This window comes from uncultured Shewanella sp., assembly GCF_947501665.1.
Classification (GTDB): Bacteria; Pseudomonadota; Gammaproteobacteria; order Enterobacterales; family Shewanellaceae; genus Shewanella.
Window position 1 is genome coordinate 1 of sequence record NZ_CANMWS010000028.1, and the last position, 57,671, is coordinate 57,671.

The 57,671-nt window shown below is 38.6% G+C and carries 45 protein-coding genes (1 of these 45 running past the window's edge); 9 read left to right on the forward strand and 36 right to left on the reverse strand.

Going from position 1 to position 57,671, the window contains the following annotated elements; genetic code table 11:
• Nucleotides 1-812: 812 nt before the first annotated feature.
• Together Q0976_RS18970 and Q0976_RS18975 are read left to right on the forward strand one after the other, a co-directional pair.
• A complete protein-coding gene (locus Q0976_RS18970) occupies nucleotides 813-1,085 on the forward strand; it encodes a type II toxin-antitoxin system Phd/YefM family antitoxin (RefSeq protein WP_299495445.1) in 273 nt (90 codons plus the stop codon).
• Nucleotides 1,066-1,335, forward strand: coding sequence for a Txe/YoeB family addiction module toxin (locus Q0976_RS18975; RefSeq protein ID WP_299495446.1), 270 nt, complete (start codon nucleotides 1,066-1,068; stop codon nucleotides 1,333-1,335). The genes Q0976_RS18970 and Q0976_RS18975 overlap by 20 nt, the downstream gene beginning before the upstream one ends.
• 327 nt (nucleotides 1,336-1,662) lie before the next feature.
• On the opposite strand, the gene Q0976_RS18980 is transcribed toward Q0976_RS18975, so the two are convergent.
• The 6 genes from Q0976_RS18980 to Q0976_RS19005 form a co-directional block, all read right to left on the reverse strand.
• Nucleotides 1,663-1,944: a hypothetical protein gene (locus Q0976_RS18980; RefSeq protein WP_299495447.1), complete on the reverse strand. Its 282-nt coding sequence runs from the start codon at nucleotides 1,942-1,944 to the stop codon at nucleotides 1,663-1,665.
• 334 nt (nucleotides 1,945-2,278) lie between these two features.
• The gene (locus Q0976_RS18985) at nucleotides 2,279-2,776 is read right to left on the reverse strand and encodes a TIR domain-containing protein (protein WP_299495448.1); all 498 of its coding nucleotides are present in this window, start codon (nucleotides 2,774-2,776) and stop codon (nucleotides 2,279-2,281) included.
• Between the two features lie 2 nt (nucleotides 2,777-2,778).
• The gene (locus Q0976_RS18990; protein ID WP_299495449.1) at nucleotides 2,779-4,215 is read right to left on the reverse strand and encodes an SIR2 family protein; all 1,437 of its coding nucleotides are present in this window, start codon (nucleotides 4,213-4,215) and stop codon (nucleotides 2,779-2,781) included.
• Nucleotides 4,216-4,537: 322 nt separating this feature from the next.
• Entirely contained in the window at nucleotides 4,538-4,726 is a 189-nt protein-coding gene (locus Q0976_RS18995; protein WP_299495450.1) for a hypothetical protein, read from the reverse strand.
• Nucleotides 4,727-5,255: 529 nt separating this feature from the next.
• Nucleotides 5,256-6,179 (reverse strand): DMT family transporter, encoded by a 924-nt coding sequence (locus Q0976_RS19000; protein WP_299495451.1) that lies wholly within the window; start codon nucleotides 6,177-6,179, stop codon nucleotides 5,256-5,258.
• Nucleotides 6,180-6,259: 80 nt separating this feature from the next.
• Nucleotides 6,260-6,688, reverse strand: a complete 429-nt coding sequence (locus tag Q0976_RS19005; protein WP_299495452.1) for a cupin domain-containing protein — start codon at nucleotides 6,686-6,688, stop codon at nucleotides 6,260-6,262.
• Between the two features lie 173 nt (nucleotides 6,689-6,861).
• Between Q0976_RS19005 and Q0976_RS19010 the strand changes: the two genes are divergently transcribed.
• Together Q0976_RS19010 and Q0976_RS19015 are read left to right on the forward strand one after the other, a co-directional pair.
• Nucleotides 6,862-7,725, forward strand: a complete 864-nt coding sequence (locus Q0976_RS19010; RefSeq protein ID WP_299495453.1) for an AraC family transcriptional regulator — start codon at nucleotides 6,862-6,864, stop codon at nucleotides 7,723-7,725.
• 132 nt (nucleotides 7,726-7,857) lie between these two features.
• A complete protein-coding gene (locus Q0976_RS19015) occupies nucleotides 7,858-8,331 on the forward strand; it encodes an NYN domain-containing protein (RefSeq protein WP_299495454.1) in 474 nt (157 codons plus the stop codon).
• 5 nt (nucleotides 8,332-8,336) lie between these two features.
• Here Q0976_RS19015 and Q0976_RS19020 read toward each other — a convergent pair whose 3' ends face one another.
• The 12 genes from Q0976_RS19020 to radA form a co-directional block, all read right to left on the reverse strand.
• The gene (locus Q0976_RS19020; protein ID WP_299495455.1) at nucleotides 8,337-10,136 is read right to left on the reverse strand and encodes a glycogen/starch synthase; all 1,800 of its coding nucleotides are present in this window, start codon (nucleotides 10,134-10,136) and stop codon (nucleotides 8,337-8,339) included.
• Nucleotides 10,137-10,193: 57 nt separating this feature from the next.
• Nucleotides 10,194-11,462 (reverse strand): glucose-1-phosphate adenylyltransferase, encoded by a 1,269-nt coding sequence (gene glgC / locus Q0976_RS19025; RefSeq protein WP_299495456.1) that lies wholly within the window; start codon nucleotides 11,460-11,462, stop codon nucleotides 10,194-10,196.
• Between the two features lie 68 nt (nucleotides 11,463-11,530).
• Complete coding sequence (locus Q0976_RS19030; protein WP_299495457.1) at nucleotides 11,531-14,071, reverse strand: glycogen/starch/alpha-glucan phosphorylase; 2,541 nt, start codon at nucleotides 14,069-14,071, stop codon at nucleotides 11,531-11,533.
• 5 nt (nucleotides 14,072-14,076) lie between these two features.
• On the reverse strand, nucleotides 14,077-16,203 hold the full coding sequence (glgX, locus tag Q0976_RS19035) for a glycogen debranching protein GlgX (RefSeq protein ID WP_299495458.1): 2,127 nt from the start codon (nucleotides 16,201-16,203) through the stop codon (nucleotides 14,077-14,079).
• A gap of 77 nt (nucleotides 16,204-16,280) precedes the next feature.
• On the reverse strand, nucleotides 16,281-18,521 hold the full coding sequence (gene glgB / locus Q0976_RS19040; RefSeq protein ID WP_299495459.1) for a 1,4-alpha-glucan branching protein GlgB: 2,241 nt from the start codon (nucleotides 18,519-18,521) through the stop codon (nucleotides 16,281-16,283).
• A 59-nt stretch (nucleotides 18,522-18,580) separates the two neighbouring features.
• Nucleotides 18,581-20,728 (reverse strand): 4-alpha-glucanotransferase, encoded by a 2,148-nt coding sequence (malQ, locus tag Q0976_RS19045; RefSeq protein ID WP_299495460.1) that lies wholly within the window; start codon nucleotides 20,726-20,728, stop codon nucleotides 18,581-18,583.
• A 36-nt stretch (nucleotides 20,729-20,764) separates the two neighbouring features.
• The gene (locus Q0976_RS19050; RefSeq protein ID WP_299495461.1) at nucleotides 20,765-22,615 is read right to left on the reverse strand and encodes a multicopper oxidase domain-containing protein; all 1,851 of its coding nucleotides are present in this window, start codon (nucleotides 22,613-22,615) and stop codon (nucleotides 20,765-20,767) included.
• A gap of 160 nt (nucleotides 22,616-22,775) precedes the next feature.
• The gene (locus Q0976_RS19055) at nucleotides 22,776-24,413 is read right to left on the reverse strand and encodes an alkaline phosphatase (RefSeq protein ID WP_299495462.1); all 1,638 of its coding nucleotides are present in this window, start codon (nucleotides 24,411-24,413) and stop codon (nucleotides 22,776-22,778) included.
• 42 nt (nucleotides 24,414-24,455) lie between these two features.
• Entirely contained in the window at nucleotides 24,456-25,967 is a 1,512-nt protein-coding gene (locus Q0976_RS19060; RefSeq protein ID WP_299495500.1) for an alkaline phosphatase, read from the reverse strand.
• A 262-nt stretch (nucleotides 25,968-26,229) separates the two neighbouring features.
• Nucleotides 26,230-26,592 (reverse strand): cytoplasmic protein, encoded by a 363-nt coding sequence (locus tag Q0976_RS19065; protein WP_299495463.1) that lies wholly within the window; start codon nucleotides 26,590-26,592, stop codon nucleotides 26,230-26,232.
• A gap of 258 nt (nucleotides 26,593-26,850) precedes the next feature.
• On the reverse strand, nucleotides 26,851-27,246 hold the full coding sequence (locus Q0976_RS19070; RefSeq protein ID WP_299495464.1) for a nuclear transport factor 2 family protein: 396 nt from the start codon (nucleotides 27,244-27,246) through the stop codon (nucleotides 26,851-26,853).
• A 150-nt stretch (nucleotides 27,247-27,396) separates the two neighbouring features.
• Entirely contained in the window at nucleotides 27,397-28,761 is a 1,365-nt protein-coding gene (radA, locus tag Q0976_RS19075; RefSeq protein WP_299495465.1) for a DNA repair protein RadA, read from the reverse strand.
• Nucleotides 28,762-29,458: 697 nt separating this feature from the next.
• Between radA and Q0976_RS19080 the strand changes: the two genes are divergently transcribed.
• Together Q0976_RS19080 and Q0976_RS19085 are read left to right on the forward strand one after the other, a co-directional pair.
• On the forward strand, nucleotides 29,459-30,916 hold the full coding sequence (locus Q0976_RS19080; protein WP_299495466.1) for a mannose-1-phosphate guanylyltransferase/mannose-6-phosphate isomerase: 1,458 nt from the start codon (nucleotides 29,459-29,461) through the stop codon (nucleotides 30,914-30,916).
• A complete protein-coding gene (locus Q0976_RS19085; protein WP_299495467.1) occupies nucleotides 30,903-32,306 on the forward strand; it encodes a phosphomannomutase CpsG in 1,404 nt (467 codons plus the stop codon). Before Q0976_RS19080 ends, Q0976_RS19085 begins: the two co-directional genes overlap by 14 nt.
• A gap of 40 nt (nucleotides 32,307-32,346) precedes the next feature.
• Here the strand turns inward: Q0976_RS19085 and neuC are convergent, their stop codons facing one another.
• The 3 genes from neuC to Q0976_RS19100 are packed head-to-tail and all read right to left on the reverse strand — an operon-like array spanning nucleotide 32,347 to nucleotide 35,178.
• Nucleotides 32,347-33,468, reverse strand: a complete 1,122-nt coding sequence (gene neuC / locus Q0976_RS19090; RefSeq protein WP_299495468.1) for a UDP-N-acetylglucosamine 2-epimerase — start codon at nucleotides 33,466-33,468, stop codon at nucleotides 32,347-32,349.
• Nucleotides 33,461-34,498, reverse strand: a complete 1,038-nt coding sequence (locus tag Q0976_RS19095) for an N-acetylneuraminate synthase family protein (RefSeq protein WP_299495469.1) — start codon at nucleotides 34,496-34,498, stop codon at nucleotides 33,461-33,463. The genes neuC and Q0976_RS19095 overlap by 8 nt, the downstream gene beginning before the upstream one ends.
• Nucleotides 34,486-35,178, reverse strand: a complete 693-nt coding sequence (locus tag Q0976_RS19100) for an acylneuraminate cytidylyltransferase family protein (RefSeq protein WP_299495470.1) — start codon at nucleotides 35,176-35,178, stop codon at nucleotides 34,486-34,488. The genes Q0976_RS19095 and Q0976_RS19100 overlap by 13 nt, the downstream gene beginning before the upstream one ends.
• Before the next feature lie 274 nt (nucleotides 35,179-35,452).
• Here Q0976_RS19100 and Q0976_RS19105 point away from each other — a divergent pair, with 274 nt between their 5' ends.
• Nucleotides 35,453-36,436 carry a glycosyltransferase family 52 gene (locus tag Q0976_RS19105; RefSeq protein ID WP_299495471.1) on the forward strand — a complete coding sequence of 328 codons (984 nt, stop codon included), beginning with the start codon at nucleotides 35,453-35,455 and terminating at the stop codon, nucleotides 36,434-36,436.
• Nucleotides 36,437-37,109: 673 nt separating this feature from the next.
• Here Q0976_RS19105 and Q0976_RS19110 read toward each other — a convergent pair.
• From Q0976_RS19110 to serB, 4 genes are all read right to left on the reverse strand, one after another.
• The gene (locus Q0976_RS19110) at nucleotides 37,110-38,117 is read right to left on the reverse strand and encodes a hypothetical protein (RefSeq protein ID WP_299495472.1); all 1,008 of its coding nucleotides are present in this window, start codon (nucleotides 38,115-38,117) and stop codon (nucleotides 37,110-37,112) included.
• 139 nt (nucleotides 38,118-38,256) lie between these two features.
• Nucleotides 38,257-39,102: a sulfotransferase domain-containing protein gene (locus Q0976_RS19115; RefSeq protein WP_299495473.1), complete on the reverse strand. Its 846-nt coding sequence runs from the start codon at nucleotides 39,100-39,102 to the stop codon at nucleotides 38,257-38,259.
• Nucleotides 39,103-39,380: 278 nt separating this feature from the next.
• On the reverse strand, nucleotides 39,381-40,289 hold the full coding sequence (locus tag Q0976_RS19120) for an alpha/beta fold hydrolase (RefSeq protein WP_299495474.1): 909 nt from the start codon (nucleotides 40,287-40,289) through the stop codon (nucleotides 39,381-39,383).
• Between the two features lie 265 nt (nucleotides 40,290-40,554).
• Nucleotides 40,555-41,460, reverse strand: coding sequence for a phosphoserine phosphatase SerB (gene serB, locus Q0976_RS19125; RefSeq protein WP_299495501.1), 906 nt, complete (start codon nucleotides 41,458-41,460; stop codon nucleotides 40,555-40,557).
• A 121-nt stretch (nucleotides 41,461-41,581) separates the two neighbouring features.
• On the opposite strand from serB, the gene Q0976_RS19130 reads away from it, so the two are divergent.
• Nucleotides 41,582-42,289, forward strand: a complete 708-nt coding sequence (locus Q0976_RS19130) for an AhpA/YtjB family protein (protein ID WP_299495502.1) — start codon at nucleotides 41,582-41,584, stop codon at nucleotides 42,287-42,289.
• A 209-nt stretch (nucleotides 42,290-42,498) separates the two neighbouring features.
• Here the strand turns inward: Q0976_RS19130 and Q0976_RS19135 are convergent, their stop codons facing one another.
• The 11 genes from Q0976_RS19135 to pnp form a co-directional block, all read right to left on the reverse strand.
• Nucleotides 42,499-42,621 (reverse strand): hypothetical protein, encoded by a 123-nt coding sequence (locus Q0976_RS19135; protein WP_299495475.1) that lies wholly within the window; start codon nucleotides 42,619-42,621, stop codon nucleotides 42,499-42,501.
• Between the two features lie 160 nt (nucleotides 42,622-42,781).
• Entirely contained in the window at nucleotides 42,782-43,492 is a 711-nt protein-coding gene (gene deoD / locus Q0976_RS19140) for a purine-nucleoside phosphorylase (protein WP_299495476.1), read from the reverse strand.
• Between the two features lie 130 nt (nucleotides 43,493-43,622).
• Nucleotides 43,623-44,843 (reverse strand): phosphopentomutase, encoded by a 1,221-nt coding sequence (locus Q0976_RS19145; protein ID WP_299495503.1) that lies wholly within the window; start codon nucleotides 44,841-44,843, stop codon nucleotides 43,623-43,625.
• A 12-nt stretch (nucleotides 44,844-44,855) separates the two neighbouring features.
• A complete protein-coding gene (gene deoA / locus Q0976_RS19150) occupies nucleotides 44,856-46,187 on the reverse strand; it encodes a thymidine phosphorylase (RefSeq protein ID WP_299495477.1) in 1,332 nt (443 codons plus the stop codon).
• A gap of 33 nt (nucleotides 46,188-46,220) precedes the next feature.
• On the reverse strand, nucleotides 46,221-46,997 hold the full coding sequence (deoC, locus tag Q0976_RS19155) for a deoxyribose-phosphate aldolase (protein ID WP_299495478.1): 777 nt from the start codon (nucleotides 46,995-46,997) through the stop codon (nucleotides 46,221-46,223).
• Nucleotides 46,998-47,522: 525 nt separating this feature from the next.
• Complete coding sequence (locus Q0976_RS19160; RefSeq protein WP_299495504.1) at nucleotides 47,523-48,374, reverse strand: outer membrane protein OmpK; 852 nt, start codon at nucleotides 48,372-48,374, stop codon at nucleotides 47,523-47,525.
• Nucleotides 48,375-48,826: 452 nt separating this feature from the next.
• Complete coding sequence (locus Q0976_RS19165; RefSeq protein ID WP_299495479.1) at nucleotides 48,827-50,086, reverse strand: NupC/NupG family nucleoside CNT transporter; 1,260 nt, start codon at nucleotides 50,084-50,086, stop codon at nucleotides 48,827-48,829.
• Nucleotides 50,087-50,263: 177 nt separating this feature from the next.
• Complete coding sequence (locus Q0976_RS19170; protein ID WP_299495480.1) at nucleotides 50,264-51,046, reverse strand: TatD family hydrolase; 783 nt, start codon at nucleotides 51,044-51,046, stop codon at nucleotides 50,264-50,266.
• A 425-nt stretch (nucleotides 51,047-51,471) separates the two neighbouring features.
• Nucleotides 51,472-53,052, reverse strand: a complete 1,581-nt coding sequence (gene prfC / locus Q0976_RS19175; RefSeq protein ID WP_299495481.1) for a peptide chain release factor 3 — start codon at nucleotides 53,050-53,052, stop codon at nucleotides 51,472-51,474.
• Between the two features lie 185 nt (nucleotides 53,053-53,237).
• Nucleotides 53,238-54,161 (reverse strand): lipoprotein NlpI, encoded by a 924-nt coding sequence (gene nlpI / locus Q0976_RS19180; RefSeq protein ID WP_299495482.1) that lies wholly within the window; start codon nucleotides 54,159-54,161, stop codon nucleotides 53,238-53,240.
• 152 nt (nucleotides 54,162-54,313) lie between these two features.
• Entirely contained in the window at nucleotides 54,314-56,416 is a 2,103-nt protein-coding gene (gene pnp / locus Q0976_RS19185) for a polyribonucleotide nucleotidyltransferase (protein WP_299495483.1), read from the reverse strand.
• A gap of 189 nt (nucleotides 56,417-56,605) precedes the next feature.
• Here pnp and Q0976_RS19190 point away from each other — a divergent pair, with 189 nt between their 5' ends.
• A protein-coding gene (locus tag Q0976_RS19190; protein ID WP_299495484.1) for an EAL domain-containing protein crosses the window boundary here: on the forward strand, nucleotides 56,606-57,671 show its 5' portion. It continues 956 nt past the right edge of the window; only the first 1,066 of its 2,022 coding nucleotides appear in the window; it begins with the start codon at nucleotides 56,606-56,608; its stop codon lies beyond the right edge, outside the window.

The following is a 57,671-nucleotide window of genomic DNA, read 5'->3' on the forward strand; positions in this document are numbered from 1 at the left end:
AACTAAATAACTAAATAACTAAATAACTAAATAACTAAATAACTAAATAACTAAATAACTAAATAACTAAATAACTACTCATTAATTAACAATTAACAATTAACAATTAACAATTAACAATTAACAAGAAAAATATATTCTATTTCAATTTATAAATACAGTAGACTAGCATGAAATAATATGGCTAGTTATCGAAAAGGCTTAATTAAATATAAAAAAAATAAAACACACTTACTTACTACTACCTACATCCAAAAAATAAAGTCAGCTACTTATTCATTTGAACACTCATTTCTTTACAGCCTGTATAGTCAGCAGTTCCTTGTGCGCCATGAAAACAACCGATAAATTCGTTACTCTGTGTCGACTGAGCATGATAATGATGCCCTCTGAGTACATCGGTATGATCACTTCAGTCATCTAACTTACTGGTCGCTTCACTGAGTTGTTAAATCCTATTTTTCATACCACCTCCGTCTTCAATCATCCCTTTCATCTCATATTGTTATCTGATGATCAGCGAACAAATCTTGTGCCCTGTGATGAGTTAAAAAGAGGGATATCAAGAAGCGATCCTAACTAACACCTATGAGTGAACTGACAAGCCCAAACGAAAAAACATCAGGCACAAGCACCAAAAAGATCAGTAGCGTGCTATTTTTCGTGGGCATTAAAGTTGATACATGTGTATTTTCCAGTCGCCCCCTTAAAAGTGCTATTCACAATAAGTTATACAATCAGTCCCCTGACTTGACTTATGATATTTTCCACCCCATAATCGTACTGAAATGCCGTACATCACAAGAGTAATTATGAATAGCGTAAGCGTCAATAAATTTAGAGATAATTTAAAAGCATATGTTGAGCAAACAGTTAATGAACATGAACCCTTAAAAGTGACCCGTCGTACTGGTGAGGACTTTATTGTGGTCAGCGCTGATGACTGGGCAAGAGATCAAGAAATATTACATGTACTCCAAAATAGTAGCTTAATGCAGCAAATCTCAGAATCAATGAAAACTCATACAAATGAAAAAGGTTATACACCAACAGAAGAGCAAATGAATGAGATCACTGATTTTTGAAGGTAAAACTTGGCTCGTTTATGAGCAAATGAGAGAAACGGATAAAAAGCTCCACAAAGCGTTATGTAAGATTTTAAAAGAAATGTTACGTTCCGATCCTGCAAAAGGCTTAGGAAAACCAGAAGCACTTAAGCATAACCTTTCAGGATTATGGTCAAAACGCATATCCCAAAAAGATAGGCTTATTTATAAGTTTGATGAAACATACATTTATATCTTTGCTATAGGCGGCCACTACGATCAGCATTAATCATAACTGGCAACGAAAATAAAGAAGATAGTAGAGCCTGCGGTGGTGTTCGTAAGAGCGTTCATCATTCTATGTGTCATCCCCTTCTTAAACATACTCTATGTTCATTGCCCCCAAACCTCAACAATACCCCCCATAATTGTCCGCACACAAAATTAATAAATATAAGTGAAAAGTGAACTACTGATGAGCACACACGCAACGAAAAAAGATCAGAGACAAGTACCGACAGAGTAACTTATAACTTTTTTTCGCATGTGTTATGGCATGTTAAGGCAGATACATACAACGGATCTTATGGTAAATGTAATATTCTATTTTTCCCAGTTACGCTTTCCAGTTACGCTTTATATGATCAGCAACTTTATCAGATAAATTCTGCCATGAAGCATTATTATTAGTTGCATCTATAACAATTAGTGAATCATTTGAGTCCATTTTTTTCCAGACTCGCTGAACAGCCTCTGATGCTGTCAATGATGAATTTACATACCAATGAGACTTTTGAACTTTAGCCCAAGATCCTAATTTTTTAATTTCATCAATAACAGATGAATAATCTTGTTTTGGTGAGTTTAAATCATAAGAAATGAATAGATTGTTTGCCACGAATAACTCCTTGTTGATAATAATCGGCTTGATCTTAAACAAGATGACCCAATATAAACTACGGCACTAGCTACATGTTAATTAACCTCTTACATTGAGAGGAATTACTCTAAAAGGATTTGATGAATATGTCTATAAAACCAGGACCAAAACCAAAAAAAGAAGATGGAACTTTAGATAGAAGACGTCGTGTAACCCCTGAAAACAAACCTAAATACCCCCCACTAAAGCCTCACGATCATAAATAATAATGCAATGTTTAAGGCTCTATACAGAGCCTTTTATTAATTGAACATGATTAAGTTATTTATCACACAGCTTGATTAGAAATATTTTAATTTTCTTTTCTAATCTTAATAGCTTCTTCAACAGCATTTTCTAAATGCTCAGCAATCCAAGCATACCTATCTTTACTGTTTGTCCCTTGGGGGTTGTAGCATTTTACTACGCTAGACAGCTTTTTCCCTGAACTACCATATTGGATACTATCAAAAGGATTTTTCCCTTTATTCGCTATATTTCCATCCGTGTTTTTTAAACCATGAATATGAATACCAACAACTCCCATCCCCTTGTTCCATGACTCAAGGATTTCATGGTTGATCCATTTTCTATTCGCTGTTTCTTCTCCAACCAATACAACAGTACAAGTACGCCCCTTCATTTGTTCTGCAATCCACTTTTTGATTGCCGTATCTTTGCCACTTTTAACTGTTTCCCAGTCATTATCTGTTGCAGGTTTATTAGCCTCTAAAGCACCAATATTTCTCACTTGAGAAACCCTCATTACATCAGGTATATAATGAAAACTATAAAACACTCTCCTAGTCATTTTTACTCCTTTGACATTAAGTCAATAACATTGATAATCTTTGAAATTAGTTGTTCAGGTCTTTCAACCTCAACACCCAGCTCGCTTATGGCGGTTATTAACTCCTGATTACTTCCATCATAATATTCGGCAACATTTTCCATCACCTCTTGCCACAGTTCTTTTGCCATGAAACCACTACAACCAATAGGTACTAACGCTAACCCTAACTGATGAGCAATCTCAAACTCTTTTCTAACTCCATCGGCAGTTATTACAGTTTCTCCTTCAACAAGCTTGTTACCCATAAAGAAAATTGCAATACCTGCGGAACCAATAATCTCCTTTCTATACTTAGCCCAAGTGTTATCCCGTTCTACCTTACCAGTTATGTGTTGTGGGAAAGGCTTCATGTTGATATGGTCACCGATATGTCCATTATGGTATTCATATACACCTTGAATAGCACCAGTTATTAATGCATTACCAATCCCTAATCCTATGCCAGAGGATATTTTATAATTCCTTTCAATTAATACTTTTCCGAGACTACATAAAAAGGACTCAACATCGGATTTATTAAAAGGGGTAAAATCATGAGCACTTCCAGAGAAAAAAACTGTTTTTCTTTTAAATTGTCTTTCAATTTTGGATAGAATTTCTGTAATGTCAGAGTAACTGTTCACTAAAACGGTTTTAACTTGGAACCTCAACAGATCTTTTATTAGTAAGCCTTGCTTAATTTTTGCATTTTCATAAAGTGTAATACTATCGAAATCATTTCTGTTATATTCTTTAAAAATACAATAATGTTGCCTTTGATGCCCCTCAAAATAAGCTCTAACACGACTCATGATATAATCAAGGTTAGGATCGGTAAAACTAAACCCTAAAAATAAAAATGTTTTTGATACTAAATCACCTGAAAGTGCTGTTATATAGGGGGTCATTTTAAGAGAATAGCGCTCATAATCATCCTTAGTTAGTACTGCATTATCAGAATGATCAATATCACCATGCATTTTATATACTATCGCATCTCTTTTTTTCTTAGTAATTGCAAGATGATTATTAGTGTATTTAACATCAACAACTTTATTTACGCCTTCTAAAGACTTTTCGATTAACTTATCGTAATTTGTTGTCCAATATGTTTTGATTGGGAGTCGAGACAAAATATTATGATTATTTGTAGGTTGTTTTGCTGTTGCAATTTCATCAATTAACTGCTGGCTTATCCTATTTCGTCCATTTTCATTCAAATAGAATTGAGCTACACCGACAAGATCTTGCTCTTCTTCGATATCTAAATTTAGTTCTTCAGCAAGTGGGCGAAGTAATTCTTTCCAATTAACATAACCAGCAGATGATGAAAGGCCAGCACCTGCAAATATTGCAACATTATTATCTTCAAGCTCACTCAAAAAACGCTTGATAAACGATTCCTGATCTCTTGTCATTCAAACTTCCTAGTTATTCTGAATAATTTTAATTATCGCTTAAGCAAAAACATTAACATATTGAATTATAAACTTTTATAAATAACAAGCTCATGCATTATCAGGTAATAAGAATACCTGCACACTCTAAAAATAAAAAATCCCGAACAACTTCACCTCAGGAATTTCCGCACCTCATTATCGTATAAATAACACACTGTAGTTTATACAGATTACGTGATTATGATCAAACAAACCATCTTTATAAATAGGTATTTATTACGCTATATTCAAAATACAGTTAAAGCTGTTATTCTGTTAAGGCAACCCTGATGCATACAAATTAAGTTATGGTAAATAGCCAACTTAAGGCATAAAAACAAGGCTTAGGCACCGCAAAATACCCAAACAAACGATTTAATACCGCTAAATGATGGCTTTTAGCCCCAAAACCATCAATCAAAATAATACTAAAAAGTGACCTCATCGCACAAATAAAACACAGGATTGAGTTAACGATTAATTCTGACATCAAATAGCCGTTTTAGACGGTTTCGATCACCTTAAATACTCACAACAAAGTCGAATTTGGTACCAGCTTTGATCATTTAACTCATTTGGTTTTAAGCTGTTAATCTACCACCTTTTTTCTTATAGTCGCATCGCTCTTTTGTACTAAAGCTCACTCCATTATCCGATCTCACTCACAAGTTTCGCGTTCAATTCATATATCCGCTTTCCCGCTTTCCCTCTTTCACCTTTCACCTTTCACCTTTCACCTTTCATCCCACGCCACCTCTTATTTCATCTCTCAACTAAAGGCAGGCCAATTCAAAGCAACACGCTGTGCTTTTGCTTTTCTCTTGATTTTTAGATCAGTGTGAATGTAAAAATAACCATCGAAGGCAAGGATGCCTTCGTTGAGCCTATAGGGATATATTCACGGCGAGTTATTTTTTGTATTCGCACATAAGCCTACGGCAGCAATTTATATCCATAAGGCTATGGTTAACAACACTCTTTCCGAACATAAACAACTAAAAAATGTTATTAGCCTTCATTCAAAGGCGAACCTTATCGGGTTTCCCCATCAACCAAGATTTTATTCGAATAAAGTATTCCACTTTACACTGCGCTATTACATTACCCATCACAATCAGCAGCAAACCCAAAGTGGAATAACCTGTCCACTGATAACCTTCAAAGAGACTGGATACCATTAAGGCAATCATTGGCGTTAATACCAACACATAAGCAGCGTTATGAGCCCCCATTCGATTCACCAACACTAAGTACAACGTGAAGCCTAATACCGATGCAGGAATGGCTAAATAAAATAGGCTCCCCAAATATAAAGGCGTCATATCGATGGTAAAAGAAAGCCCTTGAAGTATTATCATCACTAAAAGAGCCAAACAGCCATAAAACATCGCATAAGTCGTTGCCGTATAAGGCTGTAATTGCGCACGAGTATGACGTATGCTGAGCATATTACCCATTGAAAAACACCAAGTCCCTAACAGTGATAATGCGATTCCTGTTAGTGTATCCCCCGTCAGCGTAGCCGATTGAAAATCATGTACAAACAATAAGCTGATCCCGCTTAATCCCACCAACATGCCTAACCAAAAATAGCGGCTCGAACGCGTTTGATAAAATACCTTTCCATGTATCGCATTAAAAATGGGGGCACTGGCCATTATCACTGCCGTTAACCCACTGGGAATATATTGAGTGGCATAATAAAAGGCGATAAAGTTAAAACAGAATAAACATAATCCTTGTAATAAAAGAGATTTATGATGTTGAAACTTAACTGATTGCAGTTTATTAAGACATTTCCCCGCAATAAAAAGCACCATTCCCGCTAAGGCAAAACGATAAAAAATGGACACTAAAATAGCAACATCACCTTGCTGCCATTTTATCGCAATCCAAGAGAGTCCCCATAATAAAATCATAAGTACATATAGAAACAACGACATTTCAATTCACTCCAACAACTTAAGCATGACCATTGGCTCAATAAGGGCTTCAACGCAAATAGACAATTAGCACAATAAGCCTATATCCAGACATCCATCTCCGCAGTGAGCTCCCCACCAGCCTCACCGGTATTCACCACACCACTGGGCTCAACTAAGAGAAGATGGCACTCACTTGCTGAATAAGGTTTATGCTCAACGCCTTTGGGCACCACATACATCTCTCCTGCTGCTAACGAGATCTGAGTATCTCTTAAGGCAATGCTCATTTCCCCTTTAATCACAATAAACACTTCATCTGTTTCATCATGACTGTGCCAAGTAAACGCGCCCTTCATTTTAACGAGCTTAAATTGATAATCATTCATCATTGCAATCACTTTAGGTGACCAATAATCAAAAAATAAAGATAACTTCTCTTCAACATTAATCACATTATTTGTACTGGCTTCATTGACTCGTGTTGGATTGGTTGTGTTATTTGATACTGCTTTTATGTTGCGACCCATTTCACTTTCCACTTCACTCTAATATTCAATCCTGTCATTATTGCTAAGCTTAGCCACGCGCTCTATCAAGATGTTGAGAAAACTAACACAATATTGCGCTTTACTGTTTTGAATAGGCCATTAATCAAACCTACGATGTTGATGCTCATTAAAAATAGGCATAAGATGAGAATATGAAAACAAGTAGTCCAAAAGTGCTCAGTTTTGAGCAATCTGAGAAAGTGTGTGTCAGGCAATTATCCATCGGCTCGAATTTATCTTGGGCGCAATACCAAAACGAAAAAGAACGGCTTTTCTACAATAATTCTCGCCAGCACACCTTAAGCATGTATTTAGCAGGAGGATATGAAACCCATCGCACCGACATGCCATCTTCCCTCGGCGGCCCGGGACGCTTTTGTTTAATGCCACAAGATTGTGAAAGTCATTGGCAATTGGGCAGCACGCAACAATTTATGCATTTATATTTTGATGATGATTATTTAAAGCAGTTGGCGGTAACCGTGTTTGATCGAGATCCCAGACTGATCAACGTTCCCGAATTAACCTTTTTTGAAAACCCAACATTAGAAGCCTTGTTTCGACACCAAATGGCCATGATAAACTGGGATCCCACTTCACAACTCATGATGAAGCAATTCAGTGATTGTATTCTTATCAGTTTATTGCAAAGCCAGCAATCCATGCCTAATATCACTGGCCTCAAAGGCGGGCTATCGCCCAAAATAAAACGGAGCGTTACTGATTTTATGCAGGCACATTTTCATCGACAAGTGTATTTACATGAACTCGCCGCATTGGCACAACTCAGTGAATACCATTTCTGCCGTATGTTTAAACACAGTTTTGCGACCACGCCTCAAGCTTATTTGTGTCAACTTCGTGTTCAGCATGCCCAAGCACTGATTAAAGCCAATACACAAAAATTAAGTGATATTGCCTTAACCTGTGGTTTTGCCAATCAAAGCCACATGGGTCGATATTTTAAACAAATACTCGGACTCAGCCCAAGCGCCTTTAAACGCTTACATGTTTAGAGCATAAAATGTAATAATCCAACATTAGCTACACATTTTTATCTGATGATAAGAGCGATATTTCATTGTGTAAGTATGGTATCTTAGTCATCTTACACTTACAGACATCCTGCCATTATGGATACAAACCTCATGAAAAAAATAGCTATTTTTGTTGATGTTCAAAATATTTATTACACTTGTCGTGAGGCTTACGGCCGTCAATTTAATTACCGTAAATTATGGCAACATTTAAGCCATGAAGGCGATATTATCAATGCCACGGCTTATGCTATTCATAAAGGCGATGATGGCCAATTAAAATTTCAAGATGCACTGAAACACATAGGTTTTGACGTTAAACTTAAACCTTTTATTCAACGCAGTGATGGATCGGCTAAAGGCGACTGGGATGTGGGGATCACCATTGATATTATGGAAGCGGCCAGCGAAGTTGATAGCATCATTTTATTATCAGGCGATGGTGATTTTGACGTACTATTACTGAAAATTTATCAAAAATATGGCGTTGAAACCCAAGTTTATGGTGTACCAAGGTTAACGGCTAAATCATTAATAGACTCTGCCGCTCAATTCCATGGTATTGATGAAAGCCTATTGTTATAGCGGCATCATTTTACTCGCCGCATAGCGGGCTTCACTGAGGTGTTCTCTTTTTGATTAAAGCCATATAAATCGGTTTTATATTGCGCCGCAATATCAGACCACAAAAATCGTTGTTTTTTGGCATTTTGCTGCATGGTTTGCCATTTACGGCTTCCGACTGTGGCCATGGCTTTATCAAAAGAGCCCAGTAATTGTTGTGCTTGTTCCACCAAAGTGCTTCCCTTAAAGACAAATCCCATTTTACTGCTGACAGTGTCTTTTAGCCCCCCCACACCATGGACTAAACAAATTTGCCCTTCTCTCATGGCAAGCATTTGGCTTATTCCACAAGGTTCAAAAGAACTGGGCATTAAAAATAAATCCCCTAATCGAAATAAACAATCTGCTAGGGCTTCATTATAACCATTGAGAAAAATAAACTGAGGGTATTTTGCAGCCAGACGCTGAAACTCTTTGGCGATTGCTTCATCACCACTGCCAATGAGTACAAAAAGCCCTTGTGGACGTTTAATGGAAAACTGCTGTAACAAGGCTTCAAGCACAGTCACCGCATTGGGTGCTAAGGAACAGGGCTGACGTAAAATTAAGACTTTTTGATCGGTTAAGCGGCCCACTGAGGTCATGAGAAAATCAGGTTTCCAGCCCATTTGCAACCGTCGCCATAAATGAGACAACCTATGGTGTGCAATGTGATCTTGCATATTGACCAAACAAGCTTGCGCTCCCCAAGACAGTAATGCTTGCTCCATTAAAAAAATCAATCGAGCAAATGCCTTCCATTGAGCACATTGAGATTGCCAAGTACTTGAGGAAGAAACTTGATGACTCTGCTTAGTATCCAACTGAAGTTTATCATTTTTTCCAACATCGCTTTGATGGGGAGAATAGGGGGCTAATAAACTCAGCTCTAGTGTTAATGCTGACTGTAATGGCTCACTTAAACGGTATTCAACTTCATCATAAACACAGGCATTTAAAATACCGACAAGCTTGCCTTGCTTTAATTTTAATCGAAGATCGGCTTCTAATCCCTCGCCACCAAAAAAACCAACATGATGATTTGACGGTCTGATCACTTCTTTGGCATAGGATTTTGACACTAAATGCACTTTATCCGATAAGGTAATGGCAGCCCGCATTGGGTTAACACAATCGAGACAATTCACATCAATAACTTGGCGCTTTTGTTCTATGCTCAGCCCTGCATACACCTCTGGATACCAAGTGGCTAACGCATCTTGATCGTCCTCAAGTGGCCTTACCCCCTGTAGGGCTAAATTATGGATTGAAAATACACAAGGTATGGCTTGCAGTAATAAAAAATGAGGATCAAAGGCCCTTAATAAGGCAAACATGCCCATATGCCAATCATGTAAATGAATACAATCAGGCAATTCAATCATTCCTGCCTTTAAGGCTGTCGCGACACTCTGGCAAAAAAAAGCAAATTTACTCGCATCTACAGCAAAAGGTCGATAGGCCTGACCTTGGCTGTATATCGTATGCTCTTCATTGGTTAACTGCTCATGCTCAACAAAATACACGTGACACCCTTTCACGTTAGGGTGAGGCAGGCTAAATAACGTCACAGTAAATGGCATTGCTGCAAAGGAAACAGATATCAGCCCTAAAACTTGGGCATTGCTCGACTGAGCAAGAAAACCATAACTTGGCATGATCACATCAGTATTAATACCTTGGGACGCTAATGCTGCGGGTAAATCACGAATAACATCTGCCATGCCTCCCACTTTTGCCCCCGCAATGGCACCGTTTTCTGCCGCTAACATTAAGACTCTTTTCACTGTTATTCCTTATCTGTTTCTGTCAGATCTTTATCAATGAATGATCCCCATACGTCATCAATCAAAGCCCGTGGACAATCCCAGCATTTCCCTTGTGACTAATACCACACCTTTAGGGGTCACTCTAAATCCGCGCGCTTTATCATGTTGCTCGTCATAACCAATCACTGTCCCCTCAGGAATAACACTGCCGCGATCAATAATGGCATTTTTAATTTTACAATGCCGTAAAACCACCACATCAGGCAAAATAACGGCATCTTCCACTTCAGAATAAGAACATACTCGCACTTCATTAAATAACACGCTGCGCCGAACAACTGCCCCTGAAATAATACAGCCCTCAGAGACCACAGAGTCTAGAGCCATCCCTCGACGTCCATCGTCATCAAACACAAATTTCGCGGGCGGTAATTGTTCTTGATAGGTCCAAATGGGCCACTTAGAGTCATATAAATTCAATGCCGGTGTCGGCGACAATAATTCAAGGTTCGCTTGCCAAAAAGCATCTAACGTGCCGACATCTCGCCAATAAGCCCTTTCATCACCAAAATGACTTCGAAATTTATGCGCATAGACCTTATGCTCCTCGATAACACTGGGGATAATGTCTTTACCAAAATCACGCCCAGATAGCTCGTTTTGGGCATCTTTTTTCAGTTGCTCAAATAAAAATGAAGTATTAAACACATAATTTCCCATAGAGGCTAAACACATCTCGGGCTCATCTGGCAACGCTTGAGGACAGGCGGGCTTTTCTTCAAAACCAAGGATTTTGTTTTGATTGTCAACTTCTACCACACCAAATGCATTTGCCGCCTCACTCACTGGCACTTCCAAGCAAGAAATAGTCATATCAGCCCCCGAACGCTCATGGGTGGCTAACAATCCAGCATAATCCATACGGTACACATGATCGCCCGATAAAATAATCACATATTTAGGTAACTCATATCGAATAATATCAATATTTTGAAAAACAGCGTCGGCAGTGCCTTGGTACCAGTTATCTGAGTAACGCTGAGAAGCAGGTAAAATCTCAACCGATTCCCCTAACTCCTTTTTAAAATGGCCCCATCCTCGCATGACATGGCGAATTAGAGAATGAGATTTATATTGGGTCACCACCCCCACACGTCTGATCCCTGAATTAATACAATTAGATAAAGTGAAATCTATAACGCGAAATTTACCACCAAAATATAACGAAGGTTTAGCTCGCCAATCCGTTAATTCATGTAAACGACTTCCCTTACCGCCCGCTAAAATTAACGCATAGGTTTCTCGTGTTAAATTACTAATATAACGCGGAGTTGGATTTGGCATCGACACTCTCTCATTGCGAAATAAAGATTAAAAGTTAACGTTGCAATAATATAAAAATTCTATTCTTATCAGATTTTCCAAATCTCATCACGGTAAGCTGCAATGGTGGTATCACTGGAAAATCCCCCACTATTGGCCGTATTATGAATACTGAGCTGAGTCCATTGATATTGATCTAAATAGGTCTTTGCGACCGCCTGTTGCGCGACTCTAAAGCTATCAAAATCCGCTACTGTCATCCAAGGTTCACTACTAGATTCAATGGCATGAATAATCGGCTCAAAAATGCCAGGCTCTAATAAATTAAAGTGCCCACTTTTAAGCAAAGTGATGACATCAAATAATGCTGGTGAGTTGGCAATAATCTCTTTGGGTTGATAATGAGAGCGCAAATGCCTCACTTCTTCCGCATTCATACCAAACAAGAAAAAGGCCTCTTCACCCACCGCCTCTAATATTTCTATATTAGCGCCATCTAGTGTGCCTATGGTTAGCGCACCATTCATCATGAACTTCATATTGCCGGTACCTGAGGCTTCTTTTCCGGCTGTTGAAATTTGCTCTGAAAGATCCGTCGCAGGACAAATTTTCTCCATAGCTGATACGTTATAATTGGGTAAAAAAGCAAAGCGCAAATAGGGCCTCATCAAAGGTTCACTATTCACCATATCAGCCACATTATTCGCCAGTTTTACAATCAATTTTGCCATGGCATAACCCGGCGCAGCTTTACCTGCTATCAAGACACAGCGAGGCACCATATTATCCACATTGCCTTTTAACACTTCTTGATATAAATGAATAACATGTAAAATATTAAGTAACTGACGTTTATATTCATGAATACGCTTCACTTGCACATCAAATAACATATCAGGTGAAAAATCGACACCGCATTCTTTTTGAATCAGCTCAGCTAAATCCACTTTGTTTTGCTGTTTAATGAAACGCCATTCTTCTAAAAATCCCTCATCATTGGCAAACTCATTAAGTCCTTCAAGTAAAGTCAAATCTTCTATCCAATGCTCTCCCACTGTTTTATTCAGCAACGCCGATAACCTTGGATTACTGTAAGCCAACCACCTTCTAGGGGTCACACCATTAGTTTTATTATTAAATTTATCAGGCCAAAGATCATAAAAGTGCTTAAATAATCCTGATTTCAATAATTGTGTATGTAACCCTGCCACACCATTCACAGAAAAACTCGCCACAATGGCCAAGTAAGCCATGCGAATGCTGGGCTCACCGCAATTATCAATAATTGACATTTGCGTTAACTTATCCGTTTGTCCCGGCCACTGGTGAGCCACAAGCTTGAGGTATCGCGCATTGATTTCGTAAACGATGTCTAAAATACGCGGTAAAATATGCTCAAACATACGCACAGGCCAACATTCTAAGGCTTCAGGCAATAAAGTATGATTGGTGTATGCCATGCATCCAGATGTGATTGTCCAAGCTTTATCCCAGCCTAGCCCATAATGATCCATCAATAATCGCATTAATTCAGGCACTGCAATGGCAGGATGAGTATCATTGAGTTGCATCACATTGAGACGAGCAAAATCAGAAAAGTCACGGCCTTTTGTGCGTACCCAAGTATTGAGAATGTCCTGTAAACTGGCTGAAGAAAGAAAATATTGCTGCCTGAGTCTTAATTCTTTTCCATTTTCACTGCTGTCATTGGGATACAACACCATAGTGATTTGTTCAGCTAAATTTTTATGAGCCACAGCTTCCGTATAATCACCTTGATTAAACTCTTTTAAATCAAAGCCTTCTGTAGCTTGCGCTTTCCAAAGTCTTAAGGTATTCACTCTATGATTATGATAGCCAGGCACAGGGACATCATAGGCAACAGCAATGACATCTTGAGTATCAATCCAAGTATGATGTAGGTGTCCTTCATGATCAACATGCACCTCTGAGCGACCATAAAAAGGCACAAGAACATTATGGTTTGGCGCAATGACATCCCATGGGTGTCCACCCCTTAGCCAGCGATCAGCTTGTTCTACTTGGTAACCATTGACTATTTTTTGTGTAAACATGCCATATTCATAACGGATCCCATATCCAGTAACGGGCAAATCCATACAAGCGCAACTGTCTAAAAAACAAGCCGCTAATCGACCTAATCCCCCATTGCCAAGACCCGCATCATGCTCAAGGGTTTCTAACTGAGCTAAATCCACTTGATATTGTTGCACGACTTGTTCGGCTTCTTTGGTTAAGTCTAAATTTAATAACATGTTCCCTAACGCTCGACCCATTAAAAACTCAAGGGAAAGGTAAGCCACTTGTTTACGCTGCGCCTGAGTATCTTGAAAACGGGTGCTGCGCCAGTCATGCATCATTTGTTCTTTGACACTCAGCGCTAAAGCATGGAACAAATCATAGGGGTTATTTTCATCTCGACTGAGGCCATTGACCACCACACGTTGAAAGGTCACTGTCATCGGATCGCAGCTATTGCAATGCGGATAATCGACGCATTCATCTTCATGCTTTTTTTTACTTATGTTGACATTCTGTTGAGGCTGCTTTATGGGTGATTGCATATGATTTTCAGGCGCTTTATTCGATTCATTCTGAGGGACAGTCATTCACTTTATCCTATTGAGTATGCATGAAATAACATCAAACTATGTTCTTGAAGCGAGTAAACTTGCTCATTAAACTCCCCCTTAGCATCGATTACTTTATAATCACTATCGTGAGTATGTAATATGCACCGCCAAGACTGAAAATGAGCCAGCTTAGGCAAGGTAAAAGGCAAACTTTGACAGTCATTATTGAGCAGTAACAGCAAGGCTTGCTGATGACTTTCATTTCCTTCAAGCTTACCGCTGATCACAACAGCTAATGTTCTGGTCTGTGTTTCCCCCCACAAAGGTTTCGTCATTTTCAGCCCTTGACGGCAATACCAATCTAAACCTGGCGTCGTATCATTAATACTGTTATGCACATATTCAACATGACATAACAGAGGGAACCGTTTTCGAATTTGGATCAGTTTTTGCGTAAAAATAAACATCGCATCTGAGTATGGCGTATTTGTCCAATCTCGCCAGCTCAATGGATTATCTTGGCAATAAGAATTATTATTGCCTAATTGTGTTCGGCCAATCTCATCGCCACAGAGCAATAAAGGCACACCTTGGGAGAGGAACAATGAGGTCAAATAATTGCGGCACAGCCTAGATCTTACTTGAAGAATCGCTTTATCTGATGTCTCTCCTTCTTCACCATAATTATGACTAAAGTTTTCTTGGCGACCATCACGGTTGTCTTCTTGGTTCGCTTCATTGTGCTTATGGTTATAACTCACTAAGTCCCATAACGTGAAGCCATCATGACAAGTAATAAAGTTAATACTACTGGCAGGGGGTTTATGACTATGCTCAAACAAGTCACTGGAGCCATGAAAACGTCTTGCAAACTCTGGCAACATACCGGCATCACCGCGCCAAAAACGTCTCATGGTATCCCGATATCTGTCATTCCATTCGCTCCATGCTAAGGGGAAATGACCCAATTGATACCCTCCAGGTCCAAGATCCCAAGGCTCAGCAATTAACGTTACTTGGCAAAGTACAGGATCTTGAGCTATTGCAGTAAAAAAGCCGGCATTCGCATCAAATCCATGCAGTTCTCTGCCTAATGTTGCAGCCAAATCAAAGCGAAAACCATCAACCCCCATGATTTCAACCCAATACCGTAGAGAGTCCATCACCAATTGCAGCACTCGTGGATGCGCTAAGTTCAGTGTATTACCACAACCCGTATCGTTAATATAATAACGCGGATCGCTCGCAACCAATCGGTAATAGCTAACATTGTCAATCCCTTTAAAGCTATAAGAAGGCCCCATCCTATTCCCTTCAGCACTGTGATTATAAACCACATCTAAAATCACCTCGATCCCAGCTTCATGAAGCTTTGTCACCATTTTCCGAAATTCAAACACATCACCATTCACTAAATACTGATGATGGGGACTCAAAAAACCAATACTGTTATATCCCCAATAATTCGTCAGCCCTTTATCCTCTAGAAAGGCTTCATTAAAAAAAGATTGGACAGGCATAAGTTCAACACATGTCACCCCTAAATCCACTAAATACTGAATAACTTGAGGATCACACAATCCCAAGAATGTGCCTTTTAATGATGCATCTAAATGAGGGTGTTGCTGCGTAAAACCCTTGACGTGTAATTCATACATAATGCTTTGTGATAAACGCCGAGCTTGATTAGAGGGCGCTTTTTCCTTATTCACACTCGGAATAGGAGATAAATGACGATGGTCAATGACTTTACACTTTGGCATAAAAGGCGCACTGTCACGTGTATCAAAAGAGAGGTCATCTTCTTCATTTCCACCATCGTGTTGATGACCATATAAACTTGCATCTTCAATACGCTGGCCCACTAACTGTTTCGCATAAGGGTCGAGTAATAATTTATGCCGATTAAAGCGATGCCCAGACAAAGGCTGATAGGGGCCATCGACTCGATAGGCATACAAGGTTTTACTGTTTGCTCCTTTAACATAACCATGCCAAATATCTTGTGTTTTCATTGGCAAAGGCAGCTGAAATAGTTCTTGCTGACCTGTTTCGTCAAACAAACACAAAATCACTTCTGTCCCGTGGGCCGAAAAGAGTGCAAAATTCACCCCCTCATCATCAATAGTTGCCCCTAATGGGTAGGCCTGACCTTCAGTTATCTCCATTATTGTCCCTCTAAAAACCTTAATATGCTTTCGATTCAACAACAAAATATTTAACTTATACCCGTGATACTCACTTTTTATTCCATTAATGTCACAGGCGCCAATATTAAACACCCTAAGGGCGGCACTGTAATTAACGCACTCTGCGCCATATTCTGATAAGGCTCATCAAGGGGCATAATTTGCCCTGCATTACCTTTATTTGAACCGCCATAATATTCACTATCACTATTAAGTTGCTCTGTATAAATACAATGATGTGGTAAACCAATACGGTATTGCTCTTTCACATCAGGGAGCATATTCACCACAAAAATAAGATGTTTATTCGGCGTCAGCCCAAAACGAACAAAAACAAAAATACTGTCAATATGATTGTCGCAATCTAACCATTGAAAACAGGCACCTTGATGATCGTTTTCAAATAATACGCCTGTCGAAACATAGAGATGATTAAGATCTTTAACCCAAGTTTGTAACCCTTGATGTGAGAAATGTGTGAGCAAAGACCAGTCTAATCCTCTATCATGGCTCCACTCTCGGCGCTGACCAAACTCTCCTCCCATGAACAAGAGTTTTTTACCTGGATGCCCCCACATAAAGCCATAATAACTGCGCAATGTCGCAAACTTTTGCCAATCATCACCGGGGACTTTTTCCAATAAAGTCCCTTTACCATGCACCACTTCATCGTGGCTTAATGACAAAATAAAATGCTCGTTGAAGCAATATATCAAACTGAATGTCATCTCATTATGATGATAATGTCGATGAATGGGATCCCGACTAAGAAAGCTTAAGGTGTCATTCATCCAGCCCATATTCCATTTAAATCCAAAACCCAGCGCCTTATCATCTTGAAAAGTCGGCTGTGTCACTCCCGGCCAAGCCGTAGACTCTTCAGCTATCATCATGACACCTGGAAAATCCTGGTAAACAACTTGATTAAGTAACCGTAGAAAAGCAATCGCTTCTAAATTTTCATTGCCTCCCCATTGATTGGGGTGCCATTGACCGGGCTTTCGACTGTAATCGAGATACAACATAGAAGAAACCGCATCAATCCTCAGTCCATCAAAATGAAATTCTCGTAACCAATAACAGGCATTACTGAGTAAATAACTTTTCACTTCAGAGCGGTCATAATTATAAATGAGGGTATCCCAATCTGGATGCTCCCCTTTTTGAGGATCGGCATGTTCAAATAAACACGTACCATCAAACTGAGCTAATCCATGGGGGTCTTTAGGAAAGTGAGCCGCAACCCAATCTAAAATCACCGCAATTCCCGCTAAATGACAGGCATCGATAAAACGTTTTAACCCTAATGGATCCCCAAATCGATAAGTCGGTGCATACATCCCAATGGGCTGATATCCCCAAGAGGCATCAAAGGGGTATTCACTCATTGGCATCAACTGTAAATGGGTAAACCCCATCGTAGTGACATAAGGGATAAGTACTTTTATTAGCTCAGCATAATCGAGGTATTCCCCATGAGGGCCTCGACGCCAAGAGGCCAAATGCACTTCGTAAATAGACATAGCAGAAACATGCCAACGGCATTTTGCTCGACGCGATAACCAAAGATCATCTTGCCATGGGTACTCTGTCGCCGTCGGAATAACGCCTGCATTACCCGGTGCGGATTCCATTTGCTTAGCAAAAGGATCGGACTTACGTAATACTTGGCCGTCTTGGGTCAAGATTTCAAATTTATAATGTTGGTATTCACTGATATTTGGAATAAACAGCTCCCAAATACCACTATTATCATGTTTACGCATTAAGTGGCGGCGTGGATCCCAGTGGTTAAAATCCCCCACCAGCGCCACTTTTTGGGCATTAGGCGCCCATACACAAAATAACACACCCGACATTCCAGAAACGGAGCGCCAATTGGCGCCTAAAAAACGGTGTGCTTGATATTGGCTCCCTTCAGAAAATAAATAGGCATCTGTGTCGGAAATTAAACTGTGAAATTGATAAGGATCGACAATATCTTCTACGCTCAAAGGATACTTAACTCTCAATTTATATAACAATGGCTCAGAACAGCTCGCTAACAAACCTGAAAAAAGCCCCGCAGCATTCACTCTATCAAGCGTGGCAATAGCTTGCTTACCCGCCATTGCAATCACTTCCACACTGAGCGCTTCGGGTAAAAAAGCCGTCAAGGTTAAGCCTCTTTTCTTTTCTTGCTGAGCCTGTAAATCATGCAAGCCCAATGGCCACTTTTTATTGGCTTCTTGATAATACGCGAGCTGAAAATCATGATTGGCGTAAACAACATCTTGGATCACTTTTGTTGTTTGCATTTGTTCTAATCCATATTGTTAAGGTGATTAAATATTAACAACTTAAACTTATTATTTTATTATTCTTCATTCAGCCTTTGTCTGGCAATTGCATCTAATAATGCAAGAAAGTGAGAGTTGTTCGCTAATTCCGTTAATGTAGAGGTGAGTCTTCTTTGCCAATTTGGGTATTCCTGCCAAGTGCCTGGAATATTCACACTATGTGTATCAGCTAATAAATCACATAACTGCACACTAAAAAGCTGAGATGCACCTGAAGCAGATAAATTCACCCATGCCATAAGCAGCTCTGAAAAAGCCAAGGTTTTCATCTCTACATCAGGACTTAGTAATTGTTTCCAAATAAGAATATCGAGTAACTGCTGTTTCTCCTCGGTGCGTCGATATAGTAATCCCGTGAGCACTTCTTCTGACTCAAGCAAAGATAATTTAAAGCGTAAATGTAAATCACTACTAGACCACCATGCCGCTAATGTTGGCACGTCATGATTAGCCAGCATCATTAAACTTTGCTTTTTATAATCTTTAGGAGCAAAAAATCCCTGCCAATCTTTACAAAAATAAAAGACCTCATTGGCATAAAATCCCGCCTTTAACACAGCTTGGGTCAACTCATCGGGAATGAGGCCTAAATCTTCACCTATCACACAACATTGTGCTAACTGACTTTCTAAATTAATAATTGCAATAAGCGTTTCCATGGGGTAGTAAACATAAGCCCCCTTTCCTCTCGATTGATTAATAGGTTGGCACCATAAACGTAAAAGTCCTACCACATGATCAATTCTTAATCCGCCACAATGACGCATGTTCTGATGCACGAGTTGAATGAAGGGCTCAAAGGCCGATTGCTGTAATTTATTAGGATCAAAAGGCGTTAAATACCAATTTTGCCCTTGGGGAGCAAGATCATCTGGCGGAGCACCAATACTCACTTTTGTCGCATATTGAGGTAAATGAGCCCCCACTTCCGCACCTTTACTCTTTGCACCCACCGCTAAATCGCAGATCAACCCTATTGACATACCTAAGGTTTTGGCATGGGTCTGACAAGCTTGCAATTGTTCTTGAGCAACAAATTGTAAATAACAAAAAAAAGTTACATCAACGGGCATACCATTATTCTTGTCAGCAAATAATACTTCTTCTCTTAAAACGAACTCTTGTAACGCTTGACCTTCATCACAAACAAAAGCTTGAAATGCCTGATACCTTAACGTGTTTCTCGCCTGTTCATACTCACAAAAAGCCTGATATAACAATACAAAACATTGATATTTAATGGTAAACACATTGGCATAATCAACCCAATCAGTCTCATTAATATTTTCTATTTTGGCTTGCCATGGGGACTGATTGATCTGTTTTTCCACATAAGAAAACTCTTTTACAGCATCAACACCGATATAAAGAGGATTAATTCGACGTCTGTCAGTGGGGCTATATGGACTGGCTTGTTCAGGCTCTTTTATATCTAATGCATGTAATGGATTGAGTAAAATAAAATCCGCACCTTTTTCGGCAAGAATTGACATTAATTGATGTAAATCAATAAAATCGCCAATCCCCCACTGCCGCTGGCTACGTAAACTGTAAAGCTGAATATTCACGCCCCACGGTTTACGTTTATGTGGTGAATTATCATCATAAAAATGCCCTCGAAAAGCCTGTCTCGGGGCAATCATTAAGCGCCCAACAAATCGCTCAGCAGAGGCATTAAGTAATACAAGACTGACTTGGTGGTATCCCATCACTAACTTTGATGCTAATACCGTATTCGATAACTTGATTCGATACTGAATATATTGCTGCTCAGCATAATCATGTTTATCAACAAAGAGTAAATCTGCTTTCTTTAACACTAAGCTGAAAAGCTGACCTTGAGGATCCACTATGCTGAGCTTAATGCTGCCCTGCTCCTTTGCCGATAACACAATATCCATTTGTAATTGATCAAGATAACAATACTGAAAACGCGGTAAAGGGAGCAACCAAGGCTGATGAACAAGCTCATCAATACGTGTTTGAATTTGACTCTCAGTTAAAGGGGTGTCAATGTCATCTGCATCAGCAACTTGGCTTGATTGTGAAATAAGGCTGCGTAATACTCCTTCCCTATCTTCATCAGAAATAACAATATTCTCACCTTTATAGTCCACATATTCATCGCCAATTCCATGCAAATAAAGTAAATCACTTAATGCCATGAACACCACCTATTAATCGTAAACTCATAATCAAGCTTAGTGAATAATCCTATTCTCTCTACTCTTCTCTACATGCATGTGTCCTGTCTCTTCAATAATATCGACCTTTTGCATCATACCGATATCTTCATGGGTGATAATATGGCAATGCATTAAAATCTCTCCGGGATACTCAGGATTAAAATATGTTTTGAACGTAATGGAACCTGGAGTGGCATCATTAATATTCCCCCCCTGGGCCACACCCGTTGCTGCTGGTACTAAAATAGTGTCATGCCATTGAGGCGTATCTAATTCCGTGCCATTCACCTCTGTCAATAAAAAGGCATTTGTATGGATATGAAAAGGATGATCAGAAAAAGTGTAATTATAAACGGTCCACTCTTCGATACTTCCCGCCGTCATTTCAAACATAGGTTCATTCATAGCAAACAAACCTTCAGTGGTATAATTGATCCGAGGCATAGCGGGATCACCATCAGGATTCTCTTCACCTTGATCGTCCTCATTCCTCATCATTAATAATGTATTAAACTCTATCCCTCCCCAGTAATCAGTATCATATTCTTGATAATACCAGCCACAGGAAGGCAAACGTTCTTCATCTGACTGCTGTCCGCCACATATTTCAAAACCCACATTTCGAACTTCTTTGGGCTCAGTATTAAGCATCGTTGCTATGCTTGGTAATCCATCAGGTGCCGGTAATGCCCCACTGGGTAAAGACATATCCATTTCTTCCCCCGTCACGATCACGGTGGCTAAAGTGACTGGGTAGCTAGGATTAGGAAAGTTAGCCCCTACTCTGGCCCTTCTTATTTCAGGGTCAATTCCTGTTGCAGACACAGACACTTCGACACTATTAGGGTCAATAGCTTGTAGTAAATAAATACCGGGATCCCCTGCTTTTATCAACATATCAACACGATTTCCAGATCCCAGCACAAAAGGCTCTTCTAAGGCTAAGGTTTTCATTTCAGATAACGTCAACCCGTCATTAGACACAATATGTAATTGATGCGATTCAAGTGAGATCAACTTATTCAATCCCGCTGCCGCATTTAAAACTCGCCAACGTTGTACTTCTCCTGGGCGCATAAACAAAGTTTGATCGGTTAGCCCATTATTTGTCATAAACAGCAATCCATCTCGATAATCAGCCCACAAACCTGAATCTCCAGCAGAAAACTGCGTTGCCTCCTCATTATATAAAGGCACATCCCCACTTTGATCAGTACGAATGGATCCCAGTACCATAAAATGCTCTTTAGCCGCAGCCACCTCAGGGACACTCTCTAATCCATTTGAGCAACCTGTTACAATCAACAATCCATACATTCCACCAAAGAATGGCATACTAATACTTCCATGCTTATGGGGGTGATACCAAAAAGTGCCGCAAGCATGATCATCAGGTAATTTGATGACAACATCATGGGTACTGCCTGGATCCATATGCCGAAAAGGATTATCCGATAAGCCTTCAGGTGACACATTTAATCCATGACTATGGTAATTAATCGTATAAGGATCATCAGGAAAAGCCCCGCCGCGCTGATTTTCTGGATTATCAGGTAAATCATTAATCATTTTAATTGAAAGTACGTCACCAGGATTAACAATCAGCGTTGGGCCCACTAAACTCGCCTCAAAATTGGGTGTACTGACCGTGACTAACTCTCCGGTCTCAACATACTGAATCGTATTTTCAGTCACTGCTGCCGTTAAGGTGGTACTCAGTATTCCATCTGACGATCTGCGGACTTCTGGTTCAATAAATACTTTGTCATAATAGTCATCTTGGTTATTGTCACTGCAGGCACTTAACAAAAAAAAACCATACAAGGCATAGCTTAAGTGACCGAGTAAAGATCCGTTTATTCTCATCGACTCTCCCAAAAAAATAATTACTGTTATTTTTATTTTCACAGATTGAAGTGTAGGTGAGTTTTTTATCGTCGGTGAAATGAATTGTTGTTAGATGAATAAATAAAGCTCAATAGCAGTCTCTATTAAGCTTTATTATTGATAGTACTAACGTGCTTTATTATTGAGCGGCTTCGGCTTTATTTAATAAATCTCCAGCATGATTAATCACATGGAAAATATGATTTTGCTCAACAGTACCTTGAACAAAATGGGCGCCTGGGCCTTGAGCAAAAATAGCCACATCTTCTCCTCCATGTGTCTCGCTATTAAGTGGAATGAGGGCTTCTTGATGATAACTTGGACTCTGAGTATCAATATAATTCAAATCGACTCTCCCTGCTGATGCTGGATGATCGTAGCGTTCATCTCCTCCCACCTCAAGCGGCGCGTAGCCTAAACCATTAGCATATCCCAATGTGGTATAAGGTAGACCGTGACTGTCTGTTTCAAAGGTAAGTTCTGCTAATCCATTTGAATCAGTACTTTTCACTAACCCTAAAATAGGATTACCTCGAATAGGATAGCCTCCCATGGTCATCACATGACTATGATCCGCTGTGACCATTAATAGAGTCTCTTTTGAAGCGGTTTTTTCCATCGCAACCCTGACTGCTTCTGACAAGGCAATTGTGTCATATAAAGCCCGCGCTGCATTGCCTGCATGGTGACCATGATCAATACGACCAGCTTCCACAATTAACACAAAACCTTTATCATTTTTTTGAAGAATATCAATCGATTTTGCCGTCATCTCTGCAAGCGATGGCTCCCCTGTAACGCCTTCTTTTGTACGGTCAAAATCATAATCCATATGAGATGAATTAAATAATCCCAATAAATGATCTGTCTCTAAAGGATCAATATTAATAAAGCTATCTCTGTCTTGTACATAAGCTGACTTTCCATACTGATTTAACCATTGCTCAGTTAAGTCCACACCATCAAGACGTTTACCGTTTTCTCCTTCACTATCAACAACTGTATTTGGAATAAAAGCACGACGACCACCGCCCAGCATGACATTCATCCCTTTACCATCATTGAAATCAAATAACTGCTTAGCAATGTCGCTGCAGCCATTAGTCACGGCCTCTTCAGGTAAATCAGCATCACTTTCCCAGTTTCTCTCAGGGGCATGAGAATAAGTAGCTGCAGGTGTTGCATGAGTGACTCGCGCTGTAGAAACAACGCCCGTGGACATCCCTGCCATCGCCGCAAGTTCTAATGCGGTAACCAGATCTTGTCCCTGAGTCGATGCACAATTGCCTCTCGTCACCCCTTCTGCAAGTGAAATCACACCTGCATCCGTTTTGACTCCCGTCATCATCGCCGCCATGGTTCCGGCTGAATCTGGCGTTTGAGCATCAGTATTAAACGTTTTAGACAATCCCACATAAGGAAAACTTTCAAAAGAAAGAATATTCTCCTCCCCAGTTTGCCCTTTAAGTTGACCATCTAAAATACGGGCGGCAGTGACAGTGGAAACCCCCATTCCATCACCAACAAATAAAATGATATTCTTCGCTGAGCCAGCCTCATGAATCACAGTTAACTTTTCCGCATCGACCACATGTTGCTGACCATCAATATACCATTGATTCACTTCACTCCAGTTAGTCGTATCACTGTTTGACTCGGCTTCAACCTGATCGGCCAATTCATTTTCTTCGACTATCACCAAGCCATCATCATCGTCACCACAAGCGCTTAAACCTAATAAAGCAGACAAGGTCAGTACCAGTAAATTCTTATTCATTTTTATGCTCCAAAAGTTAATACAAAATTGACTATGTCAATTTCAGTACTTGGTCCCACCAAGCTGCTGTGCTTGATTAATAATGTGAAAAACAACATTTTGCTCCATCGCACCTTGAACTAAATGTGCCCCAGCGCCAATAGCATGAATGCTGACATCTTCACCTGCATGGGTTTCACCGCCTTTTTGAATTAACGCTTGTTGCATAAAATCCATTTCTTGTGTATTTAATAAAGATAAGTCATCTCTTTCTCCCGAGCTCGCCCCCGGTCCATTGGCATAGCCTAACGTTGTGTAAGGCTTACCATCTAAGGCAATCGCCATGTCACCACCCACGTGATGCACTAATCCTAAGATCGGATTACCTCTTTTTGGATATCCTGCGATGGTTAACGTGTGACTATGATCCGCTGTCACAATAATTAACGTCTCTTCTGGATCCGTATTTTCAACCGCTGCTCTCACGGCATTAGAGAATTCAATGGTGTCATAAAGCGCACGTTGGGCATTGCCCGCATGATGGGCATGATCGATTCGCCCCCCTTCAACCATGAGGAAATATCCCTCTGTATTTTGACTCAATAGTTGAATGGATTTCGTCGTCATCTCTGTCAAAGAAGGTTCGCCAGCACTGTCTGTGAGACGATCCGCTTCAAATTCCATATGAGATGCATTAAATAGGCCTAACAAATGGGTGGTATTCTCCACATCAATCGCATCAAAGTCGGCTTTATTCCAAACATAAGCTGCATTATCGAAGTTTTCGAGCCACTTCTGGGTTAAATCGAGCCCATCAGTACGCACACCTGCCTCTTCTTCACCATCGATTATCCCTTCTGGGATAAAGTTGCGTCGACCGCCACCTAAGGCGACAGTTAGCGCGTCGGCTTTGTCCCGCATAACAAGCTGATAGGCGATATCTTTACAACCATAAGTCACTGCCTCATCCGATAGATCTGAATCGGCCTCCCATTGACGTTGTGGGGTTTTTGCATATAATGCCGCTGGCGTGGCGTGGGTGAGTCGTGCAGTACTCACAACTCCCGTAGATAATCCTTTAGCATTAGCTAAATCAACCAATGTAATTAACTCATTTCCCTTTGATGACAGACAGTTAGATCGCAAACTGGCATCTGATACAGACAGTACCCCCGCTTTCGTTTTAACACCTGTCGCCATTGCTGTCATTGTGCCAGCAGAATCAGGAACTTGTTGATTTGTATTGTACGTTTTGACTAAACCACTATAAGGGAAGCGCTCAAAGCTAAGGAAGTTTTCTTCACCACCTTGATTGCCTATTTGCTGCTGCCCTTCGAGAATTCTTGCAGCAGTAAGCGTTGAAATTCCCATCCCATCCCCAATGAATAAGATCACGTTTTTAGCTTTGCTATGAGTTTGTAATTGCGTTTGTTCTACAAGGTGAGCCGCGCTATCCTTAAACCATTGACTGTCACTTTGCACACTCGGTAATAATGCAGCATGTACATTGGATGCCAGTAAACCACAGGAAATCAATAAAGCTATTTTTCTGATCTTAATCACTATTTCCACCATTTCATCATTATAAGAATCAATAACTACATTCACTAAATACCATTTAAAACCATTAAGGTTTACCTATTATTAACATATTGCTTCATTTTTATTACATAAGTCGTTTGGGGGATTTTTCTCAAAGTGAGCGCTAGAACCTGTTAATCTTGAGTCATTAAATGATGTCTGAAGTAAACAAAGGAGGAAGAAGAAACAAGAAAAGAATGACATGAAAAGAAGCTATACCCAAACTAAATAGCTTGGGTATCGCGTTTAAATACGATTATATCTTACTCAGGCGCACATGATAATCCCGTATAACATGCTGCATAATCTCTTGCACTGAGGTATTTTTGGTTGCTCTATCAATATAAATTTTCACCGTCACTAAGGTATGAAAATCTTCTTTAAATCGATCGCTTTGCAATGAGAAATAGGCCTCCTCCTGCTCCGATTGTCTCACTGTAAAGCCTTCATACTCAAACACTCGAGTACCGGAATGGTTATGCCACTTAGTAATACGATCGAGCGCAATTTCACAAGAGTGATTAATTTCAATATGGTTTAACCAACTGGTTGGATGGGCGGGGTCTTTCACGTGAGGACATCGAATGGTGTAGTTGTAAACATGAGTGATTGCTGTCATACATTACCTATCTATTCGCTTGACTTCATTCATAATAGGCATGATTTTTTTTCTTGGTCAATCTTTTATTTTTCTGCTGTAATGGTTTGTGATTAACCTCATTATCTCTGCTTTTTTGTGATAAAAAATCACCTAAACGAGGGTTAAATTAATAAGTTAAGTTTAAATGAATGCGATTTATAGCTGACACTCGTTATCCCAAGTTCAGGTTAAGTAAGACAAATACACCATCGCCTTTGTCTCATTCATCTCAATCAGCTAAGCGCTAGCTGTTTGTTGTAACATCTCGGCCATTTTCTGCTGAATAAGATACACTCCCTTTAACGGTCTGATCATCACTTTGAATTCAACAATTTTTCCCGTCTCATCCCACCTAATCATATCAACACCGTTGATACTGATCCCATCAATTTCAACTTCAAATTCCAAGATGGCATTATGACTATCAACCACTTCTCTAACATACCGAAAAGGAGCATTAAGAAAAATATAAAATGCAGCACTTAAATAATGTTGAGTCATTTTTTTCCCCACTTGGGGGGTATGTAAAACAGGAGAATAAAAAATCACATCATCGCTTAATAATTCAGACAAACCCCGAGGGTCTTTTTTTACCACTAATTGATGCCACACTTCTAAGGTATTAATAGACATTCATTCTTTCCTTGTATTAAGTCTATGCTTTGCTAAATTCAAAGCATGTCAATATGCTGATTAAACATACTCTTTTACCCTCTATTGAGCAATGGTTATTGCCATACAATGCAGTACTGTACGGCAATATGAAAACAGTAAAAAGTAAGCCTAAAGTGCTTCTAAAGCTTGGGTTAACTTGCTCACCCCAATAATATGCATGCCAGCAGGTATTTTTTTGGGTACATTAGCGTCTGGCACTATTGCTCTTTTAAAGCCATGTTTAGCCGCTTCGGTGATCCTCTCTTGCCCATTAGGAACAGGTCTTATTTCACCGGATAATCCCACTTCACCAAAAACCACTAAGTCTCTTGGTAATACTTCGCCTCTAAAACTAGACACCATCGCCAATAATAAAGTGAGATCGGCACTGGTCTCGGTCACTTTCACTCCACCAACCACATTCACGAACACATCCTGATCCGCCATCATTAGCCCACCATGACGATGCATAACCGCCAATAACATGGCTAATCGGTTTGCATCCATTCCCACCGCGACACGTCTTGGGTTGCCCATCGCAGAACTATCAACCAATACTTGTAATTCCACTAACAATGGCCGAGTCCCTTCCCAAACCACCATCACTAATGAACCCGATGCATCTTCCTCCCCTCGAGAAAGAAAGATAGCCGATGGATTGGCCACTTCTTTTAAGCCTCTCTCAGTCATGGCAAATACCCCAAGTTCATTAATCGCACCAAAACGATTTTTATGAGAACGCAAGGTTCGATATCGGCTATCACTGTCTCCTTCAAACATAACCGAACAATCAATACAGTGCTCCAAGACTTTAGGCCCAGCAAGACTACCATCTTTGGTCACATGGCCCACCATAATCACAGCAATGCCATTTTGTTTAGCAAAACGTGTTAAAAAAGAAGCCGACTCTCTCACTTGAGACACACTTCCAGGAGATGACTGCACCTCACTGATATGCATGACTTGAATGGAGTCAACCACAATCACTTTGGGTTTTTCTTGCATTGCAATTTGGCAAATTTGTTCAACGCTAGTTTCTGATAGCATTTTTAAATTAGCCGTTGGCAGGCCAAGTCGATTAGCCCGCATCGCCACTTGTTGCAATGACTCTTCGCCTGTCACATAAAGCGCGGACATAGATTCGGCTAACTGGCATAAAGTTTGTAATAATAATGTACTTTTACCCGCACCGGGATGACCCCCAATTAAAATGGCAGATCCGGGTACAATCCCTCCTCCAAGCACACGATCCAACTCGTTAAAGGAGCTGGCAATACGAGGAAGTTCATCTAAATCTATTTGATTTAACGTTTTTATTTCACTGGAACCTTGGCCAGCATAACCACTAAAAGAAGCTGATTTTCCTGCAATAGGGGGACCCAAACGCACTTCAGTGATGGTATTCCACTCTTGACAAGCACTGCATTGACCTTGCCAGCGAGGAAAATCTTGCCCGCACTCATTACACACATATGCTGTTTTATTTTTTGCCATAATGTTTATTGATATTCATCCGTTATATGCATGTCTTAAAAAATGATTATCCTTCAAGAAACACAAATTGACATTAGTTGTAAAATTATAAATTAAACTGCGATTATGCCTATATTAACGCGTTATAGAGAATAATAAACGAAATGATCTCACCCAGCTCCCCTATAGCTAAATCAATATAAAATGATAGTCTCAGAGCGGTCAATTGAGCGGCAATTTGAGATGAATTATTGATGGAATGTAGGCACCTTTTGAGATAATGCAACAAAGAAGTGTCGCTCAAATAAAGCTCCTAACATGCTGGTTTAAAAGTGATTTATACGTTGTTGATTTGTCTTACCGTAGCATGACTATGCTTTTAACAATTCGCCTAGCCTAAATCACTTTTCATTCCAGCTGAGCATGTCATTTTATATTGATTTAGCTATACACTCATTTAGCCATTAATGACCTTAATGTCGCGAAATAATTTTAAAGCATTGTTTGATTAACTGATTCAAAAAGAAACAACTGAAAGCACAATTATGCCGTATCATTGATGTTGGTAAAATTATTGATATAACAGAATAAGTCATATTGAGGTATCCTGAGTGACAAAATGATAAATGAAGCATTCGGCCCTTTATCGTATTAAGCTCATAGTCGTATTACATTCAGATGTTTATTTTTTAAAAGAGGTTCCCTGACGGGCAATAAGATGCAACCCATTTTACCCATTATTATCGCAGGTGGCACTGGGACGAGGCTATGGCCATTATCTCGTCAGCTTCATCCTAAGCAATGTCTATCACTATTAGAAAACTCAAGCTTACTTCAAAGTACGCTTGAACGTTTAGCTCATTTACAACACTTACCCGCCGTTATTATTTGTAATGAAGCCCACCGATTTTTAATTGCCGAACAATTACGTGAGAAAACGATACCTCACAATGGCATCATCCTTGAATCCATGGGAAAAAATACCGCACCAGCCATTGCATTAGGCGCTTTACATGCATTGACCCTTAAAGACCAAACAAGCAATGAAAATACAGATCTCGATCCCTTATTATTAATCTTACCTGCGGATCATCATATTCAACATGCTGAGGCGTTTTGTCAAACATTAGCCAGCGCCAGTGAGCTGGCCCAAGCCAATCATATCATTACTTTTGGTGTCAGCCCGACTCACCCTGAAACAGGTTATGGTTATATTAAAACTGGATCAGAAATAGAAAAAAACAAAAATAACCCTTTGATTAGCTTTCACGTCGATAGCTTTACCGAAAAGCCTGATTTAGCCACGGCCAAGCAATATTTAACCAATAAAGCATACTTCTGGAATAGCGGCATCTTTTTGATAAAAGCCAGTGTTTACCTCAGTGAATTAAAACAGCACCAAAGCGACATATTAAGCGCTTGTCAAAAAGCAATGACTCATAGTCAGCAAGATTTAGATTTTATTCGCGTTGAGCCTAACGCATTTAATGCTTGCCCAAGTAATTCAATTGACTATGCTATCATGGAAAAAACCCATCGCGCGGTCATGGTACCGTTGAGGAATCACTGGAGCGATGTGGGCAGTTGGTCAGCATTATGGACTATCAGTGATAAAGATGACTTAGGCAATAGCCTGCATGGCGATGTCATCAACCTTCATAGCCACAATACTTTCGTCCATGCTGAAAATAAATTGGTGACGATTATCGGGTTAAACAATCTTGTTGTCGTTGAAACCAAAGATGCGGTATTAATTGCCGATAAAGATCATGTGCAACAAGTCAAAAATGTGGTTGCTCAATTAGAAGCGAGAAATAGAATAGAGCATAAACAACACAGAGAAGTATGCCGCCCTTGGGGAAAATACGATCTCATTGATCAAGGAGAGCATTTTCAAGTCAAACGTTTAAGTGTTAAACCTGGAGGTAAATTGTCGACTCAGATGCATCATCACAGAGCAGAACATTGGATAGTCGTTTCAGGTACGGCTAAAATCACTAACGGCGGACAAGAGTTACTATTAAGTCCGAATCAATCAACATATATTCCCATTGGCTCTATTCACTCACTTGAAAATCCAGGTAAAATACCCCTTGAGATGATTGAAGTACAATCAGGCACTTATCTAGAAGAAGACGATATTATTCGCTTTAGTGATCATTATGGCCGAAAATAATCCTGATAATGCAACCCTCCCCCTCACTTGCTTTAAAACCTATGATATTCGTGGAAAGCTCGAAACAGAATTAAACCCACAAATAGCCTATCGAATAGCAAGAGCCTTTGCTGACATCATCAAGCCCAAAACAGTCGTGCTTGGCGGTGATGCTAGGCTCACCTCAGCAAGCTTAAAACAAGCTTTAGCAAGCGGATTCATGGATGCGGGTGTTAATGTGCTCGATTTAGGATTAACAGGCACAGAAGAAGTTTATTTTGCCACTTTTCACCTTAAATTAGACGCGGGTATTCAAGTGACCGCCAGCCATAATCCTATCGATTATAATGGAATGAAATTCGTTGGCAAAAATGCGGAGCCTATTGGCCCTGATAATGGTTTGCAACCAATAAAATTGCTAGCAGAAAGCCAAGCTTTTTCCGTCAATAAGCAAGCAAAAGGCCACTATCATGGTCTTAACTTAATGCCAGATTATATCAAGCACCTTTTATCTTATATTCAGCCACATCATATCAAACCCCTTAAAATCTTAGTCAATGCAGGCAATGGTCCTGCGGCAAAGATAATTGATGAATTAGAGGTCGCATTTAAGCAATTGCAAACCCCCATTACATTCATCAAAATAAACCATGACATTGACGGACGTTTTCCTAATGGTATTCCTAACCCTCTGTTAAAAGAGAACCGACAAGACACACAAAATGCCATCACGTTACACCAAGCCGATTTAGGCATTGCGTGGGATGGTGATTTTGATCGCTGCTTTTTCTTTGATGAACAAGGGGAGTTTCTTGACAGTTATTACGTCGTTGGTTTACTAGCTGATGCTTTTTTGCAAAAAAATTCCCAATCAAACATTATTCATGATCCACGCTTGATTTGGCATACACAACACATTTGCCAAAAGCATCGAAGTAAGGCAATTCAATGTCGAACAGGGCATGTATTTATTAAGCAAAAAATGCGTCAAACTCATGCAGCCTATGGTGGGGAGGTAAGCGGTCATCACTATTTTCGCGATTTTGCCTATTGCGATAGTGGCATGATCCCTTGGTTGCTACTCATAGAGCTATTGAGCATCAAAAACCAACCTCTTTCGACCTTGGTTGCTGAAAGTAAACGTACTTACCCAAACTCGGGTGAGATTAATTTCACCGTCAGCCACCCTATTGACGCTATTAATAAAGTTAAAGCACATTATCAAGATATAGCCACACATATTGATACTTGTGATGGGATCAGTTTCTCATTTGAAAACAAGCAACAAGCATGGCGTTTTAATCTACGTTACTCTAATACAGAACCTTTAATAAGACTCAATGTCGAATCAAAAGGCAATCGACAACTCGTAGTACAAAAAACCAATGAAATAATAGCGATACTGAAATAACAACCTTTTTAGTCATCTCAACTGAGCGATAGCTAAATGGCTAGATATCATTAAATATTTTTTGTACGGGGATCTGCCAAAATGATTCTTTTGTTATCTCTTCAAGAAACTTTTCAACACTACGACCGTCACCAAATTCATCATTAGGCTCTACTGTAATATCACCAGAATTGATACGTTTGATAGACTTTATTATTTCATCTTCATTCATTGCAACATTTAATATACTTTTTGATTGAGCACGACTATGTTGCCGAGTGCCAATATTGATACTCGGTACCTGATAAAAAGGTGCTTCTCTAACAGCTGCACTACTATTACCAATCATAAAATGACTATACTTTAATAAAGTTAAGAAAAACTCAAATCGCATAGATGGGATAACAATAAAGTTTTTATTATTTTTTAATTCATCATAAGCTGACAAAATAAAATGGCTTCCATGATCATTATTTGGATAAATGACGACATACTGTTTACCGCTTTTTTTTAGGCTATTAATTAATATATTAGTTTCATCTTGCAACGTGTCAACCGCCGTGGTTACAGGATGAAAAAGTACAATACCAAACTCTTCAAATTCAATATTATACCAAGATTTTACTTCCTCTAATGTTGGTAACTTATCACTTATCATAACATCTAGATCAGAAGAGCCAATAGGAAAAATATATTGCTCTAATTCACCAAGCTGAATTAACCTTTTTTTAGCTTGCTCATTACAAACAAAATGAATATGAGCTAACTTACTTACTGAATGGCGAATATGCTCATCAATAGTCCCTGAAACTTCTCCTCCTTCAATATGAGCAACTTTAATATTATTTAAACTGCCAACAATCGCACTCGCTAATGCTTCAACTCTATCACCGTGAACAAAAATCACATCAGGTTTAAGTTCAGTCACAAAATCCGATAAACCAATAATTGTTTTCGCTAAAATAGTATCCATTTTATCGTCAACATTTTGATTCACAAATTGATAAATGTTGTTAAAACCAGATTTATAAACCTCTTTATATGTTGAACCATATTTAGCCAACATATGCATTCCAGTCACAAATATATGAGTATCAAATCTAGAACCACATTCATACATGAGCGGTTTAAGCTTACCAAAATCAGCACGAGTGCCTGTAATAAATAGTATTTTCTTATTCATAGTCAGCCAATTTCAGCATTTTATCATTTGCGATATCACATGTTGCTTTTTTCCCTAATACCTCTTTATAATCAGCTGCACTCAGCTCTCCAGTACCTGGCCTTTTAACCCAAATATTATCTTTAGTCAGTACATCCCCAGCTTTAATATCTCTAATCGCGACAACCGAAGCATAAGCAAAATCACGAGTCACTTGTTCTTCTTCAAGTAAGGTTTTATCACCAAACCTTGCTCGACGTATAACATCACAACCATGAATTAATTCTTTAAGTTCCCTCTCATCCATAGAGCAAACAATATCGGGTCCCAAACGTTGTTTATGGTCGGTATAATGACGCTCAATAATATTAGCACCAACAGCAACAGCTCCAAAGCATGCATAATTATCCAATGAATGATCCGATAATCCAATAACAGCATTTGAATAATGAGAGCGCATTTGTGAGATAGCGCCAAGTCGAATTAACTCTGGAGGCGTTGGATACAGGTTAGTGCAATGAAGTAAACCATAACGAATATTTGCTTTCTCCATTATCTCAACCGCTTTATCAACGGTTTTAATATCGTTCATACCAGTACTGAGAATAATCGGCTTTCCAAATCCTGCAACATGTTCAATGAGTGGAAAATTATTACACTCTCCAGAGCCAATTTTAAATGCGGGAACATTTTGCTCCATCAAAAAATCAGCTGCAGCCCTAGAAAACGGCGTACTAATATACAATAAGCCTTGCATTTCGATGTAATGCTTGAGCTCTATTTCTTCTTCTAACGTTAAGCTGCAATCCTCCATAACTTGATAAATTGATTTATCCGTGTTCCCTGGAATAATTTTCTTCGCAGACCCACTCATTTCATCATCGAGTACATGAGTTTGATGCTTAATAACCTCTGCTCCAGCACGTTTTGCAGAATCAACCATTTCTTTAGCGACTGAAAGTAAGCCGCCATGATTGATACCTATTTCTGCAATTACAAACGTAGGATGTTGATCCCCTATTTTACGACCTGCTATCTCTAACTCGAACATGATTTATTTTCCAAAATTTGATTCGCAATAATGAGATCCTCTGAGGAATCTATATCTATACTTTCAATATGTTCCATTAAAAATGGAACAATGTTTGTTTGAGGAATACTGTTATTTGACGCTATAAAATTTTCAACATTAAAAATATAAATAGCACCATTAGGCGAATATAGCTCCGGGATCTGCTGCCTTGGAATAAAAGGAGCCTCTGGAGACACTAAGCCTTGTAAAAAACCATTTTCTCTTAATAGAAAAGTTTTATAGACTGATTTACTTTGTTTTTTAACACTAATAACAGTTAAATTATCACTTAATATTTTAAATGCATTTTCAATATGAACAGCAGTTCTTAAAGGTGATGTGGGTTGAAGTAAACAAATATAATCATGATTATCAAACTTATTTTCATTTATAATATAACTAATGACTTCGTTAGACGTTGTTAAATCTTGTGCTAGCTCGGAAGGCCTCTTTTGTGCCAATACACTCTCACTTATTGCAAACTGCAAAATATCTTCATCATCTGAAGAAACAATAATTTCATCAAATAAGCCACTTTCTTTAGCTGATTGAATTGAATACCAAATTAATGGTTTTCCAGCTAGCTGGGCTAAATTTTTTCGAGGGATCCCTTTTGAACCACCTCGAGCAGGAATAATCGCAATCGTTTTTCGTTTCATTTTATCCAAAACCAATGGATTTAGCTGTACTAAAGTCTACTTTAGTTACCTCTTAAAATACAGTATGAATAACCTAAGAAATCCGCCCACACTAACAACCCAACAATGTAATAACCTATACGCAATAAAATTCACACAAAAAAATCTAAACTTCATTTTTAAACAAAACAATTAATCAAATAAAAATAAATAAATAAGATAGTTTTACTAATAAATTATACTTTTATAAAAATTAAAATTATAATTAAAAAAATCACTTTAAAAATTTTACACCATGAATAAGAACACTTTAGTATATGAAAACACTTACTACAGTTTATTTTTGTATATGCTCTATGATAAAAACTGGTTAGAGAGCGATTATCTCATTTTCGACAATAGAATTTCCTATGATTTTTTAAATCGATTAAAAGAAACGGTTCATTGTATCGATGAAAATATATATTACAATGGATGTAAAAGGCCTATACCTAAATCACCAATTCGTAACCCTATCAATTTTTATAAGAAAAAATTAATACAAAAAGAATTATTTAACCAATACAATTTAATTGTTGGTAATATCGAACACCTTGATAATTCTTTAGTAAACTCATATAAAATACAAATTGAAGATGGTCTTGGTACAAGACAACACCTAAGGGAAGGAATAAAAAAAACAAACTTTCTGAGTCGTTTAAAAAAGAGAATATATTTTAGAGAAGCTAAAAAATTTAGTTCTACCAAAAAATTTATTATCGCGGAATCGATAATAGCTGCTACTCCATTTAAAAATAAAACTATTCATATTGATATTAAATCAACTTGGAATAAAAAAACTAACAATGAAAAATCACTTATTTTAAAGTTATTTAATGTTAATGCTGTTCAACTTAACACTATAAATGATAGTTTCAACTTACTACTAACACAACCATTGAATGAGGATAATAACTGTACTGAAGAGGATAAAATAAAAGGATACAGACTCTTATTAAAAAAACATAGTTTTTCAGAGAAAAGCCTTATAATAAAACCTCACCCAAAAGAAAATACAGATTATCAAAAATACTTCCCTAACGCTACAATAATAGATAAAGACTTTCCTATTGAGTTAATGGTACTACTAGACATAAATGTTAATAATGTCATCACGCTATTTTCTACTGCTGCAAGTATATTCAATGATAATTCAAATAAGATCATTTATTCTCGAGCCCCAAGTTATTTCAACTTCAAAGAAAAGTATATAAAAAAAATAAATTCGTTGAACTTATGAAACTTGTCATTTCGATTACTCATTAAAAGTAATGATGCACATAGTAAATAACCTGAACTCGGCTTAAGCAGCACCATTAAATATTGCTATTTTATCTCCTATTTGTGTTGTATTTTCTACTAATAGTGGGCTATTAGGCACTAAACCCCGCCATTATATCGACATTTAACAAAAAATGATAAATAAAAACAAGAAATCAATTTAATTCATTGATTTTCATATAATCGGGTTTAATCCAGGCACTTATTACCCCAAGTTCAGGTTAAATAGTATTAAACACTTATCTTTAATAGATAATTTACCATTAACGACTAGGACTGGTTGACAATTAACCATAATCATCTGATTAAGATACAATTCTACTCTTTAAAATTCATATATCTCTAAAAATGTAGCGATAAGCAATGATGACGAATTCATTCACTGCTTTCAGAAAAGCAACGAACAGCGTAAAGCAAGAAAAACACCTCGAATTCATGATACCGAATGATATAAAGAGAGAAACCTTATAAAACGATTATTTTAAAGAATTAAAACAATACCGCAGAATAGCGACACGCTATGAGAGAATAATTAAGCATTATTTAAAGACGATTCAAATAACAGCTTCTATGTTTTACTTAGCGAAATTGTCAACACCCCCTAATTTTATACCTAAACTTATTAAGCAAGTCTAATTATCAACTTTTCTATTACCAATTAAAAAATCATAAAAATAAGAAAACACTCCCTTTTTATCTTTCTGATTCAAAAGGCTTAAAATTAAATTTGCAACTTGTTCATTGGTTACTCCTGAAGTAATCACCTTTTGTTGACTGCCTATCTCTAAAGGAAACAGGTCTGCTAAATTCCCATTGAAATAGCAGTCAGCCACCTCTTGATTAGAAATTTCATATTTGTCCATAAATTGCTCACGAAGAGAAGGCGAGAAAAATGAAAAAACTTCACCTTTCTCTTTAGCCATGACATCTTGAAGAACTTTTCTCATTTTCCACTGCTCTTTATTATTGAGATGTGGGTTACATATCCTAGCAATTTCTATTGCTGATTTGGAATAACTTGGATTCTTCCTTTGTTTTATTGATCCCGACAATAATCGACTACCAATAATCCCTGCAAAATCATTAATCAAACCAGTCTGTGATGCAATATGATATGATTTTATAATGAGTTGTTTTTTACCAAATTCTAATTGGAAATCATTAAGTATACGCATATAATTTAATGCACTTTCTGGTTTGAAAACGTTCAAAAAAGTATCAAAATCAAAAGTTCTTCCCTGATGAATATTCTGAGTATACATAGATTCAACAAAGTCATCCTGTCTTCGTAAATAAGTCACAATTGATACATTATATTCTTGAGTTGCTTCGCGCAAAATTTTTGCTGTTATCGCAGAATTTTTATAACCATTATTAGGGTCCCCCATCAAACACTCACTACTCATAACATAATGATCCACATCACTGTGTTTTTTAATATTTTTCTTAAGTGATTTTTTTAATCTATCCACAATACTGCTATTGTATGTATCCATCACCATGAGATCTTTTATGCACTTAGGTGGCTTAATATATCGCCAGCCTTCCCTCACTCCCATTTCAGTGTTTTCTTGCAATGAATGCTGAATCGTCGTTGAACCTGTTTTATGTGAGCCAATATGAATATAAATATGTACCATATAAAATCCGATTAATTTATAAAGATGATGAATAACAATAAACAATGAAATGATATAAACTTAATACTTACTTGCAGCTTAAGATTTACGTAAAATTACTAATAACCTAAATATAGTAATTACTTAAGTATAAAAAATACTAATTGCAATTAAAGTTCTCTTTGTTAACGCCATTAACCTCTAAATAATCAAGTATCTTGTTTGATAATTTAGTGTCCATATGTTCTTTCCAGTCACCCACTTTTCCACTTCGAATAAAAGAGCTTCCTTTAAATTTTTCAGGTGATGCAATAATCGCTTTTCCAGTTAATGATTCCATTTTCTTAACGGATTTTTTAGAAGATAAATCAATACTTTTTAATAAAATATCATTATTAACATCTACATTTAAGAAAGATAATAATTTATGAAAAACTTGCTCTGGTTTTTTAATTAAACATTCATATTTAATTAAAAGAGTTGTTTCTGGTTGTTCTGATAGTATTTTCATTTGTGCTTGGTGATTTTTAATATATGGATCAGCAAGTTTTTTCCATAACTGATGAATACTTTTATGACTTCCTCTATTTTTATAATGAAAAAAATAACTGCTCGTAATGTAATCAAGTGGATTTCTTGTCATAAGAATTCTTTGTTTAGAATAGTCAATTATGTTTTCATGGGTATGAACAATCAAAGAAAAATCATACTCCTTCAAAATACTCCCTTGTTCGCTTATTATTTTTGAGGGAGATACATGCTTTATAACTTGATGGGTACTATGAAAAAATGACAATTTACTTTTAATTAACTCAATATTATATTCCTGTTTACTTTGCAAACTAAAATAGTTAATCAAAAAGTTTATCGTGTAAGTTGTTCCTGACTTCATCTGAGAATAAAACCACACATTATCTTTACTCAAAGAAGACAGCAACAGATCTTGCTGTATTTTATTCAGCTTTTTATCTGTTCTACTATGCAGCATTTTTTTAATTTTATTCAAGGAGTTACCACATTAATCAAAGTTTAAAAGTAAGGCAGTCTTACCTATATAAAAAACTCAAAAACGATGAATTTATTATAAGTAATCTTAGCCTCAAATGAACAATATTTAATGTACTTTACACTATAATGATGTCACTCTCAATTTTAATAAAATAATTAGCTTGTCATTCAATAACATCATATTGAAGGTGTCTCATCGTCATATTAAATAGACAATTATCCAATACAATCCTTTACATAGGCTTAAACGTAATAAATCTAAATAATTCACCTACATCAATGACAAAAATGCAAATACCACTCATTGATTCGAGGAAAAAACTCTTTCGCTATATCTTGATGGATCAGCATACCAGCGTGATCGTAATCATGCTTAAAACCTTCTTTTTTGGATAACAATGTGTATTGAGATTCTTGAAATTGGCACTCGTCTATCATCCTTTGCACATCACAAGGATGACCGAGAACTTTATCGCCTTGCCCAGCGATAAACCAAGTCTTAGGCCAATGGGTTTTTTTTGCTGCTTTTGCGTAATCAAAACCATCATCTGTGTCAATCCAATCACCACTTACCCACTTAACACTTTGCTTTAAAGAATTTTTACTTTCATTGTCCATTCCTAAGCGCCACTTATCTGCGGGAAAATATCCTTTTTTCCAAGCAATCAATGGGGCTAAATGACTCCATCCAAGTTTAATGATGAGCCATTTTTTTAAAGAATTAATCTTAACCCTACGTTTACTGCCAAAAGTGACAAAAGACGCCACATTACGTTGAAAATACCCATAACGAGCAATGGCACTTGCCATTAACACCCCCCCCCAAGAATGCCCACACCAGTGGACTTTATCAATATCTGGGTGCTGAGCTAAAATATACTGCTGTACTAATGGTAACTGCTCTCTGATCACTTCCCCTTGTCCTAAATGAGAACCACGAGCCAGTTTAGGTGCACTTTTTCCACGCCCCTCAATATCCATTACATAAACGATAAAACCTTGATTCGCTAAATAACTCGCTAGCCCTTTATTAGACTCACTATAAAATACTCGTCCATTAGATATAGCACCATGTAACATCAATATAGGCGTTTTATGTTTAACCGATTGATTCGGCGTAAGCTGCCGCACATGCAAATGGCCTGTATGATAAGGAACAAATAAGGATTTTTGATTTATATTCACAATATTAAGCAATAACAACTAGAAATTTACTTAATAAATTACTGAGTAAATGCAACAAAAACAAGAGTAATAACTCTAATCTAAACAAATAATAACGAATAAACAAACATACTTGTTAATATCTAATTATTTCAATAATATAACATAATATTTTAAACAGAATTTTTTAGTCTATCTTACGCAAAAAAATTTGTATCATATTGTTTATAAAAATAAATTAGATTAATGCCCACAGAGCCTCAAACAACACTTATGGGCAAAAATATTAAGCAAGATGCAACAAAAATGGAAGTGCTTTTAAATCCATTTTATGAATTGCAATATCAGCAACTTGCGTTAATTTAGGCTTACCATGAAAAGCAATACCAAAATCAGCAGCTTGGATCATAGGAATATCATTCGCTCCATCTCCAATTGCCAAACATTGTCCAGACATGATCCCCCAGCGCTCAGCACAAGCAACTAAGGTATCAGCTTTAAATTGAGCATCCACGACTTGACCACTCACCTCACCCGTTAATTTTTCATTTTCAATCACTAATGTATTCGCGAATGCAGCATCAAGATCCAGCTCATTTTTTAAATACTCGACAAATGCAGTAAAACCTCCAGACGCTAAAACAAGATACCAGCCATAAGATTGTAACTCTTTGACCATCTCCTCTAATCCTGGCATTAACGGCAAACGATGACATAATGTTTCAATGATACTTGCCTTAGCGCCTTTCAATTGTGCCACCCGCGCACGTAAGCTTTCTTCAAAATCTAATTCACCTTGCATCGCTCTTTCGGTGATTTCGCTCACAGCCTGACCCACGCCCGCCATTTTAGCGAGTTCATCAATACACTCAATTTGAATCGCTGTTGAGTCCATATCCATCACCAACACACCCGCTTGATTTAATATTGGGGGATTAGCGGATAAATGAAACAATTCGATACCACTTTGAGAGGAAAATGTGTCTAGCTCCTCCTCTGTCAGCGCCACTTTAAGTGCAATTTCAATACACAAATATTGTGATTGTCTGTCTATAACAGCCATTGACAAGTCTTGTTTTATTGTCATTAACCACTGCGCCAATAAATTTTCATCATTTTGAGTTTGGTATATCAAACGATACCTGAAGGCCCCTTTTGGAAACTCGGCTTCCTCATATCGAGTGAAACACATCTCATCAATAATACATTCCGGCAAAAGAGTCTCTCTTAACCAAGACAATAACGGTGCTTGAGTCAAACTTTTCATTACTTTATTTCTCTCCAACTATCGAGGCTTCGCAAAATCATTTATGATGAAATTTGCATACAATAAATTAAGGTGCGGCGTGTTTTTCCTTAAAGGTCTAAAAAAGAGCCATAGAATTAGTCGACTTATCCAGATCATCATAGCAATTTTATTGATGATTAGTTTGTTTCAACTCTGGGAAACAAGCCTACTACAAGGCCAACAGCTTCTAAAGTCTCAAACAGAAAAGATGGCACGTTTATTTATACAACAAACGGCTTACGCAGCAGCGCCCGCTTTGAAGTTAAAAGATAAACAACAACTTAGTTGGCTTGCTAATGCCTTAATTCAAGATCCAAAGGTGATGTCAGCGAGTATTTTTAATCATGATGGTGTCAGACTTGCATTTGCTCAAAAAGTTATCGATACTCCCCTAACACCCAACTCGCATACCTTAACCAGCATATTGAATAGTTACCCACCTTATGTTGAACCCATATTACAAGACGATGAAAACTTGGGCTATATTGAGCTTAGACTGACTCCTAATTCTTTTCTGGATGATATAAAAGCCGCTCATGAACTGAATATGGAACAACAACAAATCATGCTACTTATTGCGGGCATCATTGGTATGCTGCTTTCACGTTCGCTCTCCTATAAACGCGTTTATGTTGATAGACGTAAAGCGCGGATAAAATTAATTAAGCGATTAAGAAAACAATCACGATCTAAGCAGGATAAGCAGGATAAGCAGGATAAGCAGGATAGATGAATACATTAATCATATATCAAGCAAAATTAAAAATAATAGCAATAATATATTTTTATCTAAATGTCACTGAAATTATCCCCATTTCAATGGAAGCCTTTTCGATTTTATTGTTCCCCAAATTAAGGGGACTTAATCAAAGAGCCCCTTTAATCTCACACTTGAAAAACACTTTCAATCAAAAAGGTTAATATTATTGATTATCCAAAAACTTACCACTTAACAAAAGGCAGGCCAGTCCCTTCTTCAGGCTGGTTGTCATCAGCAATAGAAGGCGTTGACACAGCAAAAACAGCAACGGCAGTAAATAATATATTAGCAATACACTTTTTCATATACGAACTCCATTCAATGAAAGATTAAATTTTGACTCATCGCTAATTGGTACGCATTTACCTTGCCAAAAATACTCGTCTGCAGTATAAAAAAAGGGATAAAGTGCAAGTAGATATCAATGAAGATGGCTCATGCCATCTTCACAATATCAACAACCGATTACAACGTAATCGCTGCTTCTAATGTCATTTCAATCATTTCATTAAATGTTGTTTGACGTTCATCAGAAGAAGTAACTTCGCCTGTACGAATATGATCTGATACTGTCACAACACACAAAGCTTTAGCACCAAACTCTTTTGCAACGCCATAAAGGCCCGCAGCTTCCATTTCAACGCCAAGAATATCCATTTTTTCCATCACGTCGAACATTTGTGGATCAGGTGTGTAGAATAGATCAGCAGTGAAAACATTACCAATGCGCGTGTTAATGCCTTTCGCTTTGGCTGAATCAGCAACCGCGGCAAGTAGGCTATAATCACAAATGGCAGCAAAATCGTTGCCTTTAAAACGTAGACGATTCACATTTGAGTCAGTACATGCACCCATAGCAATAATCACATCACGCACTTTGACATCTGTGCTAATCGCACCACAAGTACCAATGCGGATTAAATTTTTAACGCCATAATCTTTAATTAACTCAGTAGCATAAATTGAACATGAAGGGATCCCCATGCCAGAACCCATAATGGAAATACGCTTCCCTTTATAAGTACCAGTAAAACCAAGCATATTACGAACATCAGTCACTTGCTCTACATTTTCTAAAAATGTTTCAGCAATGTATTTTGCACGTAATGGATCGCCAGGAAACAATACTGTTTCGCCAAAAGCACCATCTACAGCATTGATATGTGGTGTAGCCATGGATATAACCTCTAATAGTAAAAAATATAAGTCTTTTGATTAATAATGATTGTTCACAATTATTGCTTACAATCATTGTTCACTATCATCATGTGCTTTCACATATGATGATTTCACGAAATTTAGCCAGCTAAATAAAAGATTTACCATAATCCATTGGTGATAAATCAAAATAAGTGGCGATGGACTGTCCCATGTCGGCAAAACTGTCTCTTAGACCTATGGAGCCTGCATTCAAACCGCCGCCATAAGCTAAAACAGGAACACGTTCACGAGTATGATCGCTTCCCGGCCAAGTAGGATCGCAACCATGATCGGCTGTTAATAAGAGAAGATCATTTTCATCCAGTAACGCCAGTAACTCAGGTAGACGAGCATCAAAATACTCCAGTGCTTTCGCATAACCTGCCACATCTCGGCGATGACCATAATGCGAATCAAAATCAACAAAGTTGGTAAAAACAATGCTCTTGTCATTAGCCTGCTTAATTTCTTCAAGCGTCGCATCAAATAAAGCTGCCAGTCCCGTTGCCTTGACTTTTTTAGTGATCCCACAGTGAGCATAAATATCTGCAATTTTACCTACGCTCACCACTTCACCATTGGCATCTTTTAATTTGTCCAATACCGTTTTTGACGGCGGCTCAACAGAATAATCACGACGATTACCTGTTCTGGCAAAGTCACTGGGTCCAGTTCCAACAAACGGACGCGCAATCACTCGGCCAATATTATAATCCGCTAAGGCTTCACGCACAATTTGACAAAGGGTGTAAAGATTATCTAACCCAAACGTTTCTTCATGACAGGCAATCTGAAAGACAGAATCAGCAGAGGTATAAAAAATAGGTTTCCCTGTTTTCATATGCTCTTCACCCAACTGCTCTAAAATCGTTGTGCCAGATGCGTGACAGTTACCTAAAAAATCTGACAATCCCGCTTTTGTCAAAATATCGTCAGTCAAAGCCTTGGGGAAAGAATTCGTTAAATCAGTAAAGTAGCCCCAATCATATAAAACAGGCACACCCGCCATTTCCCAATGACCACTTGGCGTATCTTTTCCTGAACTCAGTTCATCGGCAAAACCATAAGTTCCAATCACATCAATATCTTTGCACTCTTCAAAACCTGCAGGAAAATGCCCTACACTTTCTTTAGATGCATGCGCTAAACCTAACCGTGTTAAATTTGGTAACTTAAGTGGACCTTCACGTCCAACATCCGCACGCCCTTCAGCACACTCCTTGGCGATATGACCAAAAGTATCGGCGCCTACATCTCCAAATTGTTCAGCATCGCTTGCTGCACCGATACCAAACGAGTCCAACATTAAAATAAATGTACGTTTCATCATCTTACTCCGTTATACATTCGACTGACGAATATAACGATAAATTTCAGGAGCCAAATCAGGCTTTTCTTCACTAATCTTCACTGCTTGCTGCACTGCTTTTTCAGCCTGTACAAAGGCCGCTTCTGACTGTGCATGGACAAAAGCAAGCGGTTTATCAGCCATAACAGACTCACCAATTGAGCTCATATGTGATAAACCTACGCTATAATCTAAAGCATCTCCAGGTCGATGGCGGCCGCCACCTAAATTCACTACAGCAAGCCCTAACTGCCTAGTATTCATTTGGGTAATAAAGCCAGACGTGTTAGCATAAACAGGGCGAATTATCGTAGATTCTGGTAGATAATTATCTGGACGATCAATGAAATCACTAGGGCCACCCAGCCCCGATACCATACGAGCAAATGTCTCAGCTGCCATACCATTATCAAGCACAGCATTAAGTTTAACACGAGCTTGAGCTTCATTGCAGGCTAATCCGCCCAATAGCAGCATTTCTGTACATAAGCCCATCGTCACTTCATAAAGACGAGGATGCCGATAAGCACCCGTTAAAAAATCCACAGCCTCTTTCACTTCCAGCCCATTGCCTGCACAAGTGGCAAGTACCTGATCCATATTGGTCAATAATGCACTGGTTCGTGTGCCACTGCCATTCGCGACTTGGGTAATACTTCTTGCTAGCTTTTCAGAGTCATCATAAGTTGACATGAAAGCACCATTACCCACTTTGACATCCATCACCAAGGCATCTAAACCCGCAGCTAATTTTTTTGATAAAATAGACGCTGTAATTAATGAAATCGACTCAACAGTCGCGGTATTATCCCGAATAGCATAAAAGCGCTTGTCAGCCGGAACTAAATCCTCAGTTTGCCCAATAATCGCCACTCCCACCTCTTTCACAACTCGGCGAAATAGGCTGCTATTCGGTTCGGTTTGATAACCAGGTATGGCATCGAATTTATCTAATGTTCCACCAGTATGGCCTAAACCTCGACCCGAAATCATCGGCACATAGCCACCACAGGCTGCTACCATAGGACCTAACACTAAGCTGACTAAATCCCCCACGCCACCAGTACTGTGCTTATCAACGACAGGACCATCAAGATGCAAACTCTGCCAATTGAGCACATCACCAGAATCTCGCATGGCTTGGGTTAACGCAATCCGCTCATCCATATTCATATCATTGAAATAAACCGCCATACCCAAAGCGGCAATTTGCCCTTCAGAAATTGTGTTATTGCTGATCCCCTTAACAAAAAAAGCAATTTCCTCTTGAGACAAAATTTGCATGTTGCGTTTTTTTCTGATTATTTCTTGTGCTAACAACATTTTTAAGCCCCCTTGTTATGAATAACAAAGTCATTAATACCCGCTGTGAGACGTATCCGTTGCCATAGCTAAGTCTAATGTTGCTAATAAATTACTTAACAAGCTCGATGCACCAAAACGGAAAGTCTCAGGTGTTATCCAATCTTGTCCTAATATTTTCTCTGCAACCCCTAAAAACTCTGCAGCAGCTGCTGCATCACGCACTCCTCCTGCAGGTTTAAAGCCCACTTGGGTGTTTTTCTCACTGATAACGGTCATCATGATTTGAGCCGCTTCAAGGGTGGCATTCACTGGGACTTTACCGGTCGATGTTTTAATAAAATCGGCACCCGCGTCAATCGAGAGTTCTGATGCTCGACGAATTAAACTTGGCGTTTCAAGTACACCAGACTCAATGATAACTTTGAGTTTAACGTCATCACCACAGGCTTCTTTACAGGCTTTCACAAGCTCGAACCCCACGGTTTCGTTTCCTTCCATTAAGGCGCGATAGGGAAATACCACATCCACTTCGTCACTGCCATAAGCCACTGCCGCACGAGTTTCTAGCACCGCAATAGCAATATCATCATTACCATGAGGAAAGTTAGTCACGGTAGCAATGCGAATATCTTCCGCGCCGAGATCATTTAAGATTTTACGGGCAATAGGAATAAAGCGAGGGTAAATACAAATAGCAGCGGTATGGCCAGCAGGCGTTAATGCTTTATGACATAAATCAATAATCACTTGATCCGTATCATTATCATTAAGTGAGGTTAAATCCATTAACTGAATGGCGGTTTGGGCCGCTTTTTTTAAATCGCTCATAATCGTGCTCCAAAATAAATTAAAATGAGTAAATTGGTTCATATGACAATAGGTCATATGATTAAAATCCATCATCTGAAAGCAACAGAAAACACAGGCGCTTTGTCATTATTATTAATGCCAAATTCTGCTACAATCGAAAAATTATTAGAGTGTACATTATGCATAAGCAAGGCATAGCGAACCTAAGTGCGCTACGGATACAACCTGGATCGTTCAATAAACGACTTGGTTCCTTGAAGATCGAAAAACAAGATCTCGAATGAAATCTTAAGGACCGAAAAATTCCATTTAACGTAAAGCATTAATTTTTAATCAATAGGATTCTTAAAAATGAAATGACTTTCAAAAAACCTATTCGATAAAAACTAATTCATTCTACCCATAATATTAAAACTGATTTTACTTCCAAGTATTGTGATCTTACCGACAAAATAACAAGTCATTTAACCTTTTAAACTGTCATTAATAACAAAATTAAAAAGCCGTGTTAGACACGGCTTTTTGTCTACGAGTCAAGTTCGCTTAGAACTTATAAGTCGCGCTGAAGTAATGTGACCAACCTGTTGTTGATAGACCAACAAGCCCGCCATTATCTTCAAGTAGGTACACATCTTTGAAGCCTTTTAGGCCATAACCCAGTGCATAACGATCGCTGTGCCAGTATAGACCAAAGAAGATGTTACCGCCGCTTGAGGTCATAGGAACAAACTCATTGCCTAAGTCAGAGTCAGCACCAAACTGCCAATCTAAGTAACCTTGAAAGGCCAAGAAGCTACCGTTATCAAAGTTTACAAAAGGTTTAAACCAGTTTGCCGAGAACTGATAACCATTCCACTGTTTACGGTTCATATCATAATGCGCATAGAGGTTCATGCCGGTTTTACCCAACCATGGCACCATGACATCTGCACCTAACCCCCAGAATGAAGTATTAACACCATCTCCATTTAAGCCATCCCAGTTGAAAAGGGTTGCAAAATACAATTCTTGTACTGGCCCGAAAGATAAATCTTTACCTGTCATCGCATCGATAGACAAACGTGGCGCAAACTTCATGAAGAGTTTACTGGTACCAGAACCTGGGTTTTTATCACCATTCTCACTGGTTTCATTACCTAGGTTAAAAATATCCACATAACCATATAAATCAAGGATACCAGAGCGGCCGCCAAATTCCATTTCTAGATAATTATGGTGATTGTCGCCATCAGCAGTTGAAGAAGCTGGTTTTTCGCCTAACGAATACATGGCATTAAATTGTAACCATTTGTAGTCGTTTTTATGGATATCATCGCCGTAATCAGTTGCGAAACTTGGTGCAGAGACAGCAGCAGCTGCCGTTGCCGCTAGGACAAGTGTTTTAATATTTTTCATCATCAACCCCATTTTTATGGTTTACCGCTCTTTCTTTGAAGAGTCAGCATTTTTATAATTGTTATGACTTTTTATTCAACTTATAGTGAATTGATAAAAAGTTGACTGCTCATTTTTATAACGTCAGTTCTTATTTTATTGCGTTGTATTTTACTTAAAAAAATCATGATCACAACATTATTTACAGAAAAAACACTTTTTTTGATTAAATATTTTCTTTTTCTATCAACATGTTAAATTCAAACATGCTAAACCTCTCTCCATTGACGCCAACGAATAAGCATCGAGAGTGAAATAATATTGTTAACATTTAAAATGGAAAACGATTGAGTGAATATTGACTCTATGTCTTGAAGGTTTTTCAATAAACTAGAATTCTTTTACTGAAAAACCTAACACTTTACTCAACACTTAGAGCCAATATTAATAACCTTACCTATATCCAATGAGGATTACATAGCAAGGAAAAGACCTGCTAATGTTGCACTCATCAAGTTAGACAAAGAACCTGCAATAACTGCACGTAAACCTAATCTTGCTAAGTCATGACGACGATTCGGTGCCATGGCACCTAAACCACCTAAAATAATTGCAACAGAAGAAAGGTTAGCGAAACCACACAAAGCAAATGAAATAATGGCTTGTGTTCTTGCTGTCATAGGCAAACCTGTTTCAGCAACGACCATACCGCCATCAGCCACATCTTTTAAATAAGGCACAAAGTTTAGATAAGCAACAAACTCATTCACTACAATTTTTTGACCAATGAATGAACCTGCAACTAAAGCTTCATTCCAAGGCACACCAATTAAGAATGCTAATGGCATGAATACATAACCTAGAATAAGTTCAAGGGTTAATCCTTCAATACCAAACCAACCGCCTACACCGCCAATGATACCGTTAAGCATGGCAATCAAGCCAACAAACGCAAGTAACATTGCACCTACGTTCAAGGCTAAATGCATACCAGAAGACGCACCTGCAGCTGCTGCATCAATCACATTGGCTGGCTTATCAGGATCTTCTGGTAACTCATCCATATCATTTTTTGGCGTTTCCGTTTCAGGGTGCATCAGTTTGGCCATTAATAGCCCACCAGGTGCTGCCATGAAAGATGCCGCAACGAGGAACTCAATAGGGACGCCCATTTGCGCGTAACCCGCTAAAACCGAACCCGCAATAGACGCTAAACCACCCACCATAATGGCAAATAGCTCAGAGTTTGTCATTGTTGCAATAAACGGACGAACAACAAGCGGTGCTTCAGTTTGGCCAACAAAAATGTTAGCTGTCGCAGACATGGATTCTGTACGACTGGTGCCAAGTGCTTTTTGTAATCCACCACCAATGATACGAATAATCCATTGCATGATGCCTAGATAATAAAGAACGGCAATAAGAGAAGAGAAAAAGATGATAACAGGTAATACGTTTACAGCAAAAATGAAACCTAATTTAAAGTGAGCTAAATCACCAAATAAGAACCCAATACCGTCAGACGCATAGCCTATTACACTCGATACTTTATCAGACACAGCCTTAAGTATGTCTTTACCCACTGGAACATATAAAACAAAGCCACCAAATGCGGCTTGAATCGCCAACGCACCAAAGACAGTGCGCTTGTTGATTGCTTTTTTGTTATTTGATAACAAAAAGCCAATCAAAAGTAAGGTGAACACCCCTACTAAGCTCATAAGTATATTCATTAACCATCACCCTATTGTTAACATTTTTTTAATTATGTTGTTAATCAACCTTTTTCCAGCAACGATTATACCCGAGCAAACAGGGAAAAACTCTGTTTAGATCAATTTTTTGACGCTTTATTTCATTAACATTAGTCAAACAGGAAAATCAGAAAGGCATTATATAATAATAAGTTACTATATATTATAAAGATTACATGTATTAACATAAATCTGTTTTAAAATAAGAACACTTGATTTTTTATGTATTTTTGCTATTTCATCAACGACCAAGTGTAATATTTGCGCAATATTTGTTCCATATGGTGATTTTTTTGACGCTTCTTGACTGAGATCGGTCTCAATAACAAAGGCATTTAACGGCAGTTCATGAACCGTTTTTTGCAATTTTTTTACGTGACTATTCAGTAAAAGTGGGCCAATCCCTATTGCAAAACCCAATTCGACATAAGCTTTGGCAACTTCTGGCGCACCTGAAAAACCATGGATCACACCAGCTTTCTGATGCTTAATTGACTTCAAAATAGATAACATTTCACCAGCAGCATTAACAGAATGTAACATTAGCGGTAAATCATAGGCTTTTGCTAAGGCAATTTGTTGATGAAACACCCGTAATTGAAGCTGCCAATCCGTTTGGCATCGTTTGTCTAACCCACACTCACCTAACGCAACCAATTGCTTATTGTGTTTGTTGGTTTCCAGCAATTGTGTGAGTTTTTCCACATCCTTATCACTATCATGATGTAAATACCATGGGTGAAGTCCTAAGGCAAAAGGGCAATGAAAATCTGAAGCCACTTGTAGCTGTTTTTCCCAATGCAAAGAAGACACTCCCGGTAATACAGCGGTACTCACGCCAGCTTGTCTCATTTGTTCAAATAAGCGTGCTCTATAAGGATCGAACACATCAAAATCTAAATGGGCATGACTATCGATTATTGAATAACTCTCAGACATACAGCTTCCTCCAGTGCTCAGTAATGTAGACCAAATAAAATAAAGGCGTCAGTTTCTAGTCGCTATATACAAAAACAGAGCAATCATGCTCTGTTTTAAAGAAAGGTCGTTGCGCTTTCAAAATCATTTAATTTTGATAACTTAGGGCCTATTGATCTTTGGTGAGTATTTCTGCATCAGCTTGTCGCTTATTTATACAATTCAGAGCTTGTGCGGTGTCATTATTCGCCATAAATAAGCAATAACGCCGTAGAAAGAAGCGACAAGCGCTGTCCGTAGGATCCACTAAACATATTTTACGCTTTGTTGAGAGGCATTTGCTTAGAATGCTAGGCATCACACCTCTCGCCGCGATTCAAACACATTTATCTGAACATAACTTAATCACCAAAATCAACAGGCCCTAGAACAGCGCGCTAACGCCATTAATTTTCCCGAGTTTTAGCAAACTCAATATCGGAATAACGCTCCATTGATAAGTTCAAATTAACCATAGTCGGTGCAATATAAGTCAAGTTATCACCACCATCAAGTGCCAAATTAGTACTGCATTTACGCTTAAATTCTTCAAGCTTTCTCTCATCGTTACAATACACCCAACGGGCCGTTGCAACACTAATGGCTTCGTAGATGGCTTCTACCTTATATTCTGATTTTAAGCGGCCTACAACTACTTCAAACTGTAGCACCCCAACCGCACCAACAATTAAATCATTGGTATCCAATGGACGAAAAACTTGCACAGCCCCTTCTTCAGATAACTGTACTAAGCCTTTGAGTAATTGCTTTTGCTTTAAAGGATCTTTTAGGCGAATACGGCGGAACATTTCCGGAGCAAAATTGGGGATCCCAGTAAAACGTAACTGCTCATTTTGGGTAAACGTATCACCAATGCGAATTGTACCGTGATTATGCAAACCGATAATATCACCGGGATAGGCAGCTTCTGCGCGGTTACGATCGCCAGCCATAAACGTTAAGGCATCACTAACATTCACATCTTTACCAAGACGCACATGACGCATTTTCATGCCCTGCTCATATTTGCCAGAACAAATACGCATAAAGGCAACCCTATCTCTGTGTTTAGGATCCATGTTTGCTTGAATTTTAAATACAAAGCCACTGAACTTCTCTTCGTAAGGCTCAACACTGCGCACCTCAGTTTCCCGTGGCTGTGGTGTTGGTGCCCACTGTGCAATACCATCTAAAATATGGTCAACACCAAAGTTACCCAATGCGGTACCAAAGAAAACAGGGGTTAATTCACCTTTAAGAAACGCGTCTAAATCAAATTCATGTGATGCACCAGCCACTAACTCCATTTCATCACGTAATTCATCCGCATAACTACCAAGTGCTTCATCCAGTTCTGGATTGCTCAAGCCTTTAATGATGGTAGAGTCTTGAATGGTATGCCCCATGCCATTTTGATACAGAATCACTTCATCGCGTAATAAATGATAAATACCTTTAAACTCTTTACCAGCGCCGATAGGCCAAGTGATAGGGGCACAAGCAATATTAAGTACCTCTTCCACTTCATCCATCAAATCTATCGGATCACGAATATCACGATCGAGTTTGTTCATGAAGGTGACAATGGGCGTATCGCGCAATCGAGTCACTTCCATTAACTTAATTGTTCGCTGCTCGACCCCTTTTGCGGAGTCAATCACCATCAAACAAGAATCGACTGCGGTTAATGTACGATAAGTATCTTCAGAGAAATCTTCGTGACCCGGCGTATCCAATAAATTGATTAATGCGTCGTGATAAGGAAATTGCATAACAGACGTGGTGATAGAAATACCACGATCTTTTTCCATTTCCATCCAGTCAGATTTAGCATGCTGACCTGACTTTTTTCCTTTTACCGTTCCTGCTTTTTGAAGTGCATTTCCAAATAAAAGCACTTTTTCTGTAATGGTCGTTTTACCCGCATCTGGGTGAGAGATAATAGCAAACGTACGGCGCTTATCGACCTCAACTTTATTGGCTGACATGTTAACCTTGAAATTCATGGAGTTCACAAAGGCCGCAATTATAGCCGCTCATTAACTGAATGACTACCTATTCATTTCCCCCCTTAAAGCATGGCAAGCAAAGGCGCAATTATAATAGAATGGATCAACTCTCAATCACTGACAGCAATGAGAGTTGATCAAATGAGACGCCCATAACACTTTATTTATTGCGATTCTTCCTCAGCTTGAGTAGCTTGTGCTTGCTTTGTCAGCATTTCACCAATTTTAGCTAGCTCTAAACGAGAATAACGATATTCTATAAAATCATAAATATTTGTGGCTAATGCTAATCTAAAATAGTTTGCAGCATCAATAGTTTTTCCTTCCACTAACGCCATTTTAGCCATATAGAAATAGGCTTCACAAAGACGTTCAGCATATTCATTTGGATAAGTTAAACCAACCTTTGCCGCAGCAAACACTTTTTCTTTGCTCACTTTCCCTAAATAATAATCCACTAATACACTTGACCAAGAATTATTCGCTAAATGAGTTCGATTATGTTGCATACGAGTCATGGCTTTTATCGGATCAACTTCACGCTCAGCCAAATATAACCATAAAGCACGGTAACCATCTTTTAAATCAGCCGCATAAAATAATTCCATGTCATCAGTGGCTAATTTCGCTCGGCCACCATAATAGAGGGCTATTCCTCTATTTAAATAAGCATAATCATAACTCGGTTCTAGCTCTAAGGCCGCGTCAAATGCTTCATAAGCGGCTTCAAACTCCCCTTCTTGCGTATCATAAATGCCCAGGAAATTATAAGCATCGGCTAAATCAGGCTGGATTTTTAAGGCTTGCATAAAATCAATACGTGCTAATATACGTAAGCCAACTCGATCATAAATGACGCCACGATCATAATAAAAGCGTGCTCGCTGATCATCTGATAATTCTGCTTTAGCTAAAATCTCATTTAATTTTGCCAAAGTGATTTCAAGCTTATAATCCGGATGAACCGGCGCAACCAATAATCGACCTGTTTGGCTGTCTACTTTTTCTTGCGTAGACACACAGGCCGCTAATAAAAAGCTCATCCCCACCATGACGATAACAACAGCAGCTCGCATTCTTTGATTCATCCATTTAACCTTGTTTATTTGCTCGTTGCATCAATCATAGCAACCCCTATGCTTAAGAGCTATGAAAGTCATGCCAATCTGTATCAATTAATTAATTTTAGGCACAAAAAAGGAGACGCTAACGTCTCCTTATCATTCACACTACGAATTGATTACTCTGCAGGTGCTTCTGCTTTTGGCTGTGCTTCTTTCATTGACAATCTCACACGGCCTTGACGATCGACTTCCATCACTTTCACGTCAACTTCTTGGCCCACTTCAAGGTAATCAGACACGTTAGCCACACGCTCTTCTGCAATTTGAGAGATATGCACTAGGCCATCTTTACCTGGAAGAATGGTCACGAATGCACCGAAATCAACGATACGAACCACTTTACCTTTATAAACTGTACCAACTTCTACTTCAGCGGTGATCTCTTCAATACGACGAATTGCTTCTTTAGTCGCTTCAGCACTTGAAGAGGCTATCTTCACAGTACCATCGTCTTCTAATTCAATGGTCGTTCCTGTTTCTTCCGTTAATGCACGGATGGTTGCGCCACCTTTACCAATCACATCACGAATTTTTTCAGGGTTGATTTTGAAACTAGTAATACGCGGTGCATGATCTGAAATATCAGTACGGTGCTCACCAATGGCTTGATCCATTACGTTAAGAATATGAACACGTGCGCCATAAGCTTGTTGTAATGCGATTTGCATAATGTCTTTAGTGATACCTTCAATCTTGATATCCATTTGCAATGCCGTAATACCATCACGGGTACCCGCCACTTTAAAGTCCATATCTCCTAAGTGATCTTCATCACCTAAAATATCAGAAAGAACAACAAAGTCATCGCCTTCTTTCACTAGTCCCATTGCGATACCGGCAACGGATGCTTTAATGGGCACACCCGCATCCATCAATGCTAATGACGTACCACACACAGATGCCATTGAACTTGATCCATTTGATTCAGTGATTTCAGATACAACACGCACACTGTATGGAAATTCTTCAGCAGACGGCATAACCGCATTCATGCCACGCCAAGCCAACTTACCGTGACCAATTTCACGACGCTTTGGCGAACCTACCATTCCCGTTTCACCAACAGAATAAGGCGGGAAGTTATAATGCAACATAAAGCGGTTAGTATACTCACCCATGATACTGTCTATTTTTTGAGCGTCACGTTCTGTACCTAATGTACAAGTCACAAGTGCTTGTGTTTCACCGCGTGTAAACAATGAGCTACCATGGGTACGAGGCAATACGCCCGCCATCACACTTAGAGCACGGACCATATCAGGCTCACGCCCATCAATACGAGGATTACCAGCAATAATGCGGCTACGTACGACTTTTTTCTCTAAACTACCTAATAGCTTATCCGCTTCACGCAGATCCGTCTCTGGATTTTCTTCGACCAATTTTGCAATAGTCGCTTGTTTTAGCGCACTCACAGCATCACGACGTTCATGCTTAGCCGTAATTTGATAAGCAGCCGTTAATTCAGCTTCAGCAAGTGTTTTTATTTTTGACACTAAATCTTGATCTTCACTTGGAGCAGTCCACTCCCAAGTCGGCTTGCTTGCTTCAGCTTTCAGCTCGCTGATGGCATTAATCACTACTTGTTGTTGATCGTGTCCATACACTACACCGCCTAACATGACTTCTTCAGGTAGCGATGCCGCTTCAGATTCAACCATCAGTACCGCGCCTTCAGTACCTGCTACAACTAAATCTAAATCACTGTCAGTTAATTGGCCGATATCTGGATTTAATACATACTCGCCATTGATATAACCGACACGTGCCACACCTAAGGGGCCGTTAAAAGGAATACCAGAGATCGATAACGCAGCAGAGGTACCAATCATTGAAATGATATCTGGATTGATTTCAGGATCAACTGAAACAACAGTAATCACCACTTGGACTTCATTCTTAAAACCATTAGGGAATAATGGTCGAATAGGACGGTCAATCAAACGTGCAATTAATGTTTCGTTTTCAGAAGGACGCCCTTCACGCTTAAAGAAACCACCAGGGATTTTACCAGCAGCATACGTCCTTTCCTGGTAATTAACGGTTAAAGGGAAAAAGTCACGTCCTGGCTCTTCAGCTTTCTTCCCTACAACAGTAACCAAGACAGTGGTATCGCCCATACTTGCTAAAACAGCGGCGTCCGCTTGACGTGCAATAACCCCAGTCTCTAAAGTGACTGTATGCTGACCATATTCAAAACTCTTTACGATTGGATTCACGTGAACCATTCCTTAAATTTAATTACCTTAATTACGCGCGTTAGTATACTTCATTCTGACTGGATAGATAAAGAGCAGAGATTAAATGACAAAGGCATAACTTTTCTCTAAAGTGATAAATTGAACGCAAAAGGAAAAGCTATTTATGAATAATCTGTCGATTTAGCGATGCATAAAAGGATCTCAAAGATGAAACGTCAGTTCAAATCGCTAACATGGAAACAAACCATGCTGGTTGTAACAACCGCATTATTTTTCGCTATTGCTATATTTTTAATAGAAATTATCTTTGTTGCCGTCGATGCGAGACGTTCACTAACCCAAGAACAAAGTGAGTTGCTGAACTCAATTGAAGAGCCAATTGCTAATGCTGTCTGGGTATTAGATGATGCTCTCGCCAAACAAATCATCAATGGCATTTTAAAAGTGCCTCATATCCAATCATCAAAAATTGAATTAGAAGATGGCGAATTATTTGTCTCAGCCAGCAATCCAACCGGAGAAAGTACCTTCTTTATTGGCCTAAGTGATAAATTATTCGGTGATTTAGCCGAGTTATCTCATCCCATATATCCTCCCAAATATGTGCAACGTACCCATAAGGATTTCAGTATTGGTACCGTTTACTTCACCTTCGATATTCAAGAGCTCACCCATGACCTTTTTGTACAGTTACAACTCAGTTTATGGGCGACCTTAACTGGCGCATTACTGCTAACGCTAGTCCTGTCTCTCGTCTTTCACCGTTTTCTCACTAAACCAATCGCCCAAATAAGCGAATACATAGACAAAATCGATCCTGAACGTCCAGATTATCACTTACTTGCTTCATCCACAGAACATGCTAATGACGAACTAGGTTTAGTCATTGCAAAATTAAATCAAATTCTCATTCAATTTGGACAAACACAAAATAAGCTCAAAAAAATGGCCACACGGGATCCACTCACTCGCCTTCCCAACCGTGTTCTCATGTTAGAAAATATTGATATCGCTATTCAACAATCAAAAACGGAACAAAAAAAATTCAGTCTGTTATTTATTGATTTAGACAGATTTAAAAATATCAATGACTCATTAGGTCATGTTCTGGGTGATTTATTTTTAACGCGTATTGCCAAAAAATTACTCGAAGCAGTTGAAAACAGAGGTTGTGTTGCTCGAATTGGCGGAGATGAATTTGCTATTTTAGCCTTAAATGTACAGACCCCCGAGCAAGCCGCTGATTTTGTGAATGATATTATCACCCAGCTTA

Coding starts and splice junctions, on each gene's coding strand:
- Q0976_RS19080 (WP_299495466.1), top strand. CDS start 29,459: ATGCAACCCATTTTACCCATTATTATCGCAGGTGGCACTGGGACGAGG.
- glgB (WP_299495459.1), bottom strand. CDS start 18,521: ATGCAAACAACAAAAGTGATCCAAGATGTTGTTTACGCCAATCATGAT.
- deoA (WP_299495477.1), bottom strand. CDS start 46,187: ATGTTGTTAGCACAAGAAATAATCAGAAAAAAACGCAACATGCAAATT.
- Q0976_RS18985 (WP_299495448.1), bottom strand. CDS start 2,776: ATGACTAGGAGAGTGTTTTATAGTTTTCATTATATACCTGATGTAATG.
- prfC (WP_299495481.1), bottom strand. CDS start 53,052: ATGTCAGCCAATAAAGTTGAGGTCGATAAGCGCCGTACGTTTGCTATT.
- Q0976_RS19070 (WP_299495464.1), bottom strand. CDS start 27,246: ATGTCTATTAATACCTTAGAAGTGTGGCATCAATTAGTGGTAAAAAAA.
- Q0976_RS18995 (WP_299495450.1), bottom strand. CDS start 4,726: ATGTCAGAATTAATCGTTAACTCAATCCTGTGTTTTATTTGTGCGATG.
- Q0976_RS19085 (WP_299495467.1), top strand. CDS start 30,903: ATGGCCGAAAATAATCCTGATAATGCAACCCTCCCCCTCACTTGCTTT.
- Q0976_RS19145 (WP_299495503.1), bottom strand. CDS start 44,843: ATGAAACGTACATTTATTTTAATGTTGGACTCGTTTGGTATCGGTGCA.
- Q0976_RS18975 (WP_299495446.1), top strand. CDS start 1,066: ATGAGATCACTGATTTTTGAAGGTAAAACTTGGCTCGTTTATGAGCAA.
- Q0976_RS19165 (WP_299495479.1), bottom strand. CDS start 50,086: ATGAATATACTTATGAGCTTAGTAGGGGTGTTCACCTTACTTTTGATT.
- Q0976_RS19105 (WP_299495471.1), top strand. CDS start 35,453: ATGAATAAGAACACTTTAGTATATGAAAACACTTACTACAGTTTATTT.
- serB (WP_299495501.1), bottom strand. CDS start 41,460: ATGTGTTTCACTCGATATGAGGAAGCCGAGTTTCCAAAAGGGGCCTTC.
- Q0976_RS19135 (WP_299495475.1), bottom strand. CDS start 42,621: ATGAAAAAGTGTATTGCTAATATATTATTTACTGCCGTTGCTGTTTTT.
- deoC (WP_299495478.1), bottom strand. CDS start 46,997: ATGAGCGATTTAAAAAAAGCGGCCCAAACCGCCATTCAGTTAATGGAT.
- Q0976_RS19065 (WP_299495463.1), bottom strand. CDS start 26,592: ATGACAGCAATCACTCATGTTTACAACTACACCATTCGATGTCCTCAC.
- Q0976_RS19030 (WP_299495457.1), bottom strand. CDS start 14,071: ATGACTGTCCCTCAGAATGAATCGAATAAAGCGCCTGAAAATCATATG.
- Q0976_RS19005 (WP_299495452.1), bottom strand. CDS start 6,688: ATGGGTCGCAACATAAAAGCAGTATCAAATAACACAACCAATCCAACA.
- Q0976_RS18970 (WP_299495445.1), top strand. CDS start 813: ATGAATAGCGTAAGCGTCAATAAATTTAGAGATAATTTAAAAGCATAT.
- glgC (WP_299495456.1), bottom strand. CDS start 11,462: ATGCCAAATCCAACTCCGCGTTATATTAGTAATTTAACACGAGAAACC.
- deoD (WP_299495476.1), bottom strand. CDS start 43,492: ATGGCTACACCACATATCAATGCTGTAGATGGTGCTTTTGGCGAAACA.
- malQ (WP_299495460.1), bottom strand. CDS start 20,728: ATGGCATTAAGTGATTTACTTTATTTGCATGGAATTGGCGATGAATAT.
- Q0976_RS19110 (WP_299495472.1), bottom strand. CDS start 38,117: ATGGTACATATTTATATTCATATTGGCTCACATAAAACAGGTTCAACG.
- Q0976_RS19055 (WP_299495462.1), bottom strand. CDS start 24,413: ATGAATAAGAATTTACTGGTACTGACCTTGTCTGCTTTATTAGGTTTA.
- nlpI (WP_299495482.1), bottom strand. CDS start 54,161: ATGAATCAAAGAATGCGAGCTGCTGTTGTTATCGTCATGGTGGGGATG.
- radA (WP_299495465.1), bottom strand. CDS start 28,761: ATGGCAAAAAATAAAACAGCATATGTGTGTAATGAGTGCGGGCAAGAT.
- Q0976_RS19060 (WP_299495500.1), bottom strand. CDS start 25,967: ATGGTGGAAATAGTGATTAAGATCAGAAAAATAGCTTTATTGATTTCC.
- Q0976_RS19050 (WP_299495461.1), bottom strand. CDS start 22,615: ATGAGAATAAACGGATCTTTACTCGGTCACTTAAGCTATGCCTTGTAT.
- Q0976_RS19160 (WP_299495504.1), bottom strand. CDS start 48,374: ATGAAAAATATTAAAACACTTGTCCTAGCGGCAACGGCAGCTGCTGCT.
- Q0976_RS19170 (WP_299495480.1), bottom strand. CDS start 51,046: ATGTCTGAGAGTTATTCAATAATCGATAGTCATGCCCATTTAGATTTT.
- Q0976_RS19100 (WP_299495470.1), bottom strand. CDS start 35,178: ATGAAACGAAAAACGATTGCGATTATTCCTGCTCGAGGTGGTTCAAAA.
- Q0976_RS19010 (WP_299495453.1), top strand. CDS start 6,862: ATGAAAACAAGTAGTCCAAAAGTGCTCAGTTTTGAGCAATCTGAGAAA.
- glgX (WP_299495458.1), bottom strand. CDS start 16,203: ATGGAGATAACTGAAGGTCAGGCCTACCCATTAGGGGCAACTATTGAT.
- Q0976_RS19095 (WP_299495469.1), bottom strand. CDS start 34,498: ATGTTCGAGTTAGAGATAGCAGGTCGTAAAATAGGGGATCAACATCCT.
- Q0976_RS18990 (WP_299495449.1), bottom strand. CDS start 4,215: ATGACAAGAGATCAGGAATCGTTTATCAAGCGTTTTTTGAGTGAGCTT.
- Q0976_RS19015 (WP_299495454.1), top strand. CDS start 7,858: ATGAAAAAAATAGCTATTTTTGTTGATGTTCAAAATATTTATTACACT.
- Q0976_RS19130 (WP_299495502.1), top strand. CDS start 41,582: ATGAAATTTGCATACAATAAATTAAGGTGCGGCGTGTTTTTCCTTAAA.
- Q0976_RS19000 (WP_299495451.1), bottom strand. CDS start 6,179: ATGTCGTTGTTTCTATATGTACTTATGATTTTATTATGGGGACTCTCT.
- neuC (WP_299495468.1), bottom strand. CDS start 33,468: ATGAATAAGAAAATACTATTTATTACAGGCACTCGTGCTGATTTTGGT.